We start from the raw sequence: 57,671 nt of genomic DNA on the forward strand, positions 1-57,671 counted from the left end.
CCCGAGCGACTCGGCCAACTCCACGGCTTGGTGCTTGAACTCATCGGTGTAGCTACGACGGGTGAGACGGGACATAAGGGACCTCCAAGTGCGATCAAAGTATCGCTTCTTGGCGTCCGCTGACGGGGGGCCAGATCAGTCAGCCGCATGGATGCGGCTGCCGAGCCTACAGGGACGTACTTGCGGCGTCCCCCGCGTACCCATGCCTCCCCGCCAAACCAACACACCCGCTCTTGCCGTTGCTCCGGCGGGTGCAGGGCCGCAGGCCCTGCAAAACAACCCCTTACTTGCCCCGCAAACGGCTGTGCCGGAACCCGTAGCAGAAATAGATCACGAAGCCGACGAAGGTCCACACGCCCATCAGCATCCAGTTGTGCATCGTCATCGCCGACAGCAGCGCCAGGCAGCTCAGCACGCCCAGGCTGCAGATCAGCCACGCCATCGGCATGCGGAACGGCCGCGGCAGGTCCGGCTGGGTACGGCGCAGGATCAGCACGCCGGCACACACGGCGGCAAACGCGATCAGCGTGCCCATCGAGGTCAGCTCGCCCAGGATGTCCAGCGGGAACAGCGCCGCCAGCAGCGCGATGCCGATGCCGGTGATCACGGTGTTGATGTGCGGGGTCCGGTACTTGGGGTGGATCTTGGTGAACACCGGTGGCAGCAGGCCGTCGCGGCCCATGATCATGAAGATGCGCGGCTGGCCGATGATCATCACCAGCACCACGGAGGACAGGCCGACCAGCGCGCCGACCTCGACCACCCAGCGCAGCCAACCCAGCTGCGGATGCGCGGCCACCGCGGTCACCACCGGCTCGTCGGTGCCCAGCAGCTGGAACGGCACCAGGCCGGTCATCACCGCGGCCATCGCGATGTACAGCACGGTGCAGACCACCAGTGACAGCATCATGCCGATCGGCATGTCGCGCTGCGGGTTCTTCGATTCCTGCGCCGCCACCGACACTGCCTCGAAGCCGATGTAGGCGAAGAACACCATCGCCGCGCCGCGCAGCACGCCTTCCATGCCGTACTTGCCGGGGCCTTCGTTGGCCGGGATGAATGGGGTCCAGTTGCTGGTGTCCACGTATTTCCAGCCGACCACGATGACCAGCACGATCAGGCCGGTCTTGAGCACGACCATCGCCATGTTCATCGCCGAGGACTTGCTGATGCCGACGTAGCACAGCCAGGTCAGCAGCAGCACCAGGGCCGCAGCAGGCAGGTTGGCGATCGCGCCGGTCGGGCGCAGCTGTGCGTCCAGTGGCGCACTGACCAGCGCGGCAGGGAGATGGATGTCGAACTGGCTGAGCAGACTGAGGAAATAGCCGGTCCAGCTGACCGCGACCGCCGAGGCGGAGACGCCGTATTCAAGCACCAGCATCCAGCCGATGAACCAGGCCGAGAGCTCGCCGAAGGTGGCATAGGTGTAGGTGTAGGCGCTGCCGGAAACCGGCACCATCGAGGCGAACTCGGCGTAGGCCAGCGCGCAGAAAGCGCAGCAGATGGCGGCCAGCACGAACGACAGCATGATCGCCGGGCCGGCGTGGTTGGCGGCGGCCTGGCCGGTGATGACGAAGATGCCGCCGCCGATCACCGCGCCGATGCCCAGGGCGGTCAGGCCCCAGGGGCCGAGGTGGCGGCGCAGGCTCAGGCCGTTGGCGTCTTCATGGGCGGCGTGCGGGTGCTTGGTGGCCCACAGTTGCTTGAACATGTCTGGTGGTCTTGTCGAAGCGCGCCGCAACCGGCGCGCAGGGAAAACGGACGGGCCGGCACAAGGCCGGCCCGTAGGCGGATCAGGGGGACTTGGCCAGCTTGCTGTTGCGGATGCCGTAGCCCAGGTAGATCAGCAGGCCGAGCAGCGTCCAGCCCACGAACAGGTGCCAGTGCACCACGAACGCCTGCCAGAACAGGAACAGGCAGGTGGCCGCGCCCAGCGGGCAGATGATCCACACCATCGGTACGCGGAACGGGCGATGGATCTCCGGCTTGGAATAGCGCAGCACGAGCACGCCGATGCAGACCGTGGCGAAGGCCAGCAGGGTGCCCATCGACACCAGTTCACCCAGCACGTTCAGCGGCACCAGGCCAGCCAGCGCGGCGGCGATCACGCCGACCACGATGGTGGCCACATACGGGGTGCGGAAGCGGGTGTGGACCTTGCCGAAGAACTTCGGCAGCAGGCCGTCGCGGGAAATGGTGTAGGCGATGCGGGTCTGGCCCATCATCATCACCAGCACCACCGAGGACAGGCCGGCGATGGCGCCGATTTCCACGAACGTCTTCAGCCAGGACAGGGTCGGGTAGGGTTCCAGTGCGGTGGCCACCGGCTTGTCGGTGCCCAGCAGGTGATACGGCATCATGCCGGTCAGCACCGCGCAGACGATGATGTAGACGATGGTGCACACGGCCAGCGAGCCGAGCAGGCCGATCGGCATGTTGCGCTGCGGGTCCTTGGTTTCACCGGCGGCGGTGGAGACCGCATCGAAACCGATGTAGGCGAAGAACACGATGGTGGCCGCACGGAACACGCCGCTCCAGCCGAACTCACCCGGCACGCCGGTGTTTTCCGGGATGAACGGCTGCCAGTTGGCCGGGTCGATGTGGGCCGCGCCGATGCCGATGAACAGGCAGATGACAGTGACCTTGATCGCCACGATGATCGCGTTGACGAAGGCCGACTGGGTCACGCCCACGTAGAGCAGGCCGGACACCGCCGCCACGATCAGCACCGCTGGCAGGTTGAACAGCTTGCCGGAGGCGATGAACTCGCTGCCTGTCCAGGCGATGGGCGCGGCGCTGAGTGCATCCGGGAACGGCATGTGCAGCGTGGTGGTGATGAAGCTGATCAGGTAGGCCGACCAGCCCACCGCGACCGAGGCCGAAGCGAACAGGTATTCCAGCACCAGGCACCAGCCGATGAACCAGGCCATGCCTTCGCCGAGGGTGGCGTAGGAGTACGAATAGGCGCTGCCGGAGACCGGCATCATTGCCGCGAACTCGGCATAGCACAGGCCCGCCAGGGCGCAGGCGAAACCGGCAATCACGAACGACAGCATGACTGCCGGGCCGGCATGGTTGGCCGCGGCCTGGCCGGTCAGCACGAAGATACCTGCGCCGATCACCGCACCCACGCCAAGCAGGATGAGGTGTTTAGCCGTGAGGGTCCGTTTCAACGTGGCTTCGCCGTCCAGGCTGCCTTCGATGGGTTCGCCAGCATCGACGTGCCCGGCCGGTTCAACCGGCTTGACCCTCAACAGAGCTTTCAGCATGCAGTACTTCCTAATGATCGGATGGGGTGGACCGCCGATACGTTGCCGGCAACCCTGGAATGGTGAAGGCCGCGCGAACGGCCCGCTGTACCTTAGCCAAAGCTGAAGCCAACGCACAAGCGCAATCGCAACAATGAACGGCGATAATGAGCAGTCATGTTCCTGATCCCGCCCATTCATGAGCCAGACCGCCGAAACCCTTGCCGTGCTTGACGATCGCCTGCGTGGCCTGTTGCGGGACTATGCCCGCCGCGTGCCGGCCCACGACGCACTGGCTGCCGAATTCGGCACATTGCTGGATGATCCGGAAGATCCGTTCCGGCGCGAACGGCTGGCCGGCCACTTCACTGCCAGCTGCTGGCTGGTCAGTGCCGACGGCCAGCGCCTGCTCCTGACCCACCACCGCAAGCTGCAGCGCTGGCTGCAGCTGGGCGGCCACGCCGACGGCGACCGCGACCTGGCCCGGGTCGCGCTGAAGGAGGCGGAAGAGGAGTCCGGCCTGAGCGGCCTGGTGCTGGAAGACCCTGCCATCTTCGACATCGACAAGCACTGGATTCCGGAACGCAAGGACGTGCCGGGACACTGGCACTACGACGTGCGTTTCGTGATCCGCGCACTCGGTGGCGAGGCCTTCGTGCTCAGCGAGGAATCGCTGGACCTGGCCTGGCGGCCGGTGGACGAGGTCGCGGCCGACCCGGAATCGGACGAATCGATGCAGCGCATGGCGCGCCGGTGGTTGGCGCGCTAGTAACCTGCAGAGCCGAGCCGATGCTCGGCTCGATGCGGGCCGGAACCGCAGCCGGGCATGGGCTCGGCTCTACAAGTGCAAGGCGGGGTCCGCGTCAATACAGGATGCGCGTGCGCAGCGTGCCCGGAATCGCGGCCAGTTCGTCGCGCACGGCGGCGGCCTGTTCCTCGCTGGCGGTGATGTCGATCACCACGTAACCCACCTTCGGGTCGGTGCGCAGGAACTGGCCATCGATGTTGACGTTGTGCCGCGAGAAGATCTCGTTGACCTTGGACAGCACGCCCGGCACGTTCTGGTGGATGTGCAGCAGGCGCAGGCTGTCGGCGTGCTCCGGCAGGGTCACTTCCGGGAAGTTGACCGCCGACAGGGTGCTGCCGTTGTCGCTGTAGCGCACCAGCTTGGCCGCCACTTCCACACCGATGTTGTCCTGCGCCTCCAGCGTGCTGCCGCCCACGTGCGGGGTCAGGATCACGTTGTCGTGGCGGGTCAGCGGCGATTCGAAGATATCGCCGTTGCCCTTCGGCTCGACCGGGAACACGTCCAGCGCGGCGCCGCCGACGTGGCCGCTGGCCAGCGCGGCATCCAGCGCATCGATGTCGACCACGGTGCCGCGTGCGGCATTGATCAGGTGCGCGCCCTTGCGCATCCTGGCCAGCTCGGTGCTGCCGATCATCCACTGCGTGGACGGGGTTTCCGGCACGTGCAGGGTGACGATGTCGGCGCGCGCCAGCAGGTCGTCCAGGCTGGCGGCGGCACGGGCATTGCCCAGCGCCAGCTTGGTTTCCACGTCGTGGAAGATCACCTGCATGCCCAGCGATTCGGCCAGCACGCCGACCTGGGTGCCGATGTGGCCGTAGCCGATGATGCCCAGGGTCTTGCCGCGCACCTCATGGCTGCCGCTGGCCGACTTCGACCAGCCGCCGCGATGGCATTCGGCGTTCTTCTGCGGAATGCCGCGGGTCAGCATGATCGCCTCGGCGATCACCAGCTCGGCCACGCTGCGGGTATTGGAATAGGGCGCGTTGAACACCGGGATGCCGGCCAGCTCGGCCGCGTCCAGGTCGACCTGGTTGGTGCCGATGCAGAAGCAGCCCACCGCGATCAGGCGCTTGGCCTCGGCCAGTACCTCAGCGCTGAGCTGGGTGCGCGAACGGATGCCGACGATGTGCGCCTCGGCGATGCGCGCCTTCAGTTCGTCCTCGGGCAGCGCCTTGGTGTGCGCTTCGATCTGGCTGTAGCCGGCGGCGCTGAACACCTCCACGGCGGTCTGGCTGACCCCCTCCAGCAACAGTACGCGGATATCCTGCTTCGGGAACGAGGTCTTCTTCGGCGACATGGGGCAACACGGCCAGTGGGACAGGGGCCAATCACTATGCCAGATCGCGACGCCCATGGTGCAGTGCGCAATTGGTTGCATCGGTAGCTATCTGCCTGCCTGCGGGGCTGGACGCTGGCGCGTGCCGCTGGCACGCTTGCCCGTTCTTCACGCCCCGCGCTGGACCGTCATGACCGATTCCCGCATTGCCTCGCTGCAGCAGGCCTGTCCCGGCCTGAAGCTGAAGACCGACCCGGCCGACCTGGAGCATTACGGGCGCGACTGGACCCGGCGCTGGACGCCGGCGCCACTGGTGATCGCGTTGCCGGCCACGGTCGAGGAAGTGCAGGCGGTGATGCGCTGGAGTGCCGAGCATGGCGTGGCGGTGGTGCCGTCCGGCGGCCGTACCGGCCTGTCCGGTGGCGCGGTGGCGGCCAACGGCGAGCTGGTGCTCAGCCTGGAACGGATGAACAAGGCGCTGGCCTACGATGCGGTCGATCGCACGCTGGTGGTGCAGGCCGGCATGCCGCTGGAAGCCGTGCACAACGCTGCGCTGGACCACGGTCTGATCTACCCGGTCGATTTCGCCGCGCGCGGTTCCTGCTCGATCGGCGGCAACATCGCCACCAATGCCGGTGGCATCCGGGTGATCCGCTACGGCAACACCCGTGAATGGATCGCCGGCCTGAAGGTGGTCACCGCCAGCGGCGAGTTGCTGGAGCTCAACAAGGGCCTGATCAAGAACTCCAGCGGCTATGACTTCCGCCAGCTGCTGATTGGTTCGGAAGGTACGTTGGGCGTGATCGTCGAGGCGACGGTGAAGCTGACCGATCCGCCGCCGGCCAGCAACGTGATGCTGCTGGCACTGCCCAGCTTCGAAGTGCTGATGCAGGTGTTCGCCGCGTTCCGCGCGCGCCTGCAGCTGCAGGCCTTCGAGTTCTTCACCGACCGGGCGCTGGAGCATGTGCTTGCCCATGGCGCGCAGGCGCCCTTCGATGAGGTGCATCCGTACTACGTGGTGACCGAATTCGCCGCCAATGACGAGGCCCAGGAGGCGGCGGCGATGGCGGCCTTCGAGGACTGCATGGGCAATGGCTGGGTCAGCGACGGGGTGATCAGTGCCAGCGATGCCCAGGCCGCCCATCTGTGGCGCCTGCGCGAAGGCATCACCGAATCGCTGGCGCGCTACAAACCCTACAAGAACGACGTCTCGGTACGGATCTCGGCGATGCCGGCGTTCCTGGCCGAAACCCAGGCACTGATCGGGCAGGCCTACCCGCACTTCGATGTGGTGTGGTTCGGCCATATCGGCGACGGCAACCTGCACATCAACGTGCTCAAGCCGGATGACACCAGCGACGCCGATTTCGTGGCGCAGTGCGAGCAGGTGACCAAGCTGCTGGCGCAGGTGCTGGCGCGCTTCGATGGCAGCATTTCGGCTGAACACGGCATCGGCCTGGTCAAGAAGGGCTACCTGGGCAGTACCCGCGGCCCAGCCGAGATCGCCCTGATGAAGGCAGTCAAACATGCGTTCGATCCCCAAGCGCGGCTGAATCCCGGCAAGCTGTTCGACGTCTGAGCCGGGAAATTCCTTCACGCACCCGCTACGCTCCCCGCATCCCAACAACCGGCTTCGAACCGATGACCCGTCCGCTTCTGTTGCTTGCCCTGCTGTCCCTGCCGCTGGCCGGCTTCGCTTCCAGCTTTGCCGGGACCTCGGCCGGTTCGGCCACCGGTGCGTCTTCCGGCTCCTCGGGCAGCAGCTCGGGTGATGACAAGGTGGTGCTTGCCGCACGCGATGATGCCGCCGCATTCGTTGCCAGCGACGGCCAGATCCGGGGCGCGCGCCTGCAGGCCGCGCTGGTCCACCTGCGCGAGCAGAGCACCGCCGCACAGCAGCAGAGCGATCTGGAACTGGCCCGCGCGCTGCTGGCGCGTTGATCCAGGCGGCATGACCTCTGCGTCATCGCTTTCTGTAGCGCCGAGCCATGCTCGGCTGGGCGCCAGGCGCCGATGGGTGGTTACAGCAGCCACGCATGGCGTGGCTCTACTGCTGACTGCTCACGTCGCGCACGCAGCTGATCGCCTGGAGCTCGATCCCTCCGGTCTCGATCCGGCACAGCGGCAGCTCGCCAGCCAGGCCCTGGCCGACGTGCAGGCGCTGTTGCCCGATGGCCTGCTGCGCGCATTGCCGGCACAGGTCCAGGTGGCCTGGCGCGATGATCTTCCTGCCCACGTGCATGGCCGTGCCTTCGCCGGTGGCATCGCGCTGCGCCGCGATCTGCTGGACGACAGTGCGCCCGGCGCCCGCCGTGCGCGGCGCAGCGCCCTGGTGCACGAGCTGACCCACGTTGCCGACCGTGGCGGCGCAAAGTGGTCGCGCAGCGCACGCTGGCGCGACCTCGCGGGCTGGCAACGCAAGCCCTGGCATCTGGGCCGAGGCGGTAACGAGTTCCGTGACCGCAGTCCCGATGCCTACGAGCTCGAAGACCCGGCCGAATACCTGGCGGTGAACGCCGAGCATTTCGTGCTCGACGGCGAGTTCGCCTGCCGGCGTCCGGCGTTGGCGCAGTGGTACCAGGCGCATTTCGGAACACCGCCGTCGCTGCCGCAGCCGCAGTGCTCCACGACGCTGCCCTTGCTGCAGGCCGAATCGGAGGAGGGCGCTGCATCGCTGCTGCAGCTCGACCCGGCGCACGTCTACGCGGTGGACTACCTGTTCGCCGAAGGCAGTGCGCAGCCAATGAGTCGCTGGGGCCACAGCATGCTGCGGCTGGTGATCTGCAAGCCGGGTCGCCCCCTGGGCCCGGATTGCCGGCTTGATCTCGAGTACCACCGCGTGCTGTCGTTCCGCGCGTTCGTCGGTGACGTGCAGATTTCCAACTGGCGTGGACTGACCGGCGGCTATCCCTCGCGGCTGTTCGTGCTGCCGCTGCAGCAGGTGGTGGACGAGTACACCAAGGTCGAGCTGCGCGGGCTGCAGTCGTTGCCGCTGCAGCTGGACCGCAGCGAAATCCCCAGCCTGCTCGAGCGCATCGCGCAGGTGCACTGGAGCTATGACGGGCGCTACTACTTCATCAGCAACAACTGCGCCGTGGAAACGGCCAAGCTGCTGCAGGCGGGCGTTCCGCGGCTGGGCGAGGCCGGGTTGGCCCAGCTGAGCCCGCGTGGCCTGAAGCGGCGACTGATGCGGCTGGACGTGCTCGACGAGCAGGTGCTGGCCGACCGCAGCGCAGCGCAGGCACAGGGGTATTACTTTGCTTCGGCGCGCGACCACTACCAGCAGCTGTTCGCAGTGGCAGCGGGGCAGCTGGCCTTGCCCGCCCGTGATGTGCGTGCCTGGTTGCAGCTGCCTGCACAGCAACGGGCACCGTGGCTGCTGAAAGGCGACTTGCGCGCCAGTGCCGGTCTGCTGTTGCTGGAACAGGCCGCACAGCGGCGCGCCGAGCTGCGCGCGCGTGACGTGCTCAAGCGGCAGCTGCTGGCTGCACCGGACAGTGCGGAAACCCGCAGCCTGCGCGGGCTGCTGGAGCAGAGCGGGCAGTGGTTGCGGCCGGGGACGCTGCTGCAGGACAGAGGCTATGGGTTGCCGCTGGGCGACGAGCAGGCCCTGCTGTCCGAGGCGGTGGCCACTGCCAGTGCGCAGGCCGTACCGGCCTGGCAGGCATTGCGCGTGCAGCTGCGGCAGCAGCTGCCGGCCAGGCAGCGCGACGAGATGGATGCGATCGATGCCAACCTGGCCGAACTCGGTGTGCATCTGCGCGAGCAGGCAGCGGCGCCGGCTACTGGCGCGGCAGCTCGATGACGAAGCGGCTGCCGCCGGCGCTGCCGGGCGTGCAGTAAACGCGGCCGCCATGTGCATCGGCGATGGCCTTGACCACCGCCAGGCCCAGTCCACTGCCGCCGCCCTGGCGCGAGCGCGAGCCATCGGCGCGCATGAACGGAGTGAAGATGTCGGTGTGAAGTTCCGGGTCGATGCCCGGACCTTCGTCTTCGATTGCCACCTGCACGTGTCCGGGCGTGTCATGCACGGCAATCCTCACCTTGCCCGGGCTGGCGTAGCGGCGCGCGTTCTCCAGCAGTGCCAGCAGGGCCTGGCGTAGTCGGGTCGGGTCACAGTGCGCGGCGTGTTCCTCGCGGCTGGTTTCCAGTTCCAGCACGAAGCCGGCGGCGCGGAACTGCGGATCGACCAGGGTCATCACCGAATGCACTTCGGCCACCACATCGGTGCGCGCGCGCCGTACATCCAGCCTGGCGTTGTCGGACAGGCTCAGCACTCGCAGGTCCTCGATCAGGCGTGACAGGCCTTCGACCTGGGCCAGCAGGCTGCGGAACTGCGTTTCGTCGGGCTGGAATACCCCTTCCGCCAGGCCCTGCAGGCGACCGCGCAGGATCGTCACCGGTGTCCGCAGTTCATGGGCGATGGCCGCATGCCACATCGCACGCTCGCTCTCCATGTGCTGCAGGCGGCGCGCCATTGCATTGAAGTCCTCGACCAGGGTCGCGACCTCACCCGGAGAATTCTCCTCGACGCTGGCGCGTGCGCCCAGGTTGCCGCCAGCAAGCGCACGCACGCTGTCCACCAGTGAATTCAAGGGTGACAGGATGCGATGGGCGAGACGGAACGAGGCGGCGATGGCCAGCGCCAGGCCGGTCAGGATCACCCCGACCATCCAGGCCAGCTCCGGCCCGGTCGGCAGCCAGCCTTCCGGCTCCTCGGTGCTGCCGGGGAAGAACTCGACCAGTACCGCATACAGCAGCCAGGACGACAGGATCATCATCACGATGACGCCGATCACCATCAGCGACATCGAGACGATGATGTGGCGGCTGAGCCCGGAGCGGCGCAGGCGGCCCATCAGCGGTCGGCCATCAACCGGTAGCCGACGCCGCGCACGCTGGCCGGCACATTGACCATGCCCACATCGTCCAGCTTGCGGCGCAGCTTGCTGACATGGCTGTCGACGGTGCGCTCAAGTGCTTCGCTTTCCGGAAGGCATTCGTGCATCAGCTCGCTGCGGCTGAAGATGCGCGACGGTGCCAGCGCCATGCAGTGCAGCAGCTTGAACTCGGTGAGGGTAAGCAGCACCTCGTGGCTGTAACCCTCGCCTTCCACGTGCACGGCATGGGTGGCCGAGTCGATCAGCAGCGGACCGACGCGCAGCGCGCTGGGGGCATCCACGCGCGAGGCGCGCAGCGTGCGCCGCAGCACTGCTCGCACGCGTGCCGCCACCTCGGCCGGATTGAATGGCTTGACCACGTAGTCGTCGGCGCCCATCCGCAGTGCGGTCAGCTTGTCCAGGTCCTGGTCCAGCGCGGTCAGCATGATCACCGGCGTTTCGCCGCGCTGGCGCAGCTGGGTCAGCACGCTCCAGCCGTCCAGCCGCGGCAGCTGCACATCCAGCAGGACCAGGTCGGGGCGGGCGCTGCGGTGCAGGTCCAGTGCGCTGTGGCCATCGGCGGCACGCAGGGTCCGTAGTCCTTCGCGCTCCAGATAGGCAGTGAGAATATCGGCGATCTCGGCCTCATCCTCGACGATCAGGACGAGGGCGGCGAGGGCAGGGGAGACATGCATGCAGGGGCGGGGCCTTAAGGTGCTTGCCTCCATCGTATCTCCACAGTTCCTCCATCGAAACCCCATCATCACCACGCACACTGCGCGCTTCGGAACCTATCCGCCGCCTGCGCGGCATTGTGCACAGCAATGAGAACCTTCAGGACGCCGGTCGCGTTGATCGCGGCCCTTACCCTGGCCATGACGGCCTGTTCCTCCCCCGAAGCCACCCCGGACGCGGCACCGCGCGTCAGCGTGGTCACTGTCGGTCCGCAGGTGGTGCAGCGCGACGACGAACTGCCCGGCCGCGTCGCCGCCGTTCGCACCGCACAGATCCGTGCGCAGGTCGGCGGCATCGTGCAGCGCCGCCTGTTCGATCAGGGTGCCGAAGTGAGCGCCGGCCAGGCCCTGTTCCAGATCGATCCGGCCGCGTTCCGTGCCGATGTCGATTCAGCGCTGGCCTCCCTGCAGCGCAGTGAGGCCGCGTTGCGCCGCAGCCGCGTGCAGGCGCAGCGCCTGCATGCACTGGCCGCCGTGCAGGCGGTCAGCCAGCAGCATCGCGACGATGCCAGTGCCGAGTACGAACAGGCCCGTGCGGCAGTGAACGAGGCGCGCGCGATCCTGGCACGACGCCAGCTCGACCTGCGCTATGCAACGGTCAGTGCACCGATTGCCGGACGCATCGACCAGGCGCTGGTGACCGAAGGCGCGCTGGTCGGTGTCGCCGACGCCGAACCGATGGCAGTGGTGCAGCAGATCGACCAGGTCTACGTGGACGTGCGGCAGCCGGCGGCACAGCTGGAGTCGCTGCAGCGCAGTGCCGGCGGCGGCGAGCTGCCGGTGACGATCATCGGTGCAGCCGGCAAGCCGCTGTCCGAGCGCGGCCAGCTGCTGTTTTCCGGCATCAATGTCGATGCGCGCACCGGTGACGTGATCCTCCGCATCCTGGTCGACAACCCGCAACGCCAGCTGTTGCCCGGCATGTACGTCCGCGCGAAAGTGCCGCGCGGTGCCCCCGCGAGCGCACTGACCGTGCCGCAGCAGGCCGTGCTGCGCAGTGCCGGCGGCCAGGCGTATGCCTGGGTGATCGGCGCCGACGGCAAGGCGGTGATCCGCACGTTGGAGGTCGATGGCAGCGTCAATCGCCAGTGGCTGGTGCGTACGGGCCTGAAGGCCGGCGAGAAGGTGGTGGTCGAGGGCCAGGAACGCCTGCAGGAAGGCGCGGTGGTCGATGCGCGGGACTGGCAGATGCCGGTCGCCAGTGCCGGTGCAGTGCAGGCCGGCAGCAAGGGCTGAGCCTTCTCCGGGCCGGTCTCTCCAGGGAAATCCAACATGGCACGTTTCTTCATCGATCGCCCGGTGTTCGCCTGGGTGCTGGCGATCTTCATCATTCTGGCCGGCGTGCTGGCGATCCCGCGCCTGGCGGTGGAGCGCTACCCGGCGGTCGCCCCGCCCAGCGTCAGCATCTACGCCAGCTACCCGGGCGCCAGCCCACAGACGCTGAACGATGCGGTGGTCGGCCTGATCGAGCGCGAGCTGTCCAGCGTCAAGCACCTGCTGTACTTCGAATCGTCGGTGGACACCTCCGGCGAAGCCTCCATCACCGCCACCTTCAAGCCCGGCACCGATCCGGAACTGGCACAGGTGGACGTGCAGAACCGGATCAAGGCGATCGAACCGCGCCTGCCGCGCAGCGTGCGCCAGAACGGCCTGTTCGTGGAGGCCGCCGATTCCGGCTTCCTGATGCTGGTCGGCCTGCGTTCGCCGGATGCCAGCGTCAGTGAGGCGGCGCTGGGCGACTTCATGGCGCGCAACATCATCGAGGAGCTGCGCCGTATCGATGGCGTCGGGCGGGTGCAGCTGTTCGGTGCCGAGCAGGCGATGCGGGTGTGGCTGGACCCGACCCGGTTGACGGGCTATGGCCTGACCATGGGCGATGTGGCGGTCGCCATCGAGCAGCAGAACCTGGAGATCTCGCCGGGACGCATCGGCGATTCGCCCGGCGTGCCGGGCCAGCGCATCACCGTGCCACTCAGCGCCGACGGTCAGCTGTCCACGCCGGAACAGTTCGCCGCCATCGTGCTGCGTGCCGGCGCCGATGGGTCGCGGGTGCTGCTGGGCGATGTCGCCCGCGTCGAGCTGGGCGCACAGAGTTATGCCTGGGGCACCCGCGAGGACGGCCATCCGGCCACTGCCGCCGGCGTGCAGCTACGCCCTGGCGCGAATGCGGTGCGGACCGCATCTGCCGTGCGCGAGCGCATGGCCGAACTGGCACCGCTGCTGCCGCGCGGCGTGGAGGCGAGCATTCCGTTCGACACCGCCCCCTTCGTGAAGATCTCGATCCAGAAGGTGGTGCAGACGCTGCTGGAAGCGATGCTGCTGGTGTTCGCGGTGATGTACCTGTTCCTGCAGAACTGGCGCTACACGCTGATTCCCGCGCTGGTCGCGCCGATAGCGTTGCTGGGTACCTTTGCGGTGATGCTGGCGCTGGGCTTCTCGATCAACGTGCTGACCATGTTCGGCATGGTGCTGGCGATCGGCATCATCGTTGACGATGCCATCGTGGTGGTCGAAGGCGTGGAGCGGATCATGGCCGAGGAACGCCTGCCACCCCGCGAAGCGACCATCAAGGCGATGCGCGAGCTGACCGGTGCGGTGATCGGCATCACCCTGGTGCTGACCGCGGTCTTCATTCCGATGGCATTCGCCAGCGGTTCGGTGGGCGCGATCTACCGCCAGTTCACCGTGGCGATGGCGGTGTCGATCCTGTTCTCGGCGCTGCTGGCATTGAGCCTGACCCCGGCGCTGTGCGCGACCCTGCTGCGCGCGAACACCGAGGGCCATCACGGTCGTGGCGGGCTGTTCGGTGCCTTCAACCGGGGCTTCGAGAAAATGACCGGGCGCTACCAGCGTGGTGTGGCGTCGGTGCTGCAGCGGAGCGGGAGGGTGATGGGCGTGTTCGCCGCGCTGGTGGCGGCACTGCTGCTGGGCCTGCACTGGCTGCCGGGCGCGTTCCTGCCGGAAGAGGACCAGGGTTACTTCATGACCTCGATCCAGTTGCCGGCCGAAGCCACCGCCGAACGCACGCTGGCGGTGGTTGAAGCTTACGAACGTCATGTGGCCTCGCGCCCGGGCATCGGTTCCAACCAGGCGATCCTGGGCTACAGCTTCTCCGGTTCGGGGCCGAGCGCAGCGCTGACCTACACCATGCTGAAAGACTGGGGCGAGCGCGCCGGCGCCACCGCGGCCGGAGAGGTCGAGGCCGCGCAGAAGGCGATGGCCACGATTGCCGAAGGCGAGGTGATGAGCGTGATGCCGCCGGCCATCGACAGCCTGGGTCGTTCCTCCGGCTTTTCGCTGGCGCTTCAGGCGCGTACCGGCCAGAGCCAGGCCGAACTGCGCGCAGCACTGCAGCAGCTGCTGAAACTGGCCGAGGCCAGCCCGCTGCTGTCGGAGGTGCATGCCGATGGCCTGCCGGCCGGCACCAGCGTGCGGCTGGACATCGACCGCGCCAAGGCCGAGGCGATGGGCGTGGGTTTCGAGCACATCAGCAGCACGTTGTCGGCAGCGATGGGTTCGCAGTATGTCAACGACTTCCCCAACAAGGGCCGGTTGCAGCAGGTGATCCTGCAGGCCGATGCGCCGCACCGGATGGAGCTGGAGGACGTGCTGAAGCTGTATGTGCGCAACAGCGAAGGCGGGATGGTGGCACTGTCCGAACTGGTGACGCCGCACTGGACCCAAGCGCCGCTGCAGCTGCAGCGCTACCTCGGCTTCCCAGCGCTGAACCTGTCCGGCGCACCGGCCTCCGGCGTGTCGACCGGCCAGGCCATGGCGGAGATGGAGCGGTTGGCTCAGAAGCTGCCGTCCGGATTTGCCTTGCAGTGGACCAGCCAGTCGCTGCAGGAGCGCGAGTCGGGCGCGCAGGCGCCGTGGCTGCTGCTGCTGTCGATGCTGGTGGTGTTCCTGGTGCTGGCGGCGCTGTACGAGAGCTGGTCGATTCCGCTGGCGGTGATGCTGGTGGTGCCGTTGGGCCTGCTCGGCGCGGTGGCTGCGGTGCTGTTGCGCGGCATGCCCAACGACGTGTTCTTCAAGGTCGGCATGATCACCGTGATCGGGCTGTCGGCGAAGAACGCGATCCTCATCGTCGAATTCGCGCGCCAACTGCAGCAGCAGGGGCGCGGCCTGGTCGAAGCGGCACGGGAGGCGGCGCGGCTGCGCCTGCGGCCGATCGTGATGACCTCGCTGGCGTTCGCGCTGGGCGTGGTGCCGTTGATGCTGGCGCAGGGCGCGTCGAAGGAAACCCAGCAGGCGATCGGAACCGGGGTGTTCGGCGGCATGGTCAGTGCGACCGTGCTGGCCGTGTTCTTCGTGCCGGTCTTCTATGTAGTGGTGCAGGGCGCGCGGCAGTGGATCGCGCAGCGCCTGCGCAGGCGCCGGCCGATGCCGGAAGGAACCGTGGATGGAACGGAACATCGTTGAAGATCTGCATGAGCAACAGTTGATGGCGCTGGAGCAGCGCCTGTGCGCTGCGCTGCTGAAAAATGACCACGATGCGTTGGCCGCGCTGGTATCGCCGGCATTGTTCATGATGGACGGGCAGGGTGGACGCATGCTCGATCTGCCATGGCTGGGCGACTGGCTGGCCGGGAAAGTGCAGGTGAGGAGCCTGCAGACGTGCGCAGTGGAAACGCTGCTGTGCGGGCGTCTGGCATTGCTGTCCAGCGACGTGCGTTTGTCGCTGCGCGGGCAGGGCCAGGAGCGCGAACTGGAACTGCGCCTGCTGCGCGTATGGACCCGCAGTTCCGGCGACAGTGGCGCACAGCTGCTGTCGATGGCGGTGCTGGCCGCGTGAGCGCGGTCAGGCCCCTTTCAGGCCCCGCTCACCGGCAGGTGGTAGGGTCGATGATCTTAGTAGTGTCGACAAGGAGTCGAGCCATGCGTGTAGTTCCCAGTCTGTTGGCAGCCTCGCTCGGGTTTGTCCTGGCCGCGTGCCAACCCGCCCAGCCGCCTGTTGCGGGTGGCAATGACACCGCGCCGCCCACACCGCAACCGGAGGCCAGCACTGGCAGCGCAACCGCGTTCCAGTGCGGTGACCTGAGCGTGCGCGCGACCTTCAACGGCGAGGACGCGGCTACGGTGGTGATCGGCGATCGCACGTTCGCGATGACCTCCGAACGTGCCGCTTCGGGTGCGAAATACGCTGATGGCAAGGGCAACAGTTTCTGGACCAAGGGCAGCGATGATGGCCTGCTCAGCCTGAAGGGCGAGGCGGACCGCGAGTGCCACGCGGTGGATGCCACTGAAGGTGATGGGAGTGCGGGCACTGCTGCGTTCCGTGCCTCCGGTAACGAGCCGGGCTGGCTGGCGGTCGTCGATGGAGACGCGCCGGGCCTGCAGGTGGAAGTCGACTATGGCGAGCGCCGCTTCGACGTGGCCAAGCCCACCGAAGGTGCCGATGGCTGGAGTGGCAAGGCGTCCGATGGCACCGACGTCAAGCTCAGCTTCCAGCGCACTACCTGCCAGGATGACATGAGCGGTGAAGCCTTCGAGGCCAAGGCGATGCTGACCGTGGGCACACGCCAGTACCATGGCTGTGGCAACTTCGGCGCGAAGCAGCCGTAAGTTACCTGTAGAGCCGAGCCCACGCTCGGCTGCAGTACCTGTCCAACCCACAGCAGCCGAGCGTGGGCTCGGCTCTACACATCCGCTGCCACCGATGATCCGTCCGCTGCCGGCGGCGAACACGCCGCAGGCAGGGACAGGCAGGCGATCAGCGCAAGGCGCTTAGTCGGCGCGGCCAGCGAATTCGCCGGTGGCGGTGTTCACCAGCACGCGTTCGCCGTTGACAATGTACTCCGGCACCATGATCTCGATGCCGGTGTTGAGCTTGGCCGGCTTCGGGCGCTTGGTGGCGGTGCCACCCTTCAGTTCCGGCGGGGTCTCGATCACTTCCAGCACCACCGAGGCCGGCAGCTGGATCGCCACCGGCTGCTCGTCGATGACCTGCACGTAGATGCCGGTCAGGCCGTCGGTGATGTAGCCCGCGTCGTCGCCGATCACGTCCGCGTCCAGGGTGTAGGGGGTGTAGTCCTCGTCATCGAGGAACACGAACGCGTCGCCGTCCTTGTACGAATAGGTGGACTGGCGGCGCAGCAGTTCGACCTCGACCAGGTTGTCGTCGGCATCGAAGCTGGCGTCGAGCTTGTTGCCGCCCGGCACGCTGTACATGATGAAGCGGAAGCGGACGTTGCCGCCGCGACCCTGCGGCGAGCTGCGCTCGATGTCGCGGATCTGGTACACGCCGTTGTTGTACTCGACGACGTTGCCCTTCTTGATGTCGTTGGCTTTCATGATGATCTAGGTCGTTGGGGGAGGGCGCCGTCCCGGCGCCCGGCGGGAATCACTTCGGAGCGAGGCGGGTAGCGCCGTCCAGGCGGATGGTCTCGCCGTTGAGGTAGGTGTTGCCGAGGATGAAGCCGACCAGGCTGGCGAAGTCTTCCGGCTTGCCCAGGCGCGACGGGAACGGGATCGAGGCGGCCAGCGACTGCTGTACGGACTCGGGCATGCCGTCGACCATGGGCGTCCAGAACACGCCGGGCGCAATCGTATTGACGCGGATGCCGAAGCGCGACAGTTCGCGCGCCATCGGCAGCGTCATCGAGACCACGCCGCCCTTGCTGGCGGCATACGCGGCCTGGCCGATCTGGCCTTCATAGGCGGCGATGCTTGCGGTGTTGATGATCACGCCGCGCTCGCCGTCGGTGCCGGATTCGTTGTGCTGCATGCGGTTGGCTGCGGCCTTGGCGACGTTGAAGCTGCCGATCAGGTTGACCATCACCGTGCTCTGGAAACCGGCCAGCGGCATCGGGCCTTCTTTGCCCAGCACGCGACCGGCGCCGAGGATGCCGGCGCAGTTCATCGCCACGTTGAGGCCGCCGAGGAAATCGTGGGCCTGGTCGATGGCCGCGATTACCGCCGCCTCATCGCTGACGTTGACGTTGAAGTAGCGGGCCTTGTCGTCGCCCAGTCCGGCGACGGCGGCAGCGCCCTTGTCGTCGTTGAGGTCGAACAGGGCCACCTTGCCGCCCTGGGCGACGAGGTGCTGGGCCACAGCCAGGCCGAGGCCGGAGACGCCGCCAGTGATCACGGCACGTACGGAAGACAGCTGCATTGAACGGTCCTGCAGGTTCGAGAACCGCCGATTCTAACGGAAGCCGGGACCGTCGCCGTTGTGCACTGCGCCGCCCGGCAAGGGCGGCGCAGCGCCGCCGTCAACCGGCGGCGGCCAGCGCCTGGCCGGTGCGGCTGGCAGTCGCGCGGCCGAGCAGGCCGGCCAGCCAGCGCCCGGTCTCGGCCAGGGCCGGCAGGTCCACGCCGCTGTCCAGGCCCAGGCCCTGCAGCAGGTAGACCACGTCTTCGCTGGCGACGTTGCCGCTGGCGCCCTTCGCATACGGGCAGCCACCGGCGCCCGAGACCGCGCTGTCGACCACGCGCACGCCTTCTTCCAGGCAGGTGGCGATGTTGGCGATGGCCTGGCCGTAGGTGTCGTGGAAGTGCACGGCCAGTGCCGACATCGGAATCTCGGCCGCCACTGCCTGCAGCATCGCCCGCGCCTTGCGCGGGGTGCCGACGCCGATGGTGTCGCCCAGCGAGATTTCGTAACAGCCCATGTGGTGCAGGGCGCGCGCCACGCGCACCACGTCGGCCAGCGGCACATCGCCCTGGTAGGGGCAGCCGAGCACGGTGGACACGTAGCCGCGCACGCGCACGCCATCGGCGGCGGCACGGCGCAGGATCGGTTCGAACCGCGCCAGCGATTCATCGATGCCGGCATTGGTGTTGGTGCGATTGAACGCTTCGGAGGCCGCGGTGAACACCGCCACTTCTTCCACGCCCACCGCACGGGCACGGTCGTAGCCCTGCTCGTTCGGCACCAGCACCGGGTAGTGGATGCCGGGTCGGCGCTGGATGCCGGCATAGACCTCGGCGGCATCGGCCAGCTGCGGGATCCACTTCGGGCTGACGAAACTCGTCGCCTCGATGCTGCGCAGGCCGGTGCCGGACAGGCGGTTGATCAGTTCGATCTTGTCGGAGGTGGACACCGACTGCTTCTCGTTCTGGAGGCCGTCACGCGGGCCGACCTCGACGATGCGGACGTAGTCGCTCATGCGGTTGCCCCATTGGCAGGGCGGTGGCAGACCGCCTCGATGTTGTTGCCGTCCGGGTCGAGCACGAAGGCGGCGTAGTAGTCCGGGTGGTACCACGGTCGCAGGCCAGGGGCGCCGTTGTCGCGGCCGCCGGCGGCGAGCGCGGCGGCATGGAAGGCATCCACCTGCGCACGGCTGGTGCAGGCGAAGGCCACATGCACCCCGTGGCTGGCGGTGCCGCCATTGCCGAGCCAGAAGAACGGCTTGGCGTTGCTGCCGAAGCCGATGTGGTCGTGGTCGCCGGTCTGTTCGGCAGTCACTTCCATCACCACGCCGATCTGCAGCGGCGCCAGCGCCTGCAGGAAGAAGGTCTTGCTGCGCGCCAGGTCGGCGCTGGTCAAACCAAGATGATCGAGCATGTTCAGGCTTCCGTGACCCAGTGCGGTGCGCGCTTGTCGAGGAAGGCGCCCAGGCCTTCCTGCCCCTCGGCGGACACCCGCAGGCGCGCGATCAGGGCAGCATTGTCCCGATCCAGCGCGTCGCGGTCATGGCTGTCGCGGACCTGCCGCACCAGCTGCTTGGCGGTGGACGAGGCGATCGGGCCGGCCTTGTCGAGCAGGGCGAGCTGGCGTTCCAGTGCTTCGTCCAGGCGTTCGGGCTCGACCAGCTGGTGGACCAGGCCGATGCGCAGCGCGGTATCGGCGTCGAAGTGCTCGCCGGTGGCGAACCAGCGGCGGGCCTGGCGCGGGCCGATGGCCTCGATCACGTAGGGCGAGATGACCGCCGGCAGCAGGCCGAGGCGGCTTTCGGTCAGGCCGAAGCGGGCCGAGGTACTGGCAATGGCGATGTCGCAGCAGGCGACCAGGCCGACGCCGCCACCGAAGGCCGCGCCGTGGACCCGGGCGAGGGTCGGCTTGGGCAGCTCGTCCAGGGTGCGCATCAACCGTGCCAGGGCCAGCGAGTCCTCGCGGTTGTCGGCCTCGCTGGCTGCAGCCATGCCGCGCATCCATTGCATGTCGGCACCGGCCGAGAAGGAGGCGCCATGGCCGGCCAGTACCACCGCGCGCACCGAATCTTCGCGGCCGGCGGCCTCAAGCGCGGCGGTGAGGCGGGCGATCAGGCCGGCGTCAAAGGCGTTGTGCAGCTCCGGCCGGTTCAGCCAGAGGGTGAGGACGGCGCCACGGCGCTCGATCTGCAAAGCATCGTTCATGGGATTCCAGGGTCACTCCATACCTGTATGGATCATAGCGGGCCATTGGTCATGGGCCATGACGCGACGCGGGAATGTTAGAATCGAGAACCATTTACATCCAGCAGAGAACACGCTAGATGACGCTGTCCGAACTGCCGCTGCACACCTCGGCCGTGGTCGAGTCCGTGCAGGACCTGCATGCCAACGATGCCATCGCCCGTCGCCTGCGCGAGCTGGGTTTCGTGAAGGGCGAGGAAGTGCGCCTGGTGGCCAAGGGCCCGGTCGGTGGGGAGCCGCTGCTGGTGCAGGTCGGGTTCACCCGGTTCGCACTGCGGATCACTGAAGCCAAGCGCGTTGTTGTCGACGCCGCCAGCCAGGAGCGACGTGCATGACCCCGACTGCCTCCACCGCCCCCTTGCGCGTCGCGCTGGTTGGTAACCCGAACAGCGGCAAGACCGCACTGTTCAACCAGCTGACCGGCAGCCGGCAGAAGGTCGCCAACTACACCGGTGTCACCGTCGAGCGCAAGGAAGGCCGCCTGCGTGCGCCGTCCGGCCGCGAATTCGCCGTGCTCGATCTGCCGGGCGCCTACAGCCTGCAGCCGGCCAGCCTGGACGAGGCGATCACGCGCGACCTGTGCCGGGGTTTCTACCCGGGCGAAGCGGCGCCGGATGTGCTGCTGTGCGTGATCGATGCCACCAACCTGCGCCTGCACCTGCGTTTCGCGCTGGAACTGCGCGAGCTGGGCAAGCCGATGGTGGTGGCGCTGAACATGGTTGACGCGGCCCAGCGCCGCGGCATCCAGGTGGACGTGGCCGCGCTGGAGCGCGAGCTGGGCGTGCCGGTGGTGGAGACCGTGGCGGTGCGCAAGCAGGGCGCCAAGGCCCTGGTCGAGCGCCTCGATGCGATGGTGCCGCACCTGGATGCACCAGTGCCGGGCCCGGAAGGCGGCATCGACTACCACGCCAAGGTGCGCCAGATCCTGTCGGTGGCCGTGCGCATGCCGGCACGCACCGCAAAGATCGATGACGCGCTGGACCGCTGGCTGCTGCACCCGGTGTTCGGGCTGATCAGCCTGGCGGTGGTGATGTTCCTGATCTTCCAGGCGGTGTACGCCTGGGCCACGCCGCTGATGGATGGCATCGAGGCCGGCTTTGCCTGGCTCGGTCAGTTCGTCGGCGGCGTGCTGCCGGAAGGGCCGCTGGCCAGCCTGCTGACCGACGGCATCATCGCCGGGGTCGGCGGCGTGGTTGTGTTCCTGCCGCAGATCCTGATCCTGTTCTTCTTCATCCTGGTGCTGGAGGAATCCGGCTACCTGCCGCGCGCGGCGTTCCTGCTGGACCGGATGATGGCCGCCGCCGGCCTGTCCGGCCGCTCGTTCATCCCGCTGCTGTCCAGCTTCGCCTGCGCGGTGCCGGGCATCATGTCCACCCGCAGCATCCAGGATCCGCGTGACCGCCTGGCCACGATCCTGGTCGCGCCGCTGATGACCTGCTCGGCGCGCCTGCCGGTGTACGCGCTGCTGATCGGCGCGTTCATTCCGCAGAAGACGGTGTGGGGCGTGTTCAACCAGCAGGGCCTGGTGCTGTTCGGTCTGTACGCGGCGGGCATTCTCAGTGCGCTGGCGATGTCGTGGATCATGAAGAAGTGGCGTCGCGACAAGAGCGAGCACCCGCTGATGCTGGAGCTGCCGTCGTACCGCCTGCCGCATGTGCGTGACCTGGCGGTGGGCCTGTATGAGCGCGGCATGATCTTCCTCAAGCGCGTCGGCGGCATCATCCTGGCGCTGACCATCCTGCTGTGGGTGCTGCTGTCGTTCCCGGCGGCCCCGGCCGATGCCACCCTGCCGGCGATCGACTACAGCTACGCGGGCCGGATCGGCCATACGATGGCCGTGTTCTTCGCGCCACTGGGCTTCAACTGGCAGATCTGCATCGCGCTGATTCCGGGCCTTGCCGCGCGTGAGGTGGCGGTGTCGTCGCTGGCCACCGTGTATGCGCTGTCGGCCGCCGACGACGATGCCGCCAGCCAGGCACTGACACCGCTGATCAGCGATGGCTGGTCGCTGGCCACCGCGCTGTCGCTGCTGGTCTGGTACATCTACGCACCTATGTGCATCTCGACGCTGGCCACCATCAAGCGCGAGACCAACTCGTGGAAGCAGATGGGGTTCGCCGCGTTCTACCTGTTCGCGGCGGCCTATGTGGCCGCGCTGATCACCTACCAGGTGACCAAAGCGCTGGGGGGCGGCTGATGGATAGCGGCCTGCTGATCCAGTACCTGATCATCGCGGTGGCCGTGCTGGTCAGTGCCTGGGTGGTGCTGAAGAAGCAGTTCCCGGGCACCGTGCGCACGCTGCGCGGGGTGCTGGCCTTGGCGCTGTTGAAGCCGGGCCGTGCCGCGTGGCTGCAGGCGCTGGGGCGGAAGATCGCGCCGCCGGCCAGCGGCGGTGCTGGTGCCTGTGGCGGTTGCGACAGCTGCGGGCCGACTCCGCCGAAGCAGCACTGACGCTGCTTTTCCTGCCCCGGTGGGTGCCAACCTTCGTCCTGTGGGTGCGAACCTTGGTTCGCACACCCATGAGATCCATCCGCGCATGGCACGGATCTAGCCGGCCCGTGAACCCAGCTCCGCCGCCCGCGCGAGCCAGCGGGTACGTTGTGCCGGGGGGCTGCTGCGTACCGCGCCAAGCCGGCTGACCCGCACCGGGCGGATGCCGCAGAACTCCAGGATGGTGGCGCGGATCTGGGTGATGCCCGGATCGCGATAGATCCAGCGGTAATACCAGGGCGGCGTATCCAGCGTGGTGATCACTCGTGCACTGCGCCCGGCCAGCAGCCGATCCCACCACACCGAATCGCGCCGGTAGCGGAAGGCGTACCCCGGCAGCAGCACACGATCGAAGAAGCCCTTCAGCAGGGCCGGCATCCCGCCCCACCAGGTGGGATAGACCAGCACCAGATGGTTGCAGGCTTCGATCGCATCGGTGGCGTCCAGTAGATCGGCTTCCAGCGGCTGGATCTGGCGGTAACCGTGGCGCAGCACCGGGTCGAATTCAAGGTCGCCCAATGCGATCAGGCGCACCCGGTGGCCGGCGTTCTCGGCGGCCGTGGCATAGCGCTGGGCGATCGCGCCGCACAGGCTGTCGCGGTCGGGGTGGCCGAGCAGGATCAGGATGGAACGGGACACGGCAACCTCGGGCAATGGAAAGCACGCGAGGTTGCGGTCTGCCCCAGGGGCAGAGTCAAGCCGGGGTGCTGCAGCCGTTGGGGTCCAGTACGCAGTCACCGCGGCCGGCCTGCAGCCATTGCTGCAGTTCGTCGCGGACCTGTTGCAGGGCGCGGTCAACCTGCTCCAGTCGCGCGCGCTCGCTGGCAATGCGGCGGTGCTGCTGTTCCAGCAAGCCGAGCACCGCTGGCCAGTCGAGTTGCCCGTCATGGCCCTGCAGGCGCGAAATTGCAGCGAGCGTGATGCCCAGCGCCAATGCCTGGCGGATCAGCTGAACCCACGCGACGTCCTGTTCGCTGTAGTCGCGATAGCGGTTCAGGCGCGGCACCGGAGTCAGCAGCCCGCGTGCCTCATACAGGCGGATGGCCTTGGCGCTGGCGCCGGTCAGCCGGCTGACCTCGGAAATACGCATCGGCTCAGTCCCGCACCAGTCCGCCGTCGACCACCAGGTTCTGGCCGGTCACCGCGCGTGACCACGGGCTGGCGAAGAACAGCGCGGCATCGGCGAACTCGGCCGGGGTGGTGACGCTGCGCAGCGGGGTGTTGGCGGCGATGTAGTCGAACACCGCTTCGGGCGTGGCGGAACTGGCAGCGGTGGTGCGCAGCAGGCCGCCGGACAGCATGTTTACCGTGATGCCATGCGGGCCCAGGTCGCCGGCCAGGGTGCGGGTCAGCGACAGCAGTGCGGCCTTGGCGGCGGTGTAGTCGTGGTAGGGCACCACCGGGTTCTGGAACAGGTTGGTGCCGATGTTGATGACGCGGCCGAAGCGGCGGGCCTGCATGCCGGGCAGGGTGGCCTGCACGGTGTTCAGCGCGCCGCGCACGCTGCCCTCGAACTGCGCCTGGAACGCCGGCCAGCCGATATCGGCGGCGCCGTCGCGGGCGTCACCATTGAATGAGAACGCAGCGAGTGCATTGTTGACCACCGTGGTGACACCCTGGCCGAAGTGGGCCAGTGCCTGTTGCAGCATCGCATCGACCTGGCTGCGGTCGGTGATGTCGGCCGGCAGCGCGATCGCCTGTCCGCCCAGCTCGCTGGCCAGTGCGCGCGCGGCGCTCTCGCTGCGATGGTAGTTGACGATGACGCGCGCGCCTTGCCCGGCGAAGGCGCGAGCGATGTGCTGGCCAAGCCCGCGCCCGGCACCGGTGACCAGCACCAGTTGTTCACTGATCTGCATGAGGGGCTGCCATCCATTGCACGAAAGGGCATGCAGCGTAGCAGCGATGGCGCTTGCCGGAGCGGCCGTGCTGCCGCTAGCCTGCAGGCATGAACCAGACTCCCCTGCGATTGCTCATTCACGGTGCCTCCGGGCGCATGGGCCAGGCCCTGCTGCGGCTGGCCGCCGAACATCCCGAAACCCTGCAGATCGTGGCTGCCGTGACGGGTCGTGCGCCGGCCCAGCGCGTGGTCGATGGCGTACCGTTCTTCGCTGCCAGTGAGCTGCCCGGTGCGCCGCCATTCGACGTGGCGATCGACTTCAGCCTGGCGGAAGGTTTCGACCCGATGCTGGCGCTGTGCGTGGAGCGAGGCGCGGGCCTGGTCTCGGGCACGACCGGGATCTCCAGCGCGCAGCGCCAGTCGCTGGAGGCGGCGGCGGCGAAGATCCCGCTGGTCTGGGCCTCGAATTTCAGCCTGGGCGTGGCGGTGCTGGACGAACTGGTCGAGCGCGCGGCGCAGGCGTTGGCCGGCTGGGACTGCGACATTGTCGAATCGCACCATACCCAGAAGAAGGATGCGCCTTCGGGCACCGCGCTGACCCTGGGTGCTGCCGCGCAGCGGGGCGGGGCGGAGCCGCACTATGCCAGCCTGCGTGCCGGTGACATCGTCGGTGAGCATCTGGTCCAGTTCACCGGGCTGGGCGAGCGCATCGAACTGGTGCACCGGGCCACCAACCGTGACATCTTCGCCCGCGGCGCGCTGTTTGCCGCCCGCCAGCTGCAGGGCCGGGCCCCGGGCAGCTACCGGGTACGGGATCTGCTGGACGGTCCGCGGGGCTGATCCCCGGGGTCGGATCCCTTTCCAGCGGAAAGGGCTCTGACCCCGACCGGATTGAAATGAATACGCAATCGCCTGTTCATGAAGCGCGATAACCGCTGGCGCGAGCGCACCGGCAGCGCTACAATTCGCACTCGCCGAATCACGAAAGCCGGACCGGTCCCAGACCGTACGTCCGCGCTTTTTTGCAACCGGATTTCCGTGAAGCGCAGGCGTGACTTCGGCAGCCCCCTCGGTAGCCAAAGTGAGATTCCCGTGACCCAAGCCGCAATCCTCGTCCTCGAAGACGGCACCGTATTCGAGGGCGAATCCGTAGGCGCGCCCGGCCTGTCCGTCGGTGAGGTGGTGTTCAACACCGCCATGACCGGCTATCAGGAAGTGTTGACCGATCCGTCCTACGCCCGGCAGATGGTCACGCTGACCTATCCGCATATCGGCAACACCGGCATGACCGACCAGGACAATGAAGCGTCCAAGGTGTGGTCGGCCGGCCTGATCGTGCGCGATGTGCCGCGCCGCCCCAGCAACTGGCGCAGCCAGGTGTCGCTGCAGGACTGGCTGATCCAGCGTGGCGTGGTCGCCATCGCCGGCATCGACACCCGCAAGCTGACCCGCATCCTGCGCGAGAAGGGCGCGCAGAACGGCGCGCTGATGGCCGGCGACATCGACGTGGAAAAGGCACTGGAAGCCGCCCGCAAGTTCCCGGGGTTGAAGGGCATGGATCTGGCCAAGGTCGTCACTACCGAGAAGACCTACACCTGGACCGAGGGCCAGCTGGACCTGGATGCCAATGCCTTCGTCAGCGTGCCGGCCAAGTACAAGGTCGTGGCCTACGATTTCGGTGTGAAGACCAACATCCTGCGCATGCTGGCCGAGCGCGGCTGCGAAGTGACTGTGGTGCCGGCCCAGACCCCGGCCGCCGAAGTGCTGGCACTGAAGCCGGACGGCGTGTTCCTCTCCAACGGCCCGGGTGACCCGGAACCGTGCGACTACGCCATCGAAGCGATCAAGACCTTCATCGACGTGAAGATCCCGACCTTCGGCATCTGCCTGGGCCACCAGCTGCTGGGCCTGGCCTCGGGTGCGAAGACCATGAAGATGGGCCACGGCCACCACGGTGCCAACCACCCGGTGCAGGACCTGGACAACGGCCGGGTGATGATCACCTCGCAGAACCACGGCTTCGCCATCGATGAAGCGACCCTGCCGGCCACCCTGCGCGTGACCCACCGTTCGCTGTTCGACGGCACCAACCAGGGCGTTGCCCGCACCGACGTGCCCGCGTTCTCGTTCCAGGGCCACCCGGAAGCGTCGCCGGGCCCGACCGATGTCGGCCCGCTGTTCGACCGTTTCGTGGCGCTGATGGAGCAGGCCAAGGCGTGATCAGTACGCCGCCGGCCTGCCGGTGGCGTCGCGATGGACCGTAAACCCCGCATGGCTGCTGCCCCCGGCGCGGCGCTGCGGATCAAGATTCCTGATCGACAGCGTGCGATCACCCCCCTTGTCACGCTGTACTGACTTAGAGAAGAAAATGCCCAAGCGCACTGACCTCAAGACCATCCTCATCATCGGTGCTGGCCCGATCGTCATCGGCCAGGCCTGCGAGTTCGACTACTCCGGCGCCCAGGCCTGCAAGGCCCTGCGTGACGAGGGTTACCGCGTGGTGCTGGTCAATTCGAACCCGGCCACGATCATGACCGACCCGGAGATGGCCGACGCCGTCTACATCGAGCCGATCAACTGGCAGACGGTCGAGAAGATCATCGCCAAGGAAAAGCCCGACGCGCTGCTGCCGACCATGGGTGGCCAGACCGCGCTGAACTGCGCGCTGGACCTGGCCGACCACGGCGTGCTGGAGAAGTACAACGTCGAGCTGATCGGCGCCAAGCGCGAAGCGATCCGCATGGCCGAAGACCGCGAGCTGTTCCGCGTGGCGATGGGTGAGATCGGCCTGGAATGCCCGACCGCCGCCGTCGCCCACACCCTGGACGAAGCGCTGGAGATCCAGACCCGCGTCGGCTATCCGACCATCATCCGCCCGAGCTTCACCCTGGGCGGCAGCGGTGGCGGCATCGCCTACAACCGCGAAGAGCTGGTCGAGATCGTCAGCCGCGGCCTGGAACTGTCGCCGACCACCGAAGTGCTGGTGGAAGAGTCGGTGCTGGGCTGGAAGGAGTTCGAGATGGAAGTGGTCCGCGATACCGCGGACAACTGCATCATCGTCTGCTCGATCGAGAACCTGGACCCGATGGGCGTGCATACCGGTGACTCGATCACCGTGGCCCCGGCGCAGACCCTGACCGACAAGGAATACCAGCGCCTGCGCGATGCCTCCATCGCCGTGCTGCGCAAGATCGGCGTGGACACCGGTGGCTCGAACGTGCAGTTCGGCATCAACCCGAAGACCGGCCGCGTGGTCGTCATCGAGATGAACCCGCGCGTGTCGCGTTCGTCGGCGCTGGCCTCCAAGGCCACCGGCTTCCCGATTGCCAAGGTCGCCGCCAAGCTGGCCGTGGGCTACACCCTGGACGAGCTGAAGAACGAGATCACCGGTGGCCTGACCCCGGCGTCGTTCGAACCGTCCATCGACTACGTCGTCACCAAGATCCCGCGTTTCGCCTTCGAGAAGTTCCCGGCCGCCGATGCTCGCCTGACCACCCAGATGAAGTCGGTGGGCGAGGTGATGGCCATGGGCCGTACCTTCCAGGAGTCGGTGCAGAAGGCCCTGCGCGGCCTGGAAACCGGCAAGGTCGGCTTCGACCCGACCGGCCTGGACCTGGGCAACGAAGACGACCTGCAGACCCTGCGCCGCGAACTGAAGGCACCGGGTCCGGAGCGCCTGTTCTTCGTCGCTGATGCGTTCCGCGCCGGCATGAGCGTGGAAGAGATCTACGCGCTGTCGTTCATCGACCACTGGTTCCTGGACCAGATCGAGGAAATCATCGCCGAAGAAACCGCCGTTGCCGCCGATGGCATCGACGCACTGGATGCGGCGCGCCTGCGCAGGCTGAAGCGCGCCGGTTTCTCCGACGCCCGCCTGGCGCAGCTGACCGGCACCAACGAAGCGGCCATCCGCGCGCTGCGCCGTGCGCACAAGGTGCGTCCGGTCTACAAGCGCGTGGACTCCTGTGCCGGTGAGTTCTCCACCGGTACCGCCTACCTGTACTCGACCTACGAGGACGAGTGCGAGGCCGCGCCGACCAACCGCGACAAGATCATGATCCTGGGCGGTGGCCCGAACCGCATCGGCCAGGGCATCGAGTTCGACTACTGCTGCGTGCACGCGGCACTGGCGCTGCGCGAGGATGGCTATGAAACCATCATGGTCAACTGCAACCCGGAAACCGTGTCGACCGACTATGACACCTCCGACCGCCTGTACTTCGAACCGCTGACCCTGGAAGACGTGCTGGAAATCGTCGAACTGGAACAGCCGAAGGGCGTGATCGTGCAGTACGGCGGCCAGACCCCGCTGAAGCTGGCGCGCGCGCTGGAAGCCAACGGCGTGCCGGTGATCGGCACCAGCCCGGATTCGATCGACCTGGCCGAAGACCGCGAGCGCTTCCAGCAGCTGGTGGACAAGCTGGGCCTGAAGCAGCCGCCGAACCGCATCGCCCGCAATGACCAGGAAGCCCTGCTGCTGGCCCGCGAGATCGGCTACCCGCTGGTGGTGCGCCCGAGCTACGTGCTGGGTGGCCGTGCGATGGAAATCGTCTACGGCGAAGCCGACCTGGCCCGCTACGTGCGCGACGCGGTGAAGGTGTCCAATGATTCGCCGGTGCTGCTGGACCGCTTCCTCGACAACGCCGTGGAGTGCGACGTGGACATCATCGCCGACAAGGATGGCAACGTCCTGATCGGCGGCGTGATGGAGCACATCGAAGAAGCCGGCGTGCACTCGGGCGATTCCTCGTGCTCGCTGCCGCCGTACTCGCTGTCGGCTGAAACCCAGGCCGAGCTGCGCCGCCAGGTGGTGGAGCTGGCCAAGGCCCTGAACGTGGTCGGCCTGATGAACACCCAGTTCGCGATCCAGACCAGCGATGAAGGTGCCGACACCATCTACCTGCTGGAAGTGAACCCGCGTGCCTCGCGCACCGTGCCGTTCGTGTCCAAGGCCACCGGCATGCCGCTGGCCAAGATCGCCGCCCGCTGCATGGCTGGCAAGACGCTGGCCGAGCAGGGCGCGACCAAGGAAATCGTGCCGGACTACTACTCGGTGAAGGAAGCGATCTTCCCGTTCGCCAAGTTCCAGGGCGTCGACCCGATCCTTGGGCCGGAAATGCGTTCCACCGGTGAGGTGATGGGCGTGGGCCGCACCTTCAATGCCGCCTTCGCGCGTGCGCAGGAAGCGGGCGGCATCAAGGCGCCGCCGGTGGGCAAGGCCTTCGTCTCGGTGCGCGACCCGGACAAGAAGCGCGTGCTGCCGGTGGCCAAGGCCCTGCTCGCACGTGGCTACAGCCTGGTCGCCACCCGTGGCACCGCCGCGTGGCTGCAGCAGCACGGCATGGACTGCGAGATCATCAACAAGGTGGTCGAAGGCCGCCCGCACATCGTCGACTCGATCAAGAACGGCGAGATCGTCTACATCGTCAACACGACCGAAGGCCGTTCGGCGATCAACGACTCGTTCTCGATCCGTCGCGAGGCGCTGCAGCACCGCGTCACCTATTCGACCACCATTGCCGGCGCCAAGGCGCTGGTGGATTCACTGGAATTCCGTGGCACCGGCCCCGTCTGGTCGCTGCAGGAGCTGCACAAGGAGTTGAATGCATGAGAGCCCCCATCACGATGAAGGGCGCGCAGAAGCTGCGCGACGAACTGGATCACCTGAAGTCGGTCAAGCGCCCGAAGGTGATCGCCGCCATCGCCGAAGCGCGTGAGCATGGCGACCTGAAGGAGAACGCCGAGTATCACGCCGCGCGCGAGGAACAAGGCTTCATCGAAGGCCGCATCAAGCAGCTGGAAGGCGAGCTGTCGCACGCCGAGATCATCGACGTGAGCAAGCTCAATGCCGGCTCCAAGGTGGTGTTCGGCGCCAGCGTGACCCTGGCCGACGTGGAAACCGACGAAGAGAAGAAGTACCAGATCGTCGGTGACCTGGAAGCGGACATCAAGCTGGGCCTGATCGCGATTTCCTCGCCGGTGGCGCGCGCCATGATCGGCAAGCTGGAAGGTGACTCGATCGTGATCGATGCTCCGGCCGGCCAGCGCGAGTACGAGATCGTCAGCGTCAGCTACGTGGACTGACCACGTGGCGACGGCGACCCTGCTGTTGCCTGCACGCAGCCGCTTTGCCGCGGCTGCGTTGCCGGACGATGTGGCGCGTGCGCTCGGCCGTGCCACCACGGTGCAGGTCGCACCGGGCGAGCGCGCACAACTGACGCGCCATTTCACGGTGGCCGCGCCGCACTGGCCGGTGGCCGCGTTGACCCGCCAGCGTGACGTCGGTGATGCCGCCGGCGCCAGCTGGCTGCGTGCCGATCCAGCCTGCATGGTGCCGGACATGCACGGGGCGCGGATGATGGCCTACGGCGAAACGCTGCGGCCGACCCTGGCCGACAGCCTGGCGTTGCTGCCGGTGCTACAGCCGTTGTTCGCCGATGCCGGATTCGTGCTCGACGCACCTGACCCCTCGCGTTGGTACCTGCGGCTTCCTATCGACTTGGCCCTGCCGGATTTCGACAGCCCGGACGAGGTGCTGGGCGATGACCTGTTCTCGCACCTGCCGGAAGGCGAGGGCGGCCGCCGCTGGCGGGCGCTGATGACAGAGGCGCAGGTACTGCTGCACAACCATTCCTGGAACCAGCAACGTGCCGCGCAGGGACAGCAGCCGATCAATTCGCTGTGGTTCTGGGGCGGTGGCGTGATGCCGGTGTCGGTCAGCACCCCACACGCGCAGGTGCGCAGCCGCGATGCCCTGCTGCAGGGCCTGGCCCTGGCGGCTGGCGTCGCCGTGGATGGCGAGCAGGCGGTGGATGCGCTGGTCGATCTGCGCCAGCTGCGCTCTTTGCAGCAGCTCGGCAATGATGCGATCCGGCCGCTGCTGGCGGCGCTCAAGCGTGGCGAGCTGCAGCGGCTGGTGCTCGATTTCGAGGACGGCCTGCAGTTCCAGCTGGACCGCGGCCAGCGTTGGCAGTTCTGGAAAAAGCCCCGTCAGCTTCACGACTGAGCATGCGGGACGATCCGGCAGGTAGAGTCGACTGTTAGTCGACTAACGCGCAACGCGCGGGGTTTCCTGCATCCGAGCGAAGTGCAGTCGACTAACAGTCGGCTCTACCGGGCGGTCGCCGTGGCGGTATCATCGACGGGTCTTCCGTCACCCGGCGATGCCGATGTCCCTTGCCGCCGAAGCTGTGCAGCCCGCCTCTGATACACCCATGATCCGCCGCCGCGATGCGGTCGCGCCCGGCAGCTGGCCGGAAGGCACGCTGCCGCTGCTGGCGCGTCTCTATGCCAGCCGGGGTGCAGGCACACCGGAGCTGGCGCAGCCGAAGCTTGGCAATCTGCACGCCCCCGAGTTGCTGACTGGCATCGGCGATGCAGTGGGCCTGCTGGTGGAGGCCATCGCCAACGACAAGCGCATCCTGGTGGTGGGCGATTTCGACTGCGATGGCGCGACCGCCTGTGCGGTCGGCGTGCGCGGTCTGCGCATGCTCGGCGCGCAGCATGTCTTCCACGCGGTGCCGAACCGCATGGTGCACGGCTACGGTCTGTCACCGTCACTGGTGGAAGAGCTGGCCGCGCTGCAGCCGGACCTGCTGGTCACGGTCGACCACGGCATTGCCTGCCATGCCGGTGTCATCGCGGCCAAGGCGCGTGGCTGGCAGGTGCTGGTCACCGACCATCATCTTCCCGGTCCGCAGTTGCCGCCGGCCGACGTCATCGTCGATCCCAATCTCGACGGCGACGCCTTCCCCAGCAAGTCGCTGGCAGGCGTCGGCGTGATCTTCTACGTGCTGATGGCGTTGCGCCGGCAGATGCGCGAGGCCGGTGTCTTCGCCGATGGCAAGGGCCCGGACCTGACCACGCTGCTGGACCTGGTGGCAATCGGCACCGTGGCCGATCTGGTGGCGCTGGACCCGAACAACCGTGCGCTGGTCAGCGCGGGTCTGCGGCGGCTGCGTGCGGGGCAGGGCTGTGTCGGCCTGCGGGCCCTGATCGAAGCCAGTGGCCGTGACGCTGCGCGACTGACCGCCACCGACATCGGCTTCGCCCTGGGCCCGCGCCTGAATGCTGCGGGCCGGTTGGAGGACATGGCGCTGGGCATCGCGCTGCTGCTGACCGAAGACCCGCGCCAGGCGCGCGAGATCGCACAGACGCTGGAGCAGATCAATTCGGAACGCCGCGCCGTGCAGCAGTCGATGACCGACGACGCCGAGCAGGCGTTGACCCGCGTGGTGCTGGACATGTCCGGGCAACGGCCGGTCGCGGCCTGCCTGTTCGATGCCGACTGGCATCCGGGCGTGGTTGGCCTGGTTGCGTCGAAGATGAAGGATCGCCTGCATCGCCCGGTGATCGCCTTCGCCCCGGCCGAACCCGGCGCCGACGCCCTGCGCGGTTCGGCGCGCTCGATTCCTGGTCTTCACATCCGTGACGCACTGGCGCTGGTTGATGCGCGCCATCCGGGGCTGATCGAACGCTTTGGCGGCCACGCCATGGCGGCCGGCCTCAGCCTGCGCCTCGATCACGTCGATGACTTCAAGGCCGCCTTCGTCGCCGTGGTGCTGGAAATGCTCGACCCGGCGGCACTGCAGCAGCAGGTTCTCAGCGACGGCGAACTGGCAGCTGACGAGCTGGATCATCGCCATGCCGACGCCCTGCGTCTGGCCGGTCCCTGGGGGCAGGGCTTCCCGGAACCGCTGTTCGACGGTCACTTCGAAGTGGCCAACTGGCGCGTTCTGAAGGAACGCCACCTCAAGCTGGAGCTGCGCCTGCCAGGTGTGCCAGGCACCATCAACGCGATCCACTTTGGTGGCTGGCACGGCAATGCGCCTGGCCGACACGTGCACCTGGCCTACCGTCTGGCCTGCGACGACTATCGCGGCGGCAGCGCCATCCAGCTGATCGTGGAGCACTGCCTGCCCGCCCAGGAAAGGGCCCAGGCGCCGTGGTAACGCCGGGCCACGCCCGGCGGACGACTTCAGTGTCCGAACGGTAACCCCACCTGCCATGCCGGAGCGTTGAATCGTCCAAGATCCCACTGGAGTCCCGCCATGGTCTTCGCCCGTCGCTGCATCGTGTTCCTGCTGGCCCTCGCTGCCTGGCCCTCCGAAGCTCAGACGCCTCGCATCGCTTCGACACGCGTCACCCCTCCGCTGTTGATCGCGCCAGCTGCCGAACAACCGGTGCAGCTGCAGCGCGCCCGTATCGAAGGCGAGGTCCAGGCGGGCATCGCACAGACCCGGATCACGCTGGAGTTCCACAACCCGAACCGGCGCGTGCTGGAGGGTGAGCTGCAGTTCCCGCTGGGTGATGGCCAGCAGATCAGCGGCTTCGCGCTGGATATTAACGGCGAGATGCGTGACGCGGTGCCAGTGGCCAAGGACCGCGGCCGCCAGGTGTTCGAAGAGATCGCCCGCCGAGGCGTTGATCCGGGCCTGCTGGAACAGACCGCCGGCAACCAGTTCCGTCTGCGCATCTACCCGCTGCCGGCCGGTGGCAGCCGCCGCGTGCAGCTGGTGATTCGCGAGCCGTTGGCCTTCGACGGCCAAGGCTGGCAGTGGACGCTGCCACTGCGGTTCGCCGCCGGTGCAGCGGCAGTTGAGTTGAAGCTGCAGGCACCCGTCACGACCAGCGCAGGCGGGGCGCCATTCCGCATCAGTGCGGGCCAGCTGCACTGGCAGGGCAAGGGCACGCAGCTGCCGTCGCAGCTGCAGTGGAGCCTGCCCGCAGTACGACAGGCACAGGTGCAGGTAGCGCCCTGGCAGGATGGCAACTACCTGCTGGCGCAGCTGCCGGTGCCGGTCAGTCACGGGCCGCGCACGCTGCCCAGCGACGTCGGGCTGCTGTGGGACGGTTCCGGCTCGGCGGGTCAGCGCGATCGCACACGTGAGTTCGCCCTGCTGGATCGCTATTTCGCCGCGCTGGGTGACGGCACCGTGGCGTTGACCGTGCTGCGCGATCGCGCCGAACCGGTGCGGCGATTCCGTATCCGCGCGGGCAACTGGAGCGAGCTGCGCGCAGCACTGCAGGCGGTGCGCCCGGACGGTGCCAGCGCGCTGGCCCAGTGGCAGCCGCAGTCGGGCGTGAAGGAATACCTGCTGGTCAGCGATGGCCTGCTGACCTACGGCTCGGAGCAGCTGCCGACGCTGGCGCCGGATCAGCGCCTGTTTGCGGTCAGCAGTGCCGGTGGACGCACCGATGTCGTGCGACTGCGTGGCTGGAGCGAATCCCATGGTGGCCGCTTCGTTGCGCTGGGCAAGGATGTCGATGCGGCGGCGCGCGCGCTGCTGTCGTCGCCGTTGGATGTGCAGGTCGATGCGGGGCGAGGCGTGCAGGACGTGGTGATCGATCGTCGCAGTGAAGCCCAAGGTTGGTTGTGGCTGCACGCCCGACTGGCGGCCGATGGCGTGCCGATGCGGGTGCGCGTGGGTGGCGGCGAATGGCAGGCGCTGCCGGCGACGCAGAAGAGCAACGACGGTGAACTGCTGGCGGGCTTGTGGGCGCAGGCGCGCCTGCAGCAGCTGGCCGCCGACCGCGGTGGCAACCGCGAGGCCATGCAGCGTCTTTCCCAGCAGTTTGGCCTGGTCGGGCCGGATACCTCGCTGATCGTGCTGGAAACCCTGGAGGACTACCTGCGCTATGCGATCCGTCCGTCTGGCACGTTGCGCGCCGCGTACGACGCACGATTCGCAGTGCAGGTGGCCGATCGCGCCGCTGCGGATCGCCAGCGCCTGGATCAAGTGGCGGCGCGCTGGAAGGAGCGCCAGCAGTGGTGGAACCGCAGCTGGCCGAAGGGTATGCCGCCGCAGGCGAAGGGCGGGGCACTGGAGGTGGCTTCTGCGGACCATGCGATGGAATCGGCGCCGGTGGCGATGCTCGCCGCGCCCGCACCTGCCGCTCCGCCTGCCCCCGCGCCGATGGCGACAGCGGAGCAACGCATGGAAGCCAGCAGCGCGCGTGCACGTCGCTCGGCGTCTGCATCCGACAAGGCATTGGATCTGATCACGGTCACCGGCAGCCTTGTCGCCACACCCGCTGCCGCCAACGATGGCGAGCTCGGTATCCAGCTGGCGGCGTGGCAGCCGGATTCGGCCGTCGCCCGGCGCTTGCGCCAGGGCCCGGCGTCGCAACTGTACGACCGCTATCTGGCCGAGCGCGATGCACATGCCGACAGCAGCGCATTCTTCCTCGACGTGGCCGACCTGCTGCTGGAGCAGGGCCAGCGCGAGCTGGCGCTGCGCGTGTTGTCGAACCTGGCCGAGATGGACCTGGACAACCGCCACCTGCTGCGCGTGCTCGGCTACCGGCTGATGCAGGCCGATGCCCCCGCGCTGGCGGTGCCGGTGTTCGAGCAGGTGCTGGCCATGGGCCAGGAAGAACCGCAGAGCTTCCGCGACCTGGGCCTGGCACTGGCAGCGGCCGGCAAGCCGCAGCAGGCGCTGGTGCTGCTCTACCAGGTGGTCGTGCGCCCGTGGGACAGCCGTTTCGATGGCATCGCGTTGATCGCACTGGATGAGCTGACCAACCTGGTGGCACGCAGCACCCCCCGGTTGGATACCTCGGCCATCGACCCGCGCCTGCTGCACGCGATGCCGCTGGACCTGCGCGTGGTGCTGTCGTGGGATGCCGACAACAGTGACATGGATCTGTGGGTGACCGACCCGAACGGCGAGCGCGCGTACTACGGCAACCGCTTGACCTATCAGGGCGGGGAGATGTCGCAGGACTTCACCGGCGGCTATGGCCCCGAGCAGTTCTCGCTGCGCAACGCCAAGCCGGGCAAGTACAAGGTGGAAGCGAATTACTTCGGCAGCCGCCAGCAGCTGGTGACCGGGGCGACGACCCTGATGCTGCGCCTGACCACCCATTGGGGCACTACCAGGCAGAAGGATCAGATGGTGACGATGCGGCTGAAGGATCGGGCCGAAACCGTGCTGGTGGGCGAGTTCGAGGTGAAATGACTGCATCAATGTAGAGCTGAGCCTGCGCTCGGCTCATGGTAGAAGCAGCCGAGCGCGGGCTCGGCTCTACAACTGCGCAGCGTGTGCAACCGGCGACGCTGGCGGATTGGCGCGCAGGCCGAACAGGGGTCGCAGCCAGCGGGAGCGCCGGATCAGCAGTTCGTGGATCAGCAGGCAGCCGCCGACGGTGCCGCCCAGCAGCAGCGCCGGCTCCAGCCTAGGGCCCAGCTGCAACGGCCTGAGCCAGAACAGCAGGGCGATGATCAGGCTCTGGTGCAGCATGTACCACGGATAGATGGCTTCGGTGCAGTACGGCAGCCAGCGGAACGGGCGATCAAGGAAGACCTTTCCCCAGCCGAGGATGGCCAGCAGCGCGGTCCATACGTAAAGCGACTGGCTGGCGCGGCCCTGCAGTTCCCAGAACGGTTCGGGCCATTGCCGCAGCGGGGAATCGGCAGGCAGCACCTGGCCGAGGATGCGCAACCCCAGATACCAGCCGACGGCAGCCAGCGCCAGCCATAGCGTGGTACGGCGCAGAGCGACCACGCGCTCCCAGAACACCGGCTCACGACCCAGCAGGTAGCCGGCCAGGAACACCGTGGCGTACTTCGCGTGCTGGTACCAGTCGCCGAGCAGGGCATTGGTGGACGGGTAGATCGGCTCCAGCCAGATCACCCAGGCCAGCAGCAGGGCGGACGGAAGGCCGATCAGCAGGATTGGCGACGCTGCGCAGCGCGCGATCGCGTGACGCACCAGCGCCGTTCCCAGCAATGGCATCAGCAGGGCCAACGCCAGGGTGTAGTTCCACAGATAGGCCAGGTACCACAGGTGGTTCCAGGTAATGCCGTACTGCCAGCCGGCGAAGCTGCCCTCCGGCCACGGCCGCACCTGCCAGTAGCGCAACAGGAAGTGGCCGAAGCCCGGTGCCACGTGGCCGTTGGCCACGCCTTCGCAGTAGGGCTGGATCGGCACGATCACGAACATGCTGAACAGCAAGGGTAGCAGCAGCCGCCACGTGCGCAGGCCGGCAAAGCGCAGCAGCCTGCCTTCCGGTCGCATCAGCGCGATCGCGATACCCGAAATCAGGAACAGCAGCGACATCCGCCAGCGGTTGATGAACAGCATCGGCCACTGCAGCCATTCGGTGGTATGCAGGCTCTTGAGGTGGAAACCCCAGTCATCCACGTAGGCCATGCCGGTGTGGTAGAGGATCAGCAGCGCGAAGGCGAACACGCGCAGGGCGTCGATGTCGTGGCGTCGGGTCATGGTGGTGGTGTGCCGGAGAGTCGACCCAAGGTGACGCCGCCCGGTCCGTGCGGCGACTGCCAAGGGCCCGCCGGAACCCGCGCAGTGACCAATGGCGGGGGTGGTGGGACAAATGGAGCCGCTACCCTTTGGCCATTGAGGCAGGCTGGAGCACCGCAACGACATGGATGCAGCAATGACCCAGGGCCGACCACCGCGCTGGCGCACCACCACCCGCCTGCTGGTCTGGGCAGTGATCCTGTCGGCCTCGGCGGTGACCAACGCGCTGGTTGAGGTGATGGACGCCTCGCGGCGGGGCAGCGATCTCGGCCTGTGGGAGCCGATGATCTGGGAATTCAGCAGCCTCGCCCTGATCCTGTTGACCCTGCCGCTGCTGTGGTGGGGCTGCGAGCGCTGGCCGCTGCATGCCGATAACTGGAAGCAGCGTTTGCCGCTGTACCTTCTGGCCAGCGTGGGCTGGTCGTTCCTGCACGTGGTGGGGATGATGGTGCTGCGGCACCTGGCCTATGTATCGCTGGGCTACCGCTACCAGGACGATGCGGGATGGCTGGAGCGTTTTGCCTACGAATACCTGAAGGATGTGCGCACGTTCGCGATGTTCGTGGCGCTGGAGCACTTCGCCAGCTGGTTCGGGCGGCGCAGGCAGGGCGAGGCGAGCCTGTTGGCCGAGCCCGATGTAGGCCCCCCGGTGGAACCGGTCGAGCGCCCGCAGCACTTCCTGGTGCGCAAGCTGGGCAAGGAGTTCCTGGTCGCCACCAGCGATGTGGAGTACGCCCAGGCGGCGGGGAACTACGTGAACCTGCGGGTACGCGGCCACGACTACCCGCTGCGGATCACCATGGCGGTACTGGAGCAGCGGCTGGACCCGGGCGTGTTCCTGCGCCCGCACCGCAGCTGGCTGATCCATCGTGGCCAGCTGCGCTCGATCGAGCCGCTGGACGGCGGCGAGGCCCTGCTGCACATGGCCGACGGGGCCAAGGTGCCGTGCAGCCGGCGGCAGCTGCCGGTGCTGCGCCAGGCGCTGGGCGGGGCGGGTGGGGGTAGAGTCGACCGCTAGTTGACTGTCGCGCGCAGCGCGGGCGTCACTGCAACCTGAATGAAAGGCAGTCGACTGACAGTCGACTCTACAGGGGCGGGTCGACCAGTAGCTGGCTCCCAGCGGCAGGCCGGGTCCCTCATTCCGGGCGCCGCCGGCCTGCGCTATCATTGCCAGTCATCTTTTGAATGCATAACCGCCGACATGATCGAACTGAATCCTGTCCGCCAGCGCATCACCGATCTGACCGATCGCGTGCTGTCGCTTCGGGGGTATCTTTGACTACGACGCCAAGAAAGAGCGTCTTGAAGAAGTAACGCGGGAGCTGGAAAGCCCCGACGTCTGGAACAATGCCGAGTACGCCCAGAACCTGGGCCGCGAGCGTTCCAGCCTGGAAAAGACCGTGGGCGGCATCGCCTCGGTGCTGGACGGCCTCACCGACGCGACCGAACTGCTGGAGCTGGCCGAGTCCGAGCAGGACGAGGACACCGCACTGGCCGTGGTCGCCGATCTGGACAAGCACCAGGCGCACGTGGAGAAGCTGGAGTTCCAGCGCATGTTCTCCGGCGAGATGGACAATGCCGCCGCGTTCGTCGACATCCAGGCCGGTGCCGGTGGTACCGAAGCCCAGGACTGGGCGGAAATCCTGCTGCGCATGTACCTGCGCTGGTGCGAATCGCGCGGCTGGAAGACCGAGCTGATGGAAGTGTCCGGTGGCGATGTCGCCGGCATCAAGTCGGCCACCCTGCGCGTGGAAGGCGACTACGCCTATGGCTGGCTGAAGACCGAAACCGGCGTGCACCGCCTGGTGCGCAAGTCGCCGTTCGACTCGGACAACCGCCGCCACACCAGCTTCACCTCGGTGTTCGTGTCGCCGGAAATCGATGACAACATCGATATCACCATCAACCCGGCCGACCTGCGTACCGACGTGTACCGTTCGTCCGGTGCCGGTGGCCAGCACGTGAACAAGACCGAGTCGGCGGTGCGTATCACCCACATCCCGACCAACATCGTCGTGGCCTGCCAGACCGGCCGCAGCCAGCACCAGAACCGCGACAACGCGATGAAGATGCTGGCCGCCAAGCTGTACGAGCTGGAGATCCAGAAGCGCAACGCCGAGAAGGACGCGGTGGAAGCCACCAAGTCCGACATCGGCTGGGGCAGCCAGATCCGCAATTACGTGCTGGACCAGAGCCGCATCAAGGACCTGCGTACCGGTATCGAACGTTCGGACACGCAGAAAGTGCTCGACGGCGACCTGGACGAGTTCGTCGAGGCCAGCCTGAAGGCCGGCCTCGCCGTAGGCTCCAAGCGCGTCGATGCCTGATCGGCGCGCCTGCGCGGATATCATCACCCTCGCGCGCAACGCCGAGGGTGGCTGATCGCGCTTCCGGTAGAGCCGAGCCCATGCTCGGCTGCTGTTGGCGCAGTTGCAGATGCGTCGCGCATGGCTCGACGCTACAACGGGTACGGCGGTAGCGATGATGCGAAGCGAAAGTGAACGCAAGGAGCTCGGCGGCTTTCTCAAGGCCTGCCGCGCCCGCGTCGACCCCGCCACGCTCGGCCTCCCGGCCGGGCGGCGGCGCACCCCGGGCCTGAAGCGCGAGGAAGTGGCGCTGGCCGTCGGGGTCAGTGTCAGCTGGTACACCTGGATCGAGCAGGGCCGCGAAGTGCGTGCCTCGCCCGAAGTGCTCGAGCGCCTGGCGAAGGTGCTACGCCTGAGCGATGACGAACGCGCCTATGCGTTCGCGCTGTCCGGCTATGGCGTACCGCTGGAATCGCCGGACGAGAGCGTGACCGACGGCCTGCGCCAGCTGGTGGAGGCGATGCAACCGATCCCGGCGTATGTACGCAATACGCGCTTTGACATCCTGGCCTGGAATTCGGCCATCGCCGATCTTTTCGTGGACTACAGCGAGCTGTCGCCGCACGAGCGCAACACGCTGCGGCTGATGTTCCTGTACCCGCCGTACCGCACGCTGATCCTCAACTGGGAAGAAATGACCCGCGGCCTGCTGGCGGGGTTCCGCGCGGCGATGGCGCAGGCGCCGGACAAGGCGCCGTTCCTGGCGCTGGTGGAGGACATCGCGGCGCATAGTGAGGAGTTCCGCCAGTGGTGGCCGGAGCACGATGTGCGTCGGTTCGATGAAGGTGCGAAGAAGTTGAACCATCCCACACGCGGGTTGCTGGACCTGCAGTATGTGGCGCTGGTGCCGGAGAGCCGGCACGATCTTTCTCTGGTTACTTACCTGCCGCGCAAGTAGGGGATGTTCGCCAGGGCTTGCAGCCCTGCACCCGCTCAATACAACGGCCAAAGCCAAAGCCAGAGCTGGATTCCGTGGTTTGGCGGGGCCGTGTCGGAGTGCGGGGACGCCGCAAGTACGTCCGTGTAGGCTTGGCAGCCGCATCCATGCGGCTGACACCCCGCACTCCGACACCGTCCCACCTTCGACAGATCTCCGCGGCTGTCGGCAGGTGTCGACCTTGGTGGACACATCTGTCAGATAGCGAAAGAAATTTCGGGGTCAGATCCGTTTCCATAGGAAAACGGATCTGACCCCAAGAGCATTCCCGACAGATCGCGGAAAAATGTCGAAGGCGGGGTGGGTCCGGTTGCGGGGGCGTGAGCGCCATGGATGGCGCGACCGAGGCTACATGGACGTATTCACGCCGTCCCCCGCAACCGGACCCACCCCGCCATCCCACGGAATGCAGGCCTTTGACCTTGACGTTGCCCTGGCCTCTGCGGGTGCAGGGCGCAGCCCTGCCGATAACCCCATTCAGGCAGGTAAGTGCAGGTCACAGGATACGCAGACGCCTTGTTGCCTCCACCAATCGGGTCCACATTCCTGTGCAGGAGACGTGCCACCGCCCGTCGTCGAGACACCAGGAGACCTGCATGTCCGCTGCCCCCAGTACCGCCATTTCCCGCGATCCGGCCACCGGCCAGCAGATCGCCAGCCATCCCTTCGCTACCGACGCCGAACTGGACGCCATCCTCGATCGCGGCCAGGTTGGCTTCGCCGCCTGGAGCACCCGCAGCCTCGAACATCGGGCCGAGGTACTGCGCGCAATGGCCACCGTACTGCGCCGTGACCGCGACAAGCTGGCCGCGCTGGCCACCGCTGAAATGGGCAAGGTGCAGGCCGAATCGCTGGCCGAGATCGAGAAGTGCGCCGTGCTGTGCGACTGGTACGCCGACAACGGGGCACGGTTCCTGCGCGACGAACCGACCCAGGTGCCCGACGACAAGGCTTACGTGTCCTACCTGCCGCTGGGCGTGGTGCTGGGCATCATGCCGTGGAATTTCCCGTACTGGCAGGTAATGCGCGCGACAGTGCCGATCCTGATGGGGGGCAACGGCTTCCTGCTGAAGCCGGCCGAGAACATTGTCGGTACCGCGCAGCTGCTCGATGCCGCCTGGCGTGACGCTGGCTTGCCGGAAGGTACGTTCATCGCCGCCAACATCAGCCGCGAGGGCACCAGCCGCGCGATCGCCGATGACCGCATCGCGGCGGTAACCCTGACCGGCAGCGTTGCCGCCGGGCGCAGCATCGCTGCCCAGGCCGGGCAGGCGCTGAAGAAGGTGGTGCTGGAACTGGGCGGTTCCGATCCGTTCATCGTGCTGGCCGATGCCGACCTCGATGCCGCGGTCGATGCGGCGGTGGCCTCGCGCTTCCAGAACACCGGGCAGGTCTGCATCGCCGGCAAGCGCATCATCGTCGAAGACGCGGTCTACGATCGTTTCGTGGCGCAGTTCTGCCGGAAGGTGCAGGCGCTGACCATCGGTGACGGCCGCGATCCCGGCAACCGCATCGGCCCGATGGCACGCCAGGACCTGCTGGAACAGCTCGACGCGCAGGTGCGCGCTTCGGTGGACGCGGGCGCGAAGCTGCTGGTCGGCGGCCATCAGCTGGATCGTCCGGGCGCGTTCTATGCCCCCACGGTGCTGGCTGACGTGGAGCCGGGCATGCAGGCTTTCGATACCGAGACCTTCGGGCCGGTTGCCTCGATCAGCCGCGCTCGGGACGCCGACCATGCGGTGGACCTGGCCAACCAGAGCGAGTTCGGCCTCAGTGGCAACCTGTGGACCGGCGATCGTGCCCGTGCGATGCAGCTGGCGCGCCGGCTGCAGACCGGCGGCGTCTTCGTCAACGGCTTCTCGGCTTCGGACCCGCGCGTGCCGATCGGCGGTGTGAAGAAGAGCGGCTTCGGCCGTGAGCTCTCGCACTTCGGCATCCGCGAGTTCGTCAACGCGCAGACGGTGTGGTTCGACAAGCGTTGACGCGCGGCTTCCACCCTTCCTGCAACGATCCACCACCAGTCCAGCAAAAAAAGGACGGCATTCCCATGTCCAAGGGTTCAGACCTGCTCGTCGCCGCACTTGAGAACGAAGGCGTCGAGCGCATTTTCGGGATTCCCGGCGAAGAGAACCTCGACGTTGTCGAGTCGCTCCGTCATTCCAGCATCGAGCTGGTGATCACCCGCCACGAACAGGCAGCGGTGTTCATGGCCGCCACCTATGGCCGCCTGACCGGCAAGCCGGGCGTGTGCCTGGCCACGCTCGGCCCGGGTGCATTGAACTTCACCACCGGCGCCGCCTATGCACTGCTCGGCGCGTGGCCGGTCATCATGATCACCGGCCAGAAGGGCATCGTCGCCAGCAAGCAGGCGCGCTTCCAGATCGTCGACATCGTCAGCACGATGAAGCCGCTGACCAAGCAGGCGCGGCAGATCGTCTCGGCACGCACCATCCCGACCATCGTGCGCGAGGCATTCCGTGTTGCCCAGGAGGAGCGCCCCGGACCGGTGCTGCTGGAGCTGCCGGAAGATATCGCGGCCAATGAAGTCGAGGGCGCGGCGCTGATTCCACCGCACGCGGTGGAGCGGCCGATCGCCAGCCCGGAGGCGCTGGACCGCGCGGCCGAGATCATCCGTAATGCCAGGCGCCCGCTGCTGATGATCGCCTCGGCAGCGTCGCGACCGCAGTCCAGCGAGGCGCTGTCGGCGTTCGTGCTGCGTGCCGGCATCCCGTTCTTCACCACGCAGATGGGCAAGGGCGCGGTGGCCGGTGGCTCGGGCCTGTACATGGGCACCGCGGCGCTGACCGAGCGCGACTACGTGCACATGGCCATCGACCAGGCCGACGTGATCGTGACCATCGGCCATGAAGTGACCGAGAAGCCTCCGTTCGTGATGCGCCCGGGTGGCCCGACCGTGATCCATATCGGCTACTCGCAGGCGGCGGTGGAGCAGGTGTACTTCCCGCAGGTGGAAGTGATCGGCGATATCGGTCGTTCGTTGACCCAGTTGGCTGACCGTATCGAAGGCGCGGTGCCGAACGCCGATGCGCTGCTGCCGCTGCGTGCGACCATTCTCGAGCACATCGCTGCCCGTGCCGAAGAAGCGGGTTTCACCCCTCAGAGGCTGGTGCACGACGTGCGCCAGGTGATGCCGCCGGACGGCATCGTGGCGCTGGACAACGGCATGTACAAGATCTGGTTTGCGCGCAATTACCGCACCCAGGTGGCCAACACGCTGCTGCTGGACAACGCGCTGGCGACCATGGGCGCGGGCCTGCCGTCGGCGATCATGGCCTCGATCCTGTACCCGCAGCGGCGGGTGCTGGCGGTGTGCGGCGACGGCGGGTTCATGATGAACAGCCAGGAGCTGGAGACCGCGCGCCGGCTGGGCCTGAACCTGGTGGTGCTGATCCTCAACGACGGCTCCTACGGGATGATCCGCTGGAAGCAGGCGGTGGATGGCTTCACCGACTACGGCATGACCTTCAGCAACCCGGATTTCGTCAAGTACGCCGAGGCCTATGGCTGCAAGGGGCATGAGGTAACCGCCATCGAGCAGTTCATCCCGACCCTGGAGGCGGCGTTCAATGACGGCGGTGTGCATCTGGTGTCAGTGCCGATCGATTACTCGGAGAACCAGCGGGTGCTGGTTGATGAGTTGCGGCAGGCGTTCCCCGGGAACGGGTAGGCGCCGATCCGCTGATGGGGCCAGATCCCTTTGCTGCGTAAAGGATCTGACCCCTCTCCGGGCCGGGGCAGGGTGGTTTTGGTATGCTGTGGAGCCGGCCGTGCCGGGTGCAGCATCCCCCCTCACTACACGATTCCCGCAGATCCATGAGCGAAGCTACCGATACCCCCCCCGTCGACGAAAACAAGTTGATCGCCGAGCGCCGTGAGAAACTCAAAGCGCTGCGTGGGCAGGGCATCGCGTACCCGAACGACTTCCGTCGCCAGGATTTCGCCGGTCGCCTGCAGGAAGAATTCGCCGATGCCGGGCAGTGGACCGCCGAGGCGCTGGAAGGCAACGGCCGCCAGGTGAAGATGGCCGGCCGCCTGATGGCCAAGCGCATCATGGGCAAGGCCAGCTTCGCGCAGATCCAGGACGAGTCCGGCCGCATCCAGCTGTTCCTGCAGGGGGCCGCGCTGGGCGACGCCTACACCGCCTTCAAGGGGTGGGACGTGGGCGACATCATCGCCGTCGAAGGCGGCCTGACCCGTACCAAGACCGGCGAGCTGTCGGTCAAGGCCGAGTCGATCCGCCTGCTGACCAAGTCGCTGCGCCCGCTGCCGGACAAGTGGCATGGCCTGGCCGACGTCGAGCAGCGCTACCGCCAGCGCTACGTCGACCTGATCGTGACCCCGGAATCGCGCGCGGTGTTCATCAAGCGCTCTAAGATCATCCGCGCCATGCGCGCGTGGCTGGACAACCGCGACTTCCTGGAAGTCGAGACGCCGATGATGCATTACATCCCCGGCGGCGCGGCGGCCAAGCCGTTCACCACCCATCACAACGCGCTGGACCTGGACCTGTACCTGCGCGTGGCGCCGGAGCTGTACCTCAAGCGCCTGACCGTGGGTGGCCTGGAGCGCGTCTACGAGATCAACCGCAACTTCCGCAACGAAGGCGTCAGTACCCGCCACAACCCGGAATTCACCATGATGGAGCTGTACGAGGCCTACGCCACGTACAACGAGATCATGGACCTGACCGAAGGCGTGATCCGTGACGTGGCCCAGGCCGTGAACGGGGGCACCGAGGTGGAATGGGACGGCGCGAAGATCGACCTGGGCCCGGCCTTCCGCCGCTGGCGCATGGATGAAGCGGTGCGGCACCACAACCCGGAAATCTCCGCGGCCGACTGCACCGACCGCGAGGCGCTGCTGCGCCATTGCGAGCGCTTGAAGATCCGCGTCAAGCCGTCCTACGGCTGGGGCAAGCTGCTGCTGGAGATCTTCGAGGCTACCGTCGAGCACACCCTGATCCAGCCGACCTTCATCACCGATCACCCGGTGGAGGTCTCGCCGCTGGCCCGTGCCAACGACAATGATCCGGGCTACACCGACCGCTTCGAGCTGTTCGTCAACGGCAAGGAGCTGGCCAACGGCTTCTCCGAGCTGAACGACCCGGAAGACCAGGCTCAGCGCTTCCAGGCCCAGGTGGCCGCGAAGGAAGGTGGCGACGACGAGGCCATGCACTACGACGCCGACTACATCCGTGCGCTGGAGTACGGCATGGCACCGACTGGCGGCCTGGGCATCGGCGTCGATCGCCTGGTGATGCTGCTGACCGGCAGCAGCTCGATCCGCGACGTGCTGCTGTTCCCGTACATGCGTCCAGAGCAGTAAGTCGCTTTTCTGACTCCTGATTGTGCGCGCCGTCCCGAAACGAGACGGCGCGATTGACGCGTCCCGCACTCGGCGTATCGTTAATGCACTACCTTGACGCCTGTTATGGCTTGATCGGCGCCAGGGGGATGGCGCATTGTGGAGAGTCCGCTTCACAATGTGATGACGATCATGAACCGGGACGCATGACACGGGAGTCAGGCCGATGCAGGGTGCGAGCGTTCGCAGCGGCAGGGTATCCTCGCCTGCTGATGATCCAGCATGGTCGAGAAACCAGGCAGAGTACGCGTTGAATATCGTCATTGTTGACGACCAGACGTCCGCGCGGACGATGCTGCGTCACGTCATCGAGGACATCGCGCCCGAACTGAGCGTGTATGACTTCGGCGACCCGTTGACCGCATTGGCGTGGTGCGAGGCGCATCCGGTCGACCTGCTGCTGCTCGATTACCGCATGCCGGAGATGGACGGGCTGGAGTTCGCCCGCCGTTTCCGTCGCCTGCCCAAGCACCGGGACATTCCGGTGATCCTGATCACCGTGGTCGGTGACGAGCCGATCCGGCAGGCCGCGCTCGAGGCCGGCGTCATCGATTTCCTGGTCAAGCCGATCCGCCCGCGCGAACTGCGCGCGCGTTGCTACAACCTGTTGCAGCTGCGCCAGCAGACCGAGAACGTGAAGCAGCGTGCGCTGTCGCTGGAGCAGCGGCTGCTGGCCAGCATGCACGAGGTCGAGGAGCGGGAACGCGAGACCCTTTCGCGATTGGCCAGGGCGATCGAGTTCCGTGATGCCGGCACCAGCGCGTATCTGGAACGCATGGCGCGCGTGGCCGGTCTGATCGCCGAGCAGCTGGGCCTGCCCGAGGACGACGTCAAGCTGATCGAGATGGCGGCGCCGCTGCACGACATGGGCAAGATCGCCATTCCCGATGCCGTGCTGCTCAAGCAGGGCAAGCTCAATGACGAGGAGCTGGCGATCATGCGCCGGCACCCGCGCATCGGCCACGAGCTGCTCAGTGGCAGCCAGAACCGTTTCATCCAGGTTGGCGCGCTGATCGCACTGCGCCACCACGAGCGCTATGACGGCAGCGGCTACCCCGATGGGCTGGTCGGCGAGGCGATCCCGCTGGAAGCGCGGATCGTGGCCGTGGCGGACGTCTTCGATGCACTGATCTCCCCCCGTCCGTACAAGGAAGCATGGACCATGGAAGCCACACTGGCCTATCTCTACGCCCAGCGTGGCCGACTGTTCGATCCGCGTTGCGTGGATGCGCTGATGCGTGGCCACCAGCAGCTGATGGATATCTGCGCGCAGCACTCGACGGCATCGACGCGACCGGGTGGGTGACATGCAGGATCTGTTGGCACGCGTGAAGCGCCGGCTGGCGCAGCGTCCGGATTCGGAGCATGGCCAGGCCATCGTACGGGTGGTGTTGATCTCGCTGATCCTGGTCTATGTGCTGCTGTCAGGCGCCCGCCTGCATCGGCTGGAGCAGTACCAGGGCGTGCTGGCCACGGTGCTGACCGGGTTGGGTCTGTCGCTGCTGCTGTTCGGCTGGTTGCTGTGGAAGCCGGAGCGCTCCGACCCGCGGCGGGTGGCCGGGATGCTGGCCGACTACGGGCTGATCGCGGTCGGCATGATCCAGATGGGCGAGCCACTGGCCTGGGTGTACGCAGTGGTGATGTGGGTGACGGTCGGTAATGGACTGCGTTTCGGGTCGCGTTACCTGGCCGCCGCCATCGTGCTGGCAATGGCCAGTTTCGGCACCACCGTGCTGCTGACGCCGTACTGGCAGGCGAACCTGGGCCTGGCCATTTCCCTGTGGTTGGGATTGCTGGCAGTGCCGCTGTGCTGTTCCTCCCTGCTGCGCCGAAGGATGCGACATCCGACCATGGATACCACCCCCGCCGTCACCGCATCGCGTTCGCTGCTGGCCCGTTTCAAGCAGCGCCTGGCCGGGCGCGAGGACAGCGAGCATGCGCAGAACCTGATCCGCATCGTGATCACGGCGCTGTTCATCAGCTACCTGGGCTGGCGTTCGCTGAGCGGTGGTGGCGAGGCGCTGACCACGACGTGGTTGATCCTGGCCTTCGAACTGACCATTTCCGCCGGTCTGTTGACCGCGATCCTGATCAATCCGGGCGTGTCGCATGTGCGCCGGGTGATCGGCATGCTGACCGACTACACCTGCATGGCCTGGATCATGACCATCCAGGGCGAGCCGGCGGCACCGCTGTACGCGGTGATGCTGTGGGTGACGATCGGCAACGGCATGCGCTACGGCAGTACCTACCTGCGCGTGGCCACGGCCATGGGGTTCCTGGCGTTCCTGTGTACGGTGATGCTGTCGCCGTACTGGCGTGACCATGACTACCTGGGCTGGGGCCTGCTGCTGGGCCTGGGCGCGATCCCGCTGTACTTCGACTCGTTGCTGCATGCGTTGACCCGCGCGGTGGCCGAAGCACGCCAGGCCAACGAAGCAAAGAGCCGCTTCCTGGCCAACATGAGCCATGAGTTCCGCACGCCGCTCAACGGCCTGGCGGGCATGACCGAAGTGCTGGCCACCACCCGACTGGACGATGAACAGCGCGAGTGCCTCAACACCATCCAGGCCTCGACCCGCAGCCTGCTGGCGCTGGTGGAAGAGGTGCTGGACATCTCCGCGATCGAAGCCGGCAAGGTTCGCGTGGAGTGGCACGAGTTCGCGTTGGCCGACGTGCTGCAGGCGATCAACCTGATCCTGACGCCGCAGACCCGCTCCAAATCGCTGGATTACCGCGTGCAGGTGGACGAGAACGTGCCGCCACGGCTGCTCGGCGATGCCGGGCACCTGCAGCAGATCCTGCTCAACCTGATGGGCAATGCGGTCAAGTTCACCGACAGCGGCTATGTCCATCTGCGCGTGTCCAGCCCCGATGCGCTCGGCAGCGAGCGGGTGCGCCTGCGTTTCGAGATCGTCGATACCGGCATCGGTGTGCCGGTGGCGTTGCGTGGCCGTCTGTTCAATGCCTTCGAGCAGGGCGATGTCGGCCTGGCCCGCCGGCACGAAGGCACCGGGCTGGGCACGGCCATCGCCAAGGGCCTGGTCGAATCGATGGGCGGCCAGGTCGGCTACGCGCCGAACAGTCCACGTGGCAGCGTGTTCTGGGTCGAGATCACGCTGGACGTCGCCGATGTTCCGGCGGTGCCGACCGCACCATCCGACGTGGCCGAAGCCGGCAATGTCATCGCGTTCTCCAACCCGTTCCTGCGTCACCGCGCGCGCGTGCGCAGCCTGCGCGTGCTGGTGGCTGACGACCACGAAGCCAACCGGATGGTGCTGCAGCGCCTTCTGGAGAAAGCGGGCCACAAGGTCACCTGCGTCAACGGCGGTGCCGAAGTGCTCGATGCACTCGAACAGGCCAGTTACGACGCGGCTATCGTCGATCTGCACATGCCCGGCATGAGCGGCCTGGACCTGCTCAAGCAGTTGCGGGTGATGCAGGCCAGCGGCATGCCCTATGTGCCGGTGATGGTGCTCAGCGCCGATGTCACCCCCGAATCGATCCTGCGCTGCGAACAGGCCGGCGCGCGCGCGTTCCTGGCCAAGCCGGTGGTCGCCACCCGTCTGCTGGAGGTGCTGGCCGATGTGGCGGCCAACACCCGTGCCGAGTCCGGCATCCAGTCGGTGCCCGCGTTGCCGGTGGGCGAGGGCGTGCTCGATACCGCAGTACTGGACGAGCTGGCCTCGCTGGGTATGGGTGACGGCTTTGAGCGCAAATTCATCGACCAGTGCCTGGTGGATGTCGATGCGAGCATGGGCCAGCTGCAGGCCAGCGGTGAGCGCCAGGCCTGGGAGGACTTCCGCGAGCATGCCCACGCGCTGCGTGGCGTGGCGAGCAACCTGGGGCTCGTCCAGGTTGCCGCCTCCAGTGGCGAGATCATGCGCATGCCGGACTGGCAGCTGAAAGGCGAGTGGAGCACCCGCCTCGGCAGTCTGGCGGCCGCCCTGCGCAACGGCAGGAATGCGCTGGCTGCCCGTAGTGCGGCAACGCCGCACCGCGATGACAGTGAGCGCAGCCCGATCTGAACCACCGGGCTGTCAGGCCGGGTCGCCATTGCGCCGGGCCTGCGCCCGCACCAGGCGATCCATCGTGCGCAGGGACTTCTCGCCGAGCTGCATGGCGGTGTCCACCCAGATCTCGGTGATCCGCATCATTTCGTGCAGCGGCACCATGGTGGCGATCTCGTTGACCTCGCGCATCGCTGCCCAGGCGTGCGGGATGCGCTTGCTGTCCTTGATCACCTGTTCGACCGCGGCCACGCCTTCGCCGACCGGTACCACGATGTCGACCAGGCCCATCTCCTTCAGTTGGCTGGCGGTGTAGAGATTGCCTTCCAGCATGATCTTCTCTGCCAGGCGCGGGCTGATCCGCTGGCACAGGAAGGAGTAGGCGCCCATGCCGGGGAACAGGTCGAAAAGCACCTCCGGCAGGCCCATCAGCACGCCTTCCTCGGCAATGATGGTGTGGCAGCTGAGGGCCGCCTCGAAGCCGCCTCCCAGCGCATTGCCCTGGACCAGGGCGATGCTGTGCGCGCGGGCGCCCAGCCCGGCATGGAAGGCATGCACCCCGCGCACGCAGCGCTGGGCGTAGTCGAGCAGGCGAGCGCGATCGCCTTCACGGATCAGGCGGCAGAACAGCTCAAGATCGCCACCCAGGTTGAATACGTCGCTGTCCGAGGCCAGAACGACATGGGGGGACAGGACGTGCGAGGCGCTGAGGCGATCGCCCAGTTCGCGCTGGTAATCGACGATGTCATCCACCAGGCGTGAGGCAAAGCACGGCCGCCCCGGCTGGTTGACCAGATTGGCATGCATGTGGATCCAGTAGACATCCCGCTCGGGTTCTTCGGTAATGCGCAGGGTGGGGTGCTGCGAGGGGCGGGTGATGATGGGGCGTACTGCGGACATGGGAGTTCTCCGTATGACCGTCCGGCCAACCGCAGAGCGGACGGAGATGGGTGAGGGGGTGAGCTGAACGTGCGGCGGCGACTGATTCTATGCACCCGTCGTGAACCGCCCGCAAGCGCTGTACCGGCCCTGTTCCGGCAACAAAAAGGCCCCGCCGTCGCCGGCGGGGCCCCTGGAATCTCCCTTCGCCCTGAAATCCTTACCGGGCGGGCGTATCACGTAGCTCGCGACGGAGAATCTTGCCGACATTGGTCTTCGGCAGCTCTTTTCGGAATTCGACGATTCTGGGGTGCTTGTAACCGGTCAGGTTTGCCCGGGCATGCTCCTTGACCATTTCGGCCGTCAGGTTCGGATCCTTCTTCACGATCACGACCTTGACCACCTCGCCGGACTTTTCGTCCGGGACGCCGACGGCGGCCACTTCCAGCACGCCCGGCATCATCGCGATGACGTCTTCCACTTCGTTCGGATACACGTTGAAGCCGGACACCAGGATCATGTCCTTCTTGCGGTCGACGATGTAGAAGAAGCCCTGCTCATCCATCTTCGCCATGTCGCCGGTGTGCAGCCAGCCGTCGGCGTCAATGGCCTTGTCGGTTTCCTCGGGGCGCTGCCAGTAGCCCTTCATCACCTGCGGGCCCTTGATGCACAGCTCGCCCACGTCGCCCAGCGGCAGGATGTTGCCGTTGTCGTCCTTGATGCAGGCATCGGTGGACGGGATCGGCAGGCCGATCGAGCCGTTGTACTCGGGCAGGGTGAGCGGGTTGATGCACGCCGCCGGCGAGGTCTCGGTCAGGCCATAGGCCTCGACCAGGGTGACGCCGGTGGTCTTCTTCCAGCGTTCGGCCACCGCGCGCTGCACGGCCATGCCGCCGCCCAGGGTGAACTTGACCGAGGAGAAGTCGATCTGGTCGAAGCCGGGTGTGTTGAGCAGGCCGTTGAACAGCGTGTTGACGCCGGTGATGGCAGTGAAGCGGGTGCCCTTCAGCTCCTTGACGAAGCCCTTCATGTCGCGCGGATTGGTGATCAGGTGGTTGCAGCCACCGAACTTCATGAACACCAGGCCGTTCGCCGTCAATGCAAAGATGTGGTACAGCGGCAGGGCAGTGATGATCACTTCCTTGCCCGGCTCGATGCCCGAGGTCGACAGCCACGCCGACGCCTGCTGCATGTTGGCGATCAGGTTGCGGTTGGTCAGCATCGCACCCTTGGCCACGCCGGTGGTACCGCCGGTGTACTGCAGGAAGGCGATGTCGTCGTGGTCGATCTCGACTGGCGGCAGCGTGTGGTGGCTGCCCAGCCTGAGCGCCTGCCTGAAGCGGACCGCGCCCTTGATGCTGTAATTGGGCACCATCTTCTTGATGTACTTCAGCACGAAGTTGACGATCGCGCCCTTGGCGCCAAGCAGGTCGCCCAGGCCGGTGGTGATCACGTGCTTGACCGGCGTGTCGGCGATGACCTGCTGGACGGTGTCGCCGAAGTTGTCGACCACCACCAGCGCGGTCACGCCGGCATCGACCAGCTGGTGCTTCAGCTCGCGCGCGGTGTACAGCGGGTTGACGTTGACCACGGTGAGCCCGGCGCGCAGCACGCCGAAGGTGGCCACGGGGTACTGCAGGCAGTTGGGCATCATCAGGGCGACGCGGTCACCCTTCTTGAGCTTGAGCTCACCCAGCAGGTAGGCCGCGAACCGGGTGACCAGCGCATCGGTTTCACCGTAGGTGAGTACCTTGCCGAAGCTGGAGTAGGCGGGACGGTCGCGGAATTTCGCGACGGACGCGTCGAAGACCGAAGCTACCGAATGGAACTCGTTGACGTCGATCTCGGCGGGAACGCCTTTCGGATAGCTCTGCAGCCAGGGACGATCCAGACTCATATTCCCCCTCCAGGAATCGTGATGTATTAGGTTCCGGCCCTGAGCGTATCGACAATGGCCGTTCATTGCAGCATACCCCGCCGTAGGGAAAACGCGAAGAGGGGTTTGCGGCGCGGCAAGGGTGGGCGCCGACCTTGGTCGGCACAGGATTGCGAGGGGGGGCTGTGGAGGCGTGCCCACCAAGGTGGGCACCCACATGGAGGCGGGGGAGGCCGCGTAGCGAGGCGTCTGCGTCAGTCCTGCTTGCGCACCGGTGCACCATTGGCCTTGTAGTACGGCGCGGTGCTGCGGGGCAGCGGGGTGCGGCCGCGGATCACGTCGGCCAGCTTCTCGGCCATCATGATGGTCGGCGCGTTGAGGTTGCCGGTCACCACCTGCGGCATGATCGAGGCATCGACGATGCGCAGGCCTTCCAGGCCGTGCACGCGGCCCTGGCCATCGACCACCGCCATCGGGTCGTCGGCATGGCCCATCTTGTTCGAGCACGACGGGTGGTAGGCGGTCTCGGCATGTTCACGGACGAACGCATCGATCTGCGCATCGGTCTGCAATGCGCTGCCCGGGGAGATCTCGCGGCCGCTGTAGGGTGCCAGCGCCGGCTGCGCGAAGATCTCGCGGGTGATGCGGATCGCCGCACGGAACTCGCGCCAGTCCTGGTCGTGCGACATGTAGTTGAACAGGATGCTCGGATGTTCGCGCGGATCCTTCGAGCGCACGTGGATGCGGCCGCGGCTGGGCGAGCGCATGGAACCGACGTGCATCTGGAAGCTGTGCGCCTTGATCGGGTTGGAGCCGTTGTAATTGATCGCCACCGGCAGGAAGTGGTACTGCAGGTTCGGCCAGTCGAACTCGGCGTCGCTGCGGATGAAGCCACCGGCCTCGAACTGATTGCTGGCGCCGATGCCGGTGCCCAGGAACAGCCACTCGGCACCGATCGCCGGCTGGTTGTACAGCTTCAGTGCCGGGGCCAGCGACACCGGCTTCTTGCACTCGTACTGCAGGTACATCTCAAGGTGGTCCTGCAGGTTGGCGCCGACACCTGGCAGGTGGTGCACCAGCTCGATGTCCAGGCTGCGCAGCAGGTCGGCCGGGCCGACGCCCGAGCGCTGCAGGATCTGCGGCGAGGCGATGGCGCCGCCGCACAGCAGCACTTCGCGGCGGGCGGTGGCACGCTGCGGCTGGTCGTTGTGCAGCCACTGCACGCCCACCGCACGCTTGCCCGAGAACAGGATGCGGTCGGTCAGCGCGTGGGTGACGATGGTCAGGTTCGGGCGCGGCTTGGCCAGGTCCAGGTAGCCGCGAGCGGTGCTGGAACGACGGCCCTTCGGGGTCACCGTGCGGTCCATCGGGCCGAAGCCTTCCTGCTGGTAGCCGTTGAGGTCGTCGGTGCGCGGGTAGCCGGCCTGTACGCCGGCTTCGACCATTGCAGCGAACAGCTCGTTGTTGCCGGCCTTCGGCGTGGTCACGCGCAGCGGGCCGTCGCCACCATGGTAGTCATTGGGGCCGATGTCGCGGGTTTCCGCCTTGCGGAAGTACGGCAGGCAGTCCAGGTAGGTCCAGTCTTCCAGGCCCGGCATGCTGGCCCAGTTGTCGTAGTCCATTGCATTGCCGCGGATGTAGCACATGCCGTTGATCAGCGACGAGCCGCCCAGGCCCTTGCCGCGGCCGCAGTCCATGCGGCGGTTGTTCATGAAGGGCTCCGGATCGGTCTTGTACGCCCAGTTGTAGCGCTTGCCCTGCAGCGGGAAAGCCAGTGCCGCCGGCATCTGGGTACGGAAGTCGAGCCGGTAGTCCGGGCCACCGGCTTCCAGCAGCAGCACGCTGACATCGGCATCTTCAGTGAGGCGGGTGGCCAGCACGTTGCCGGCCGAACCGGCGCCGATGATGATGTAGTCGTACTCGTTATGGGTGCTCATGGGTGTCTCCTGCAGGCCGGGGCGCGCTGCATGCAGGCGTCCCGGCGGAATGTCGGATCGGCACGATGGCCGGACGATGGGGTGCGCAGGGCGCGCCGGTCAGAACACGCTGGCGTAGTCGCCCAGCTCGACCTGCACCGACTTGATGCGGGTGTAGTGGCCGAGGGTGGAGATGCCGTTTTCGCGGCCGACGCCGGATTCCTTGTAGCCGCCCACCGGCATTTCGGCCGGCGATTCGCCCCAGGTGTTGATCCAGCAGATGCCGGCTTCCAGGCGGTGGATGATGCGGTGGGCGCGGCTGACGTCCTTGCTGACCACGCCGGCGGCCAGGCCGAAGGTGGTGTCGTTGGCGCGGCGCACCACTTCGTCCTCGTCGTCGTAGGCGAGGATGCTCATCACCGGCCCGAAGATCTCTTCGCGGACAATCGTCATGTCATCGCGGCAGTCGGAGAACACGGTCGGCAGCACGTAGGCGCCATTGGCCAGCGCGCCTTCGGTGGCACGGCCGCCGCCGGTCAGCAGGCGGGCGCCTTCGGCCTTGCCGCTCTCGATGTAGCGCAGCACGTTCTCCATGTGCGGGAAGCTGGTCAGCGGCCCGAAGTTGGTCTCGGCGGCCATCGGGTCGCCAATGCGGATGCGCTTGACGCGCTCGACGACAGCGGCTTCGAACGCGGCCAGCATGCTGCGCGGCACGAACACGCGGGTGCCGTTGGTGCAGACCTGGCCGGAGCTGAAGAAGTTGGCCATCACCGCGATGTCGGCGGCGCGGTCCAGGTCGGCGTCATCGCAGATCACCAGCGGCGACTTGCCGCCAAGCTCCATGGTCACTTCCTTCAGCGACGAAGACGCGGCGCTGGCCATCACCTTCTTGCCGGTGGCGACGCCGCCGGTGAAGGAGATCTTCTCGATCACCGGGTGCTCGGTCAGCCACTGGCCGATCTCGCGGCCCGGGCCCTGCACCACGTTGAACACGCCGGCCGGCACGCCGGCTTCGGTGTAGATCTCGGCCAGCCGGATCGCGGTCAGCGGGGTCACTTCGGACGGCTTGAACACCATCGCGTTGCCGGCGGCCAGGGCCGGGGCCGACTTCCACATGGCGATCTGGATCGGGTAGTTCCAGGCGCCGATGCCGGCGACCACGCCCAGCGGCTCGCGGCGGGTGTAGAAGAAGCTCGATTCGCGCAGCGGCAGCTGGATGCCTTCGATGGCGGTGGCCAGGCCGGCGTAGTACTCGACCACGTCGGCGCCGGTGACGATGTCCACGGTGGTGGTCTCGGCCAGTGCCTTGCCGGTGTCCAGGGTTTCCAGGTGGGCCAGCTCGTCGTTGCGCTCGCGCAGGATCTCAACGGCGCGGCGCAGGATGCGCGAGCGCTCCATCGCGGTCATCGCTGCCCACACCTTCTGGCCTTCGGCCGCGCTCTGCACTGCGCGCTCGACGTCGGCCTGGCTGGCGACCTGCACCTCGGCGATCACCTCACCGGTGGCCGGGTTGACGCTCTTGAAGGTCTTGCCGCTGGTGGCGTCGACGCGCTGGCCGTGGATGTAGAGCTGTTGGACGGGCAGGGTGGTCATGGGGCGTACTCCTTGGAAGGGGGCGGGTGCTGAAGCGCTTATAGCGCGTCGGCCTGCAACTGGAAGTCGATGTAACCGTAAGCGATGCGCCGTGATTTCTCGGCGTTGAACTGGCCGCCGACCAGGCTGCCGCGCAGCCACAGGCCGTCGATCATCGCGGCCAGGCCGCGGGCGGCCAGGCGGGCCTGCGGGTGGGGCAGCAGGCGGTTGAACTGGTGGCACAGGTTGGAGAACAGGCGCTGGTCGTTGGCGCGCTGCAGCCGGGCCAGTTCCGGCTGGTGCATGCTGGCTGCCCAGAAGGTGAGCCAGACGCGCATCGCGGTGCCGTTGATCTGGCTGTCGTCGAAGTTGCCATCGACGATGGCGCGCAGCTGGTCGCGCGGGTCATCGCCAACGTTGGCGCGGTAGCGGGCGACGGCGTCCTTCAGTTCGCGCAGGATCTGCCGCATGGCAGCATTGAGCAGCCCGTCCTTGTCGCCGAAGTAGTGGGCGACGATGCCGCTGGACAGCCCGGCTTTCCTGGCGATGGTGGCGACGGTCGCATCGGCCATGCCGATCTCGTCAATGGTCTGGAAAGTGGCCCGGATCAGCTGTTCGCGCCGTACCGGTTCCACGCCTTTCTTCGGCATTGTCTCTCCACGGATTGCGACCCGAAGGATCGGGCTGCCCAGCATTATGCTTTTTATTGATTGAACGTTCAATCAATAAACCCTAGGATGCGCTCGCGCCCCACGCCATGGGCCCGGTTTACCGGTCCGGCCCCGCCCATGTGCTCCCCCGGACTGATGAGACGATCCCATGTCTTCCCTGGCTCATCCCAAGCGTTCGCCCC

General features: G+C 67.0%; 46 protein-coding genes (1 of these 46 running past the window's edge). 27 read left to right on the plus strand and 19 right to left on the minus strand.

Annotation, left to right across the window (positions count from 1 at the left end; all coding sequences use genetic code 11):
- Positions 1-283: 283 nt before the first annotated feature.
- Complete coding sequence (locus AC5P8Z_RS19055) at positions 284-1,711, minus strand: amino acid permease (protein WP_286075758.1); 1,428 nt, start codon at positions 1,709-1,711, stop codon at positions 284-286.
- An 82-nt stretch (positions 1,712-1,793) separates the two neighbouring features.
- Complete coding sequence (locus AC5P8Z_RS19060) at positions 1,794-3,269, minus strand: amino acid permease (RefSeq protein WP_049434985.1); 1,476 nt, start codon at positions 3,267-3,269, stop codon at positions 1,794-1,796.
- A gap of 178 nt (positions 3,270-3,447) precedes the next feature.
- On the opposite strand from AC5P8Z_RS19060, the gene AC5P8Z_RS19065 reads away from it, so the two are divergent.
- Positions 3,448-4,017: an NUDIX hydrolase gene (locus tag AC5P8Z_RS19065; protein ID WP_295568095.1), complete on the plus strand. Its 570-nt coding sequence runs from the start codon at positions 3,448-3,450 to the stop codon at positions 4,015-4,017.
- Between the two features lie 94 nt (positions 4,018-4,111).
- Here the strand turns inward: AC5P8Z_RS19065 and serA are convergent, their stop codons facing one another.
- A complete protein-coding gene (serA, locus tag AC5P8Z_RS19070; RefSeq protein ID WP_133934543.1) occupies positions 4,112-5,353 on the minus strand; it encodes a phosphoglycerate dehydrogenase in 1,242 nt (413 codons plus the stop codon).
- A 169-nt stretch (positions 5,354-5,522) separates the two neighbouring features.
- Between serA and AC5P8Z_RS19075 the strand changes: the two genes are divergently transcribed.
- The 3 genes from AC5P8Z_RS19075 (at position 5,523) to AC5P8Z_RS19085 (ending at position 9,137) form a co-directional block, all read left to right on the plus strand.
- Complete coding sequence (locus tag AC5P8Z_RS19075; protein ID WP_495229767.1) at positions 5,523-6,911, plus strand: FAD-binding oxidoreductase; 1,389 nt, start codon at positions 5,523-5,525, stop codon at positions 6,909-6,911.
- Positions 6,912-6,973: 62 nt separating this feature from the next.
- Complete coding sequence (locus AC5P8Z_RS19080) at positions 6,974-7,273, plus strand: DUF2388 domain-containing protein (protein WP_014037036.1); 300 nt, start codon at positions 6,974-6,976, stop codon at positions 7,271-7,273.
- Positions 7,274-7,283: 10 nt separating this feature from the next.
- Positions 7,284-9,137: a DUF7844 domain-containing protein gene (locus AC5P8Z_RS19085; RefSeq protein ID WP_495229768.1), complete on the plus strand. Its 1,854-nt coding sequence runs from the start codon at positions 7,284-7,286 to the stop codon at positions 9,135-9,137.
- Here AC5P8Z_RS19085 and AC5P8Z_RS19090 read toward each other — a convergent pair.
- Both AC5P8Z_RS19090 and AC5P8Z_RS19095 read right to left on the minus strand, forming a co-directional pair.
- Positions 9,115-10,191: an ATP-binding protein gene (locus AC5P8Z_RS19090; RefSeq protein ID WP_495229769.1), complete on the minus strand. Its 1,077-nt coding sequence runs from the start codon at positions 10,189-10,191 to the stop codon at positions 9,115-9,117. The genes AC5P8Z_RS19085 and AC5P8Z_RS19090 overlap by 23 nt on opposite strands.
- A complete protein-coding gene (locus AC5P8Z_RS19095; protein WP_495229770.1) occupies positions 10,191-10,907 on the minus strand; it encodes a response regulator in 717 nt (238 codons plus the stop codon). The genes AC5P8Z_RS19090 and AC5P8Z_RS19095 overlap by 1 nt, the downstream gene beginning before the upstream one ends.
- A gap of 129 nt (positions 10,908-11,036) precedes the next feature.
- Here AC5P8Z_RS19095 and AC5P8Z_RS19100 point away from each other — a divergent pair, with 129 nt between their 5' ends.
- The 4 genes from AC5P8Z_RS19100 to AC5P8Z_RS19115 all read left to right on the plus strand — a co-directional run bounded on the left by AC5P8Z_RS19100 (position 11,037) and on the right by AC5P8Z_RS19115 (position 16,511).
- Entirely contained in the window at positions 11,037-12,182 is a 1,146-nt protein-coding gene (locus tag AC5P8Z_RS19100; RefSeq protein WP_286071839.1) for an efflux RND transporter periplasmic adaptor subunit, read from the plus strand.
- A 36-nt stretch (positions 12,183-12,218) separates the two neighbouring features.
- Positions 12,219-15,368: a multidrug efflux RND transporter permease subunit gene (locus tag AC5P8Z_RS19105; RefSeq protein ID WP_495229771.1), complete on the plus strand. Its 3,150-nt coding sequence runs from the start codon at positions 12,219-12,221 to the stop codon at positions 15,366-15,368.
- Complete coding sequence (locus tag AC5P8Z_RS19110; RefSeq protein ID WP_495229772.1) at positions 15,349-15,741, plus strand: nuclear transport factor 2 family protein; 393 nt, start codon at positions 15,349-15,351, stop codon at positions 15,739-15,741. The genes AC5P8Z_RS19105 and AC5P8Z_RS19110 overlap by 20 nt, the downstream gene beginning before the upstream one ends.
- A gap of 83 nt (positions 15,742-15,824) precedes the next feature.
- A complete protein-coding gene (locus tag AC5P8Z_RS19115) occupies positions 15,825-16,511 on the plus strand; it encodes a COG3650 family protein (RefSeq protein WP_495229773.1) in 687 nt (228 codons plus the stop codon).
- 162 nt (positions 16,512-16,673) lie between these two features.
- Here AC5P8Z_RS19115 and yeiP read toward each other — a convergent pair whose 3' ends face one another.
- The 5 genes from yeiP to AC5P8Z_RS19140 form a co-directional block, all read right to left on the minus strand.
- Positions 16,674-17,240 (minus strand): elongation factor P-like protein YeiP, encoded by a 567-nt coding sequence (gene yeiP, locus AC5P8Z_RS19120; RefSeq protein ID WP_005409468.1) that lies wholly within the window; start codon positions 17,238-17,240, stop codon positions 16,674-16,676.
- A gap of 49 nt (positions 17,241-17,289) precedes the next feature.
- Positions 17,290-18,060, minus strand: a complete 771-nt coding sequence (locus AC5P8Z_RS19125) for an SDR family oxidoreductase (RefSeq protein WP_295568111.1) — start codon at positions 18,058-18,060, stop codon at positions 17,290-17,292.
- A gap of 100 nt (positions 18,061-18,160) precedes the next feature.
- On the minus strand, positions 18,161-19,057 hold the full coding sequence (locus AC5P8Z_RS19130) for a hydroxymethylglutaryl-CoA lyase (protein WP_495229774.1): 897 nt from the start codon (positions 19,055-19,057) through the stop codon (positions 18,161-18,163).
- On the minus strand, positions 19,054-19,455 hold the full coding sequence (locus tag AC5P8Z_RS19135) for a VOC family protein (RefSeq protein ID WP_286071845.1): 402 nt from the start codon (positions 19,453-19,455) through the stop codon (positions 19,054-19,056). The genes AC5P8Z_RS19130 and AC5P8Z_RS19135 overlap by 4 nt, the downstream gene beginning before the upstream one ends.
- A 2-nt stretch (positions 19,456-19,457) precedes the next feature.
- Entirely contained in the window at positions 19,458-20,246 is a 789-nt protein-coding gene (locus AC5P8Z_RS19140) for an enoyl-CoA hydratase/isomerase family protein (protein ID WP_286071846.1), read from the minus strand.
- A 119-nt stretch (positions 20,247-20,365) separates the two neighbouring features.
- On the opposite strand from AC5P8Z_RS19140, the gene AC5P8Z_RS19145 reads away from it, so the two are divergent.
- The 3 genes from AC5P8Z_RS19145 to AC5P8Z_RS19155 are packed head-to-tail and all read left to right on the plus strand — an operon-like array spanning position 20,366 to position 22,736.
- Positions 20,366-20,620 carry a FeoA family protein gene (locus AC5P8Z_RS19145; RefSeq protein WP_286071847.1) on the plus strand — a complete coding sequence of 85 codons (255 nt, stop codon included), beginning with the start codon at positions 20,366-20,368 and terminating at the stop codon, positions 20,618-20,620.
- Positions 20,617-22,482 (plus strand): ferrous iron transport protein B, encoded by a 1,866-nt coding sequence (feoB, locus tag AC5P8Z_RS19150; protein ID WP_495229775.1) that lies wholly within the window; start codon positions 20,617-20,619, stop codon positions 22,480-22,482. The genes AC5P8Z_RS19145 and feoB overlap by 4 nt, the downstream gene beginning before the upstream one ends.
- Complete coding sequence (locus AC5P8Z_RS19155) at positions 22,482-22,736, plus strand: DUF6587 family protein (RefSeq protein WP_286071849.1); 255 nt, start codon at positions 22,482-22,484, stop codon at positions 22,734-22,736. Before feoB ends, AC5P8Z_RS19155 begins: the two co-directional genes overlap by 1 nt.
- Positions 22,737-22,832: 96 nt before the next feature.
- On the opposite strand, the gene AC5P8Z_RS19160 is transcribed toward AC5P8Z_RS19155, so the two are convergent.
- The 3 genes from AC5P8Z_RS19160 to AC5P8Z_RS19170 are packed head-to-tail and all read right to left on the minus strand — an operon-like array spanning position 22,833 to position 24,631.
- A complete protein-coding gene (locus tag AC5P8Z_RS19160; RefSeq protein WP_495229776.1) occupies positions 22,833-23,414 on the minus strand; it encodes an NAD(P)H-dependent oxidoreductase in 582 nt (193 codons plus the stop codon).
- 55 nt (positions 23,415-23,469) lie between these two features.
- A complete protein-coding gene (locus AC5P8Z_RS19165) occupies positions 23,470-23,865 on the minus strand; it encodes a MerR family transcriptional regulator (protein WP_286071851.1) in 396 nt (131 codons plus the stop codon).
- A 4-nt stretch (positions 23,866-23,869) separates the two neighbouring features.
- Complete coding sequence (locus tag AC5P8Z_RS19170; RefSeq protein WP_495229777.1) at positions 23,870-24,631, minus strand: 3-oxoacyl-ACP reductase; 762 nt, start codon at positions 24,629-24,631, stop codon at positions 23,870-23,872.
- An 89-nt stretch (positions 24,632-24,720) separates the two neighbouring features.
- Here AC5P8Z_RS19170 and dapB point away from each other — a divergent pair, with 89 nt between their 5' ends.
- From dapB to AC5P8Z_RS19205, 7 genes are all read left to right on the plus strand, one after another.
- Positions 24,721-25,452, plus strand: a complete 732-nt coding sequence (gene dapB, locus AC5P8Z_RS19175) for a 4-hydroxy-tetrahydrodipicolinate reductase (RefSeq protein ID WP_495229778.1) — start codon at positions 24,721-24,723, stop codon at positions 25,450-25,452.
- 252 nt (positions 25,453-25,704) lie between these two features.
- On the plus strand, positions 25,705-26,832 hold the full coding sequence (gene carA, locus AC5P8Z_RS19180) for a glutamine-hydrolyzing carbamoyl-phosphate synthase small subunit (RefSeq protein ID WP_286071854.1): 1,128 nt from the start codon (positions 25,705-25,707) through the stop codon (positions 26,830-26,832).
- A 148-nt stretch (positions 26,833-26,980) separates the two neighbouring features.
- Positions 26,981-30,223 (plus strand): carbamoyl-phosphate synthase large subunit, encoded by a 3,243-nt coding sequence (gene carB, locus AC5P8Z_RS19185; RefSeq protein ID WP_495229779.1) that lies wholly within the window; start codon positions 26,981-26,983, stop codon positions 30,221-30,223.
- 8 nt (positions 30,224-30,231) lie between these two features.
- Complete coding sequence (gene greA, locus AC5P8Z_RS19190) at positions 30,232-30,696, plus strand: transcription elongation factor GreA (protein ID WP_026347191.1); 465 nt, start codon at positions 30,232-30,234, stop codon at positions 30,694-30,696.
- A 4-nt stretch (positions 30,697-30,700) separates the two neighbouring features.
- A complete protein-coding gene (locus tag AC5P8Z_RS19195) occupies positions 30,701-31,618 on the plus strand; it encodes a hypothetical protein (protein WP_021204549.1) in 918 nt (305 codons plus the stop codon).
- 163 nt (positions 31,619-31,781) lie between these two features.
- Positions 31,782-33,563 carry a single-stranded-DNA-specific exonuclease RecJ gene (gene recJ / locus AC5P8Z_RS19200; RefSeq protein WP_286071856.1) on the plus strand — a complete coding sequence of 594 codons (1,782 nt, stop codon included), beginning with the start codon at positions 31,782-31,784 and terminating at the stop codon, positions 33,561-33,563.
- A gap of 99 nt (positions 33,564-33,662) precedes the next feature.
- Positions 33,663-36,572, plus strand: coding sequence for a DUF2135 domain-containing protein (locus tag AC5P8Z_RS19205; protein WP_495229780.1), 2,910 nt, complete (start codon positions 33,663-33,665; stop codon positions 36,570-36,572).
- Between the two features lie 66 nt (positions 36,573-36,638).
- On the opposite strand, the gene AC5P8Z_RS19210 is transcribed toward AC5P8Z_RS19205, so the two are convergent.
- The gene (locus AC5P8Z_RS19210) at positions 36,639-37,838 is read right to left on the minus strand and encodes an acyltransferase family protein (RefSeq protein ID WP_495229781.1); all 1,200 of its coding nucleotides are present in this window, start codon (positions 37,836-37,838) and stop codon (positions 36,639-36,641) included.
- A 175-nt stretch (positions 37,839-38,013) separates the two neighbouring features.
- On the opposite strand from AC5P8Z_RS19210, the gene AC5P8Z_RS19215 reads away from it, so the two are divergent.
- From AC5P8Z_RS19215 to AC5P8Z_RS19250, 8 genes are all read left to right on the plus strand, one after another.
- Positions 38,014-38,895, plus strand: a complete 882-nt coding sequence (locus tag AC5P8Z_RS19215) for a LytTR family DNA-binding domain-containing protein (RefSeq protein WP_495229782.1) — start codon at positions 38,014-38,016, stop codon at positions 38,893-38,895.
- 183 nt (positions 38,896-39,078) lie between these two features.
- Positions 39,079-40,204 (plus strand): peptide chain release factor 2 gene (gene prfB, locus AC5P8Z_RS19220; RefSeq protein ID WP_099551678.1). Its coding sequence is split into 2 segments (ribosomal slippage): positions 39,079-39,153 and positions 39,155-40,204, totalling 1,125 coding nucleotides; the frame shifts between segments, so codons are not numbered across the junction.
- Between the two features lie 154 nt (positions 40,205-40,358).
- Positions 40,359-41,141 (plus strand): helix-turn-helix transcriptional regulator, encoded by a 783-nt coding sequence (locus AC5P8Z_RS19225; protein WP_295568135.1) that lies wholly within the window; start codon positions 40,359-40,361, stop codon positions 41,139-41,141.
- A gap of 635 nt (positions 41,142-41,776) precedes the next feature.
- Positions 41,777-43,162 (plus strand): NAD-dependent succinate-semialdehyde dehydrogenase, encoded by a 1,386-nt coding sequence (locus tag AC5P8Z_RS19230; RefSeq protein WP_495229783.1) that lies wholly within the window; start codon positions 41,777-41,779, stop codon positions 43,160-43,162.
- Positions 43,163-43,227: 65 nt separating this feature from the next.
- The gene (locus tag AC5P8Z_RS19235; RefSeq protein WP_495229784.1) at positions 43,228-44,868 is read left to right on the plus strand and encodes an acetolactate synthase large subunit; all 1,641 of its coding nucleotides are present in this window, start codon (positions 43,228-43,230) and stop codon (positions 44,866-44,868) included.
- A gap of 146 nt (positions 44,869-45,014) precedes the next feature.
- Complete coding sequence (gene lysS / locus AC5P8Z_RS19240; RefSeq protein WP_286071863.1) at positions 45,015-46,526, plus strand: lysine--tRNA ligase; 1,512 nt, start codon at positions 45,015-45,017, stop codon at positions 46,524-46,526.
- 205 nt (positions 46,527-46,731) lie between these two features.
- A complete protein-coding gene (rpfG, locus tag AC5P8Z_RS19245) occupies positions 46,732-47,871 on the plus strand; it encodes a cyclic di-GMP phosphodiesterase response regulator RpfG (protein ID WP_286071864.1) in 1,140 nt (379 codons plus the stop codon).
- A gap of 1 nt (position 47,872) precedes the next feature.
- Entirely contained in the window at positions 47,873-50,593 is a 2,721-nt protein-coding gene (locus AC5P8Z_RS19250) for a response regulator (protein WP_495229785.1), read from the plus strand.
- A 12-nt stretch (positions 50,594-50,605) separates the two neighbouring features.
- Here the strand turns inward: AC5P8Z_RS19250 and rpfF are convergent, their stop codons facing one another.
- The 5 genes from rpfF to betI all read right to left on the minus strand — a co-directional run bounded on the left by rpfF (position 50,606) and on the right by betI (position 57,468).
- A complete protein-coding gene (rpfF, locus tag AC5P8Z_RS19255) occupies positions 50,606-51,475 on the minus strand; it encodes a diffusible signal factor synthase RpfF (RefSeq protein WP_286071866.1) in 870 nt (289 codons plus the stop codon).
- A gap of 199 nt (positions 51,476-51,674) precedes the next feature.
- Positions 51,675-53,351, minus strand: a complete 1,677-nt coding sequence (locus AC5P8Z_RS19260) for a long-chain fatty acid--CoA ligase (RefSeq protein WP_495229786.1) — start codon at positions 53,349-53,351, stop codon at positions 51,675-51,677.
- A gap of 233 nt (positions 53,352-53,584) precedes the next feature.
- A complete protein-coding gene (betA, locus tag AC5P8Z_RS19265; protein WP_286071868.1) occupies positions 53,585-55,267 on the minus strand; it encodes a choline dehydrogenase in 1,683 nt (560 codons plus the stop codon).
- Positions 55,268-55,366: 99 nt separating this feature from the next.
- The gene (gene betB, locus AC5P8Z_RS19270) at positions 55,367-56,839 is read right to left on the minus strand and encodes a betaine-aldehyde dehydrogenase (protein ID WP_053449653.1); all 1,473 of its coding nucleotides are present in this window, start codon (positions 56,837-56,839) and stop codon (positions 55,367-55,369) included.
- A gap of 38 nt (positions 56,840-56,877) precedes the next feature.
- Positions 56,878-57,468 carry a transcriptional regulator BetI gene (gene betI / locus AC5P8Z_RS19275; protein ID WP_286071869.1) on the minus strand — a complete coding sequence of 197 codons (591 nt, stop codon included), beginning with the start codon at positions 57,466-57,468 and terminating at the stop codon, positions 56,878-56,880.
- A gap of 169 nt (positions 57,469-57,637) precedes the next feature.
- Here betI and AC5P8Z_RS19280 point away from each other — a divergent pair, with 169 nt between their 5' ends.
- Positions 57,638-57,671, plus strand: partial view of a BCCT family transporter gene (locus AC5P8Z_RS19280; RefSeq protein WP_295568155.1) — the 5' portion only. The gene runs 1,517 nt beyond the window's last position; 34 of the gene's 1,551 nt are visible here — the first part of the coding sequence; the start codon lies at positions 57,638-57,640; its stop codon lies off the right edge, out of view.

This window comes from Stenotrophomonas sp. YJH_SMC_17, from assembly GCF_059371655.1.

Bases quoted from the DNA above. Each gene is read 5' to 3' on its own strand.
- AC5P8Z_RS19125 (WP_295568111.1), bottom strand. From the start codon at position 18,060: ATGCAGCTGTCTTCCGTACGTGCCGTGATCACTGGCGGCGTCTCCGGC.
- AC5P8Z_RS19090 (WP_495229769.1), bottom strand. From the start codon at position 10,191: ATGGGCCGCCTGCGCCGCTCCGGGCTCAGCCGCCACATCATCGTCTCG.
- AC5P8Z_RS19065 (WP_295568095.1), top strand. From the start codon at position 3,448: ATGAGCCAGACCGCCGAAACCCTTGCCGTGCTTGACGATCGCCTGCGT.
- AC5P8Z_RS19055 (WP_286075758.1), bottom strand. From the start codon at position 1,711: ATGTTCAAGCAACTGTGGGCCACCAAGCACCCGCACGCCGCCCATGAA.
- yeiP (WP_005409468.1), bottom strand. From the start codon at position 17,240: ATGAAAGCCAACGACATCAAGAAGGGCAACGTCGTCGAGTACAACAAC.
- rpfF (WP_286071866.1), bottom strand. From the start codon at position 51,475: ATGTCCGCAGTACGCCCCATCATCACCCGCCCCTCGCAGCACCCCACC.
- AC5P8Z_RS19100 (WP_286071839.1), top strand. From the start codon at position 11,037: ATGAGAACCTTCAGGACGCCGGTCGCGTTGATCGCGGCCCTTACCCTG.
- AC5P8Z_RS19140 (WP_286071846.1), bottom strand. From the start codon at position 20,246: ATGAACGATGCTTTGCAGATCGAGCGCCGTGGCGCCGTCCTCACCCTC.
- AC5P8Z_RS19075 (WP_495229767.1), top strand. From the start codon at position 5,523: ATGACCGATTCCCGCATTGCCTCGCTGCAGCAGGCCTGTCCCGGCCTG.
- AC5P8Z_RS19115 (WP_495229773.1), top strand. From the start codon at position 15,825: ATGCGTGTAGTTCCCAGTCTGTTGGCAGCCTCGCTCGGGTTTGTCCTG.
- AC5P8Z_RS19085 (WP_495229768.1), top strand. From the start codon at position 7,284: ATGACCTCTGCGTCATCGCTTTCTGTAGCGCCGAGCCATGCTCGGCTG.
- feoB (WP_495229775.1), top strand. From the start codon at position 20,617: ATGACCCCGACTGCCTCCACCGCCCCCTTGCGCGTCGCGCTGGTTGGT.
- carB (WP_495229779.1), top strand. From the start codon at position 26,981: ATGCCCAAGCGCACTGACCTCAAGACCATCCTCATCATCGGTGCTGGC.
- AC5P8Z_RS19135 (WP_286071845.1), bottom strand. From the start codon at position 19,455: ATGCTCGATCATCTTGGTTTGACCAGCGCCGACCTGGCGCGCAGCAAG.
- AC5P8Z_RS19170 (WP_495229777.1), bottom strand. From the start codon at position 24,631: ATGCAGATCAGTGAACAACTGGTGCTGGTCACCGGTGCCGGGCGCGGG.
- betI (WP_286071869.1), bottom strand. From the start codon at position 57,468: ATGCCGAAGAAAGGCGTGGAACCGGTACGGCGCGAACAGCTGATCCGG.
- AC5P8Z_RS19130 (WP_495229774.1), bottom strand. From the start codon at position 19,057: ATGAGCGACTACGTCCGCATCGTCGAGGTCGGCCCGCGTGACGGCCTC.
- dapB (WP_495229778.1), top strand. From the start codon at position 24,721: ATGAACCAGACTCCCCTGCGATTGCTCATTCACGGTGCCTCCGGGCGC.
- AC5P8Z_RS19235 (WP_495229784.1), top strand. From the start codon at position 43,228: ATGTCCAAGGGTTCAGACCTGCTCGTCGCCGCACTTGAGAACGAAGGC.
- AC5P8Z_RS19260 (WP_495229786.1), bottom strand. From the start codon at position 53,351: ATGAGTCTGGATCGTCCCTGGCTGCAGAGCTATCCGAAAGGCGTTCCC.
- AC5P8Z_RS19095 (WP_495229770.1), bottom strand. From the start codon at position 10,907: ATGCATGTCTCCCCTGCCCTCGCCGCCCTCGTCCTGATCGTCGAGGAT.
- lysS (WP_286071863.1), top strand. From the start codon at position 45,015: ATGAGCGAAGCTACCGATACCCCCCCCGTCGACGAAAACAAGTTGATC.
- betB (WP_053449653.1), bottom strand. From the start codon at position 56,839: ATGACCACCCTGCCCGTCCAACAGCTCTACATCCACGGCCAGCGCGTC.
- AC5P8Z_RS19210 (WP_495229781.1), bottom strand. From the start codon at position 37,838: ATGACCCGACGCCACGACATCGACGCCCTGCGCGTGTTCGCCTTCGCG.
- AC5P8Z_RS19105 (WP_495229771.1), top strand. From the start codon at position 12,219: ATGGCACGTTTCTTCATCGATCGCCCGGTGTTCGCCTGGGTGCTGGCG.
- AC5P8Z_RS19155 (WP_286071849.1), top strand. From the start codon at position 22,482: ATGGATAGCGGCCTGCTGATCCAGTACCTGATCATCGCGGTGGCCGTG.
- AC5P8Z_RS19145 (WP_286071847.1), top strand. From the start codon at position 20,366: ATGACGCTGTCCGAACTGCCGCTGCACACCTCGGCCGTGGTCGAGTCC.
- AC5P8Z_RS19060 (WP_049434985.1), bottom strand. From the start codon at position 3,269: ATGCTGAAAGCTCTGTTGAGGGTCAAGCCGGTTGAACCGGCCGGGCAC.
- recJ (WP_286071856.1), top strand. From the start codon at position 31,782: ATGTCCCTTGCCGCCGAAGCTGTGCAGCCCGCCTCTGATACACCCATG.
- AC5P8Z_RS19110 (WP_495229772.1), top strand. From the start codon at position 15,349: ATGGAACGGAACATCGTTGAAGATCTGCATGAGCAACAGTTGATGGCG.
- rpfG (WP_286071864.1), top strand. From the start codon at position 46,732: ATGCAGGGTGCGAGCGTTCGCAGCGGCAGGGTATCCTCGCCTGCTGAT.
- AC5P8Z_RS19205 (WP_495229780.1), top strand. From the start codon at position 33,663: ATGGTCTTCGCCCGTCGCTGCATCGTGTTCCTGCTGGCCCTCGCTGCC.
- serA (WP_133934543.1), bottom strand. From the start codon at position 5,353: ATGTCGCCGAAGAAGACCTCGTTCCCGAAGCAGGATATCCGCGTACTG.
- AC5P8Z_RS19230 (WP_495229783.1), top strand. From the start codon at position 41,777: ATGTCCGCTGCCCCCAGTACCGCCATTTCCCGCGATCCGGCCACCGGC.
- AC5P8Z_RS19225 (WP_295568135.1), top strand. From the start codon at position 40,359: ATGATGCGAAGCGAAAGTGAACGCAAGGAGCTCGGCGGCTTTCTCAAG.
- AC5P8Z_RS19215 (WP_495229782.1), top strand. From the start codon at position 38,014: ATGACCCAGGGCCGACCACCGCGCTGGCGCACCACCACCCGCCTGCTG.
- AC5P8Z_RS19250 (WP_495229785.1), top strand. From the start codon at position 47,873: ATGCAGGATCTGTTGGCACGCGTGAAGCGCCGGCTGGCGCAGCGTCCG.
- AC5P8Z_RS19165 (WP_286071851.1), bottom strand. From the start codon at position 23,865: ATGCGTATTTCCGAGGTCAGCCGGCTGACCGGCGCCAGCGCCAAGGCC.
- betA (WP_286071868.1), bottom strand. From the start codon at position 55,267: ATGAGCACCCATAACGAGTACGACTACATCATCATCGGCGCCGGTTCG.
- AC5P8Z_RS19080 (WP_014037036.1), top strand. From the start codon at position 6,974: ATGACCCGTCCGCTTCTGTTGCTTGCCCTGCTGTCCCTGCCGCTGGCC.